This is a genomic window from Streptosporangium sp. NPDC002544, assembly GCF_040295965.1.
Classification (GTDB): domain Bacteria; phylum Actinomycetota; class Actinomycetes; order Streptosporangiales; family Streptosporangiaceae; genus Streptosporangium.
Map to the genome: position 1 here is coordinate 111,827 of NZ_JBEOWJ010000015.1, position 54,832 is coordinate 166,658.

Consider the following 54,832-nt stretch of genomic DNA (forward strand, 5'->3'; position numbering starts at 1 on the left):
GTGGTCGGCGCTGACGCCACCGAAGGCGCCCAGCGGACGGCCGCCGTCCGGGTCGAGCAGGTCGGGGTGGAAGGTGCTCGGGTCCTGTCCCTCGATCCGCACGAGCAGCGGGGCGCAGAGCCCCGCGACGAGCGGCACGACCAGCATGACCAGGCCGGCGACGCCGGACCGCTTCCGGAGGAAGCGGCCGAGGGCCGGCGTACCCCGGCCCTCCGCCTGCTGGATCTCAGCGATCGACACCGACGACCAGCTCATTCGCGAACGGCGGGTAGGCGGGGATGAAGTAGTTCAAGATCTTCGAACCGGCCAGGGCCTGCGTGCGCTGCACGAGGATCGGCACGACCGGGGCCTCCTCCATGATCTGCTTGTCGATCGCGGCCCACATCTCGGCGGCCTTGTCGAGGTCCGGCTCCGCGGTCGCGGCGTCGATCGCGGCGTCCACCTCGGGGTTGGAGAACTTCGAGGCGTTGCCGCCGCCGTTGTCGATCTCGCTCGACGCGAACAGCGGCTGGATGGTGCTCATGCCGCTCGGGAAGTCCGCTCCCCAGCCGTTCGTCGTCATGTCGTAGTCGCCGTCGGCGGACGAGACGAGCTCGTACCAGGTGTTGCCGTCGAGGCCCTTGAGCTCGACCTTGACGCCGACCCGCGCCAGCGAGTTCTTGATGCTCTGGGCTTCCTTCTCCTCGATCGCACTCACGTCGGTCGGGTAGGTCAGCGTGAGCTTCAGGTCGGAGACGCCGGCGTCGGCGAGCAGCTCCTTCGCCTTGTCGACGTTGCCGGTGTCACCGCCGTCGTACAGGTTGTACTCGGTGTGGCCGGGGATGCCGGGCGTCATGATGGTCGAGGTGATCTGGCCGCCGAACTTCGGGCCTCCGTACACGCTCTGCACCTCGGCCTTGTTGATCGCGTAGTTGATCGCCTGCCGCACGCGGACGTCGGAGAGGCCCGGGCGCTTGACGTTCATGGCGAGGTAGCGGAAGTAGCCCGACGGGCTGTTGGCCATGCGGCCGGAGATCGACGGGTCGGACTCGATCCGCTGGAACTGCGACGGCGAGATGAGCGCGTTGCTGATCGCGGTCTTGTCCTCGCCCTTGTCGTCGATGAGGCGCTGCACGATCGTGTCGTTGTTCAGGCCCATGTCGAGGACGATCTTGTCCGGGCCGGCGAACCGTGCCTGGTCGGTGTCGGCCTTCCAGTTCGGGTTGCGGTCCAGCACCGCCTGCGAGCCCTTGCGGAAGCTCGTCACCTGGTACGGGCCGCTGGCGACCGGGTGCTCGCCGTACGTCTCCGGCTCGGTGTCGGCCGCAGCGGGCACCGGCGCGAAGGCCGGCATGCTGACGATCCACGGCCAGTTGCCGAACGGACGCGTCAGATGGAAGACGATCTTGTGGTCGTCGACGACCTCGATGGAGTCGAGCTCCTTGCCGTCGTACGGGCCGTCGTAGTCGGTGCCGCCGACCAGCAGCGTCTTGTGGTAGCCGAGGCCACCCTGGAACATCGGCGCGAACGACCGCTCGATGCCGTACTTCACGTCCTGCGCGGTGATCGGGCTGCCGTCGGAGAACTTCAGGCCCTCCTGCAGCGTGAAGGTCCACGTCTTGCCGCCGTCGTCCGTCGTACCGGTGTCGGTGGCGAGGTCCGGCACGAGGGTCGTGTCCTTGTCCGGGAACGTCCGCCACGACGTCAGCCCGCGGTGCACCCACCGCAGCCGGCTGGTCGGCACCATCTGCGCGTTGGCGGTCTCGAAGGACTCGTTCGCGCGCCGCGAGAGGTAGTGCAGGGTCCCGCCCTGGGGCGCGGACTCGAGCGCCGTCGTGTTCTTGCCCTTCGTCGGCTCGGTGGACTGCGAGTTCGCGTTGCAGCCCGCCATCACGAGGGCCAGGACGAGCGCGAGCCCTGCGGGCACCACTCTCCGGGATCGGTTCGCCATAGATCGCGCTTCCTGTGAAGCGGTCCCGATCGGTCGGGTCCGCTGCTTGAATCTCAGGAAGGGAGTCTGTTGGCGGGCGAGAGCGCGCGTCCATCGAGGAGTTTTGCAGGGAACCTTTCAGAAAATCTTACAGATCGCGGAGATCTGCGCGCGCGGCGTCCATGATAGCCCGGCGGTCCCCGGGGTCGAGGAACAACGGGACAGCCATTGGCGGTGAGATGGATCATGGTGCGGATGGTCACCGCGACCTGCGGAAACACTAAAGATCGTGTTATCACGCCGGACCGTCCCGCCATGTTCGGGCCGAAAAGCTGACTCGACACTGTTGGTCGTGCATCGCCCTGACCTGCTCGAACAGCCCGTACCGCTAATGACTGTCCCGTTGTTCCTCGACCCCGGAATCCGGTAAAGATCGGCCCCGTGATCGCCGCGCTGCCCGACCGGGCCACCATGACCGTCGCCGAGACCGCCCTCGTGCTGGGCGTGCACCGCGATGCCGCCTACGACGCCGTGCACCGCGGCGACCTTCCCTCCATCCGGGTCGGCCGGAAAATCCTCATCCCCACGGCCAAGCTCGCCGACCTGCTCGGCCTTCCCTCACCCGCCGCAGGGAGCCGGTGACATGGGACGCCCGTCCAAGCTCACGCCCGCGCTGCAGGCCGACCTCGTCGCGGCCCTGGAGGCCGGCCACCCCATCGCCACCGCCGCCGCACTGGCGGGGATCGGGGAGACGACGGTGCATCGCTGGCGCCAGCTCGGCGAAGACGACGACGCACCACCCCGGTACCGGGAGTTTCGGGAGGCCCTCACACGTGCGCGCGCGAAGGCCTGCGCCATCCTGGTCAACGCCGCGATGGCCGATGCCGTCGGCGGCATCGAGACCCGGCGCGTCCTGCGAGCCGACGGCACCCTGATCGTGCAGACCACCCCGCCCAACGGCCGCCTGGCCCTGGAGATGCTCGCCCGGATGTCACTGGACTGGCGGCCGGTCAAGGCGGTGGCCGTGGAGGTCTCCACACCCGTGGACGGCGGCCGGGCGGGCATGCTCGACGACGAAGAACTCAAGCGCCTGGCCGCAAAGATCAGCGCCGTACGTCAGGAGCACGAGGCCCGCGCGGAAGCGGCCGGATCCCCGGGATGAGGCCGTGCGGCGATTCGTCGTCCACCGCGGGGGCCCGGCGGGCGACGAAACCCGCGCCGATTTCGTTGCGGCGGCCGCGCCCCGAACTCGCGCGACGAAACCCCGGGCATCCCAGCGGACGAAGCGGCTGAGGGGGTCGTCTCGCCCCGGGCGTGCCGGGCCGACGCTTGCCGCCGGTCAAGTCCTGCGCCTCCTCGCTGCGCTCGTCCGCTCCGGACTGGACAGTCGGCTACGCACCGGCCGAAAGGGGCCTTGGGGGGCGAGTCGGAGGCCGAGGAGCGGGTTCAGCGCTGGTGAAGGTCTCGCGCTTCCACCCAGGCCGGACGGACCGGCATCGGATGGTAGTCGAGGTCGAGCCTGATCTCCTGCCCCATCTCGATGGTCCAGCACTCCAGCTCGCGCAGCCACAGCTCGTGCAGGTGCGCCTTGGCGGCCTGGGGCTCCATGAAGACGTACGCCACCCGCTCAATGGGCCGATCGGCTCCGAGCATGTGGTTGCGCCGGGCGAAGCAGGCGTCCAGCATCTCGCCGGGCGGCACGTCGCGGCCGTGCACGATGATGCGCAGGCAGCGCTCGGCGGCGTCGTAGAGGCCGTTGAGGTCGTGGGTGAGCATGTGTTCGTCACAGAGGTAGCCGCTGACCGGGCTGGCGATGGACAGCAGCGGATGCCCCGCCGAGGCCTGCTCGCGGGCGGTGTCGGGGTCGGCGGCGAGGTCGTGGAACTGCACGAGCGTGAGGTCGCCTGGACCGCGCAGCACCCGCCACGGCCCGTGGTCGAGCCAGCGCCGCGAGACCAGTACGTCGTGCCCGTCCCCGCGGAAGGCGCACAGCCAGCCGTGCGGGTAGTGGTGGCCGCTGAAGCTGTACGGGCGGTAGGGCGTCCAGTTCTTGACTCTGGTGAAGGAGGCCTCGTGGAAGGGCGTCTCGGCGAGCGCCTCCATGATGTCCACCGGGTCGGGCTCTCGCACCGTGTTGAGACGGATCACGCGCTTCCGGTCCAGGGACAGGAAGGGTCCCTCCCCCTTCGACCATTCGGCCATGGCCGAATGGTCGCAGTCGAGCATGCGCTCCAGCCACCCGTCGACCACCTCCACCTCCTCGTCCTCCAGCGAGAGGCTGAGCGGCCGCTCCGCCGGGACCAGCCGCCCGGGCAGCGAGGTGAGGATGGCGGTCAGGTCGGGTCCGGTCAACCCGATTCTCAAGCTCTTCAAGGCTCTCCTTCAGTGCTGTTCACCTGCTATGCCTGCCCCCGCCGCAGTGCGCCGGGCGGGGGTGGGGATGAGGCTAGGGGCCGGTACTGGAGACCGGCTTGTCGATCACTGGGACGACCCCGGCCATGCGATTCGGTGAGGAAGGCCATCGGGTGGGGCCAACTCAAGCTGTTCAGCGGTGCCAGGGATGCTCGTCGAGCCGGTCGAGGATGCTGTTGACCCCCGCGACGGCATCCGACAGCTGCCGGCGGACCTGAGAGGTCCACGGCGTCACGTCCGCCCAGTGCTCGGCGGCCGGGTCGATCCACTCGTGCCGGTCCTCGAAGTCGGCGTCCCCGAACAGCAGGGGCCGCCATTCGGTGGAGGCCGCGGCCTTGCCGGGTCCGGCCTGCCCGGTGTGCACGAGCCCGATCACCCCGGCCCGTACCAGCTGCCCGGCCCGCTACTGCGGTGCTCCGTGGCCGCGTACCAGACCCGGCGTCGTGCCGAAGGTACTCGCACCCAGGCCGCCTGGCAGCACTCCCGCCTGGCCGGCGACGTCGAGCGCCGGGCCGAGCTGGCGGCCGTCGCAGTGCCCAGCACCGAACCCGGCACCGACGATGAACCGGGGACCGGGTGGGAGACGCACTTGGTCGAGCTGCCCCGCCGCATCGAGCGCCTGGCCACTGTGGTGAGCAGCAGCGCCCGCGGCAACGCGGCCACCCTCGCCGACTACCAGCACGCCTGGCCGGCCTGACCGTCGAGCACGACCAGAACGTCCCGAACATTCGAGATGGAACTGGTAAAGGTCGATGATCGAGTGACCTTTACCAGTTCCATAGGCCGGAGCAGGCGACGGGCCGGTCAAGGGACAGGCGTCGGGCACTCACCACGGACGAAGGCAACGGTAGCCTGCGTCAGATATGCGCACCGTTCGCCTTGAGGGCCGGAGCTTCTCCGTTACCGATGACCCGGACCGGGTCATCGGTGGCTTCCTGTCTTACGCACTCTCGCTGAACAGACTCTCCGGACGTTCTCCCGCCGAGGAGTTCGCCGAGCGTTTCTCCCCCGACGGGAGCGAAATGGTTGTTCCCGATACCTTCGTGGCCTACCGGGCCACGGAGTCGGATGACACCGTTCCGGAGTTGTGGGAGTACACCGCGGAGGATTTCGATCGCATGGAGCTCTGGGTGCTTGTGCTGTTTCAGTGGCACCCGCTGCCGGACAACAGGGCCGTCATCGAGGGTCCCGAGCTGCGCCACCTGCTGAACGAGGCCCTCGCGCTGGTTGTGTAGGACCACGGGGTCGAGATCGAGGAGCAGAGACCGGATGTGATCAGTCAAGCGGGGCGTAGCCGAGGATGTGGTCGCGAAGTAGGGCCCCCACGTCGGGGTCCCCGCGTTCGAACGCCGCCACGAGCGGCTCGTGGTCGGCGGCGTTCTCGCAAGGCCGCATCCGGAACAGCCGTATCGACAGGTGCGTCCACACCTCGATGCCGAGTGACTCCCACACCGCCAGGAGCACGTCGTTGCCCGAGGCTTCGACGATCTCGCGGTGGAACGCGACGCCGTGGCGTACCTGGTCGGCCACGGAGGCGGCGGCCGCGGCCTGCTGCAGGCCGGCGAGATGGACCCGCAGCGCCTCGATGGGCGGGTGACGCAGCCGCACGGCCGTCTCCTCCAGGCCCGCCCGCACCTCGTAGATCTCGCGCAGGTCGGCCGCGGTGAGCCGGCGGATCCGCGCGCCCTTGTGCGGCGACGACTCGACGAGCCGGAGCGCTTCCAGTTCGCGCAGCGCCTCGCGCACCGGAGCCTGGCTGACGCCCAGCTCCGCCGCCATGCGCCGTTCCACCACGCGGTCACCGGGCCCCCACCGGCCGCTGATCAGGCCGTCGAGCACGGCCTGCCGGATCTGATCACGAAGCGGGAGTCGCATGACAGGTTTCACGGGTCCCATGATGGCAGATGGAAACATCCGATGATCGATCATAGGGTGTTTAATGGTTACATGGAGAAGGACATTGACCCGCAGGAGACCGCGGAATGGCTGGAATCGCTGGAGGCGGTCCGCCGGGCGGCAGGCCCTGAACGGGCCGAATACCTGCTGAAGCGGCTGGCCACGAGCAGCCGGTACATCAACACCGTGCCGACGTCGGAGGAGCCCGGCTACCCCGGTGACCTCGAACTGGAGGAGCGAATCGCGGCCTACGACCGGTGGAACGCGGCGGCGATGATCACCAGGGGTAGCCGGCTCGGCCTCGGCGGCCATCTGGCCACCTATGCCTCGGCCGCCTGGCTGTACGAGGTCGGGTTCAACCATTTCTTCCACGGCGGTCATGACCAGGTCTACTTCCAGGGCCACGCGTCCCCTGGCATCTACGCCCGCGCGTTCCTGGAGGGACGGCTGACCGAGGGCCAGCTCGACCTGTTCCGGCGCGAGCCCGAGGGCGGGCTGCCGTCGTACCCGCACCCGCGGAGCATGCGTGGGTTCTGGCAGTTCCCCACGGTGTCCATGGGCCTCGGGCCGCTCAACGCGATCTACCAGGCCAGGTTCAACCGCTACCTGCACAACCGCGGCATCAAGGACACCTCGCTCAGCCACGTATGGGCCTTCCTCGGCGACGGCGAGATGGACGAGCCGGAGTCCACGGCGGCCATCACCCTGGCCGCCCGCGAGGGGCTGGACAACCTGACCTTCGTGATCAACTGCAACCTGCAGCGGCTCGACGGGCCGGTACGCGGCAACACCCGCATCGTGCAGGAGCTCGAAGGCGTCTTCAGGGGCGCGGGCTGGCACGTCGTCAAGGCGCTGTGGGGCGCCGAATGGGACGGGCTGCTCGGTTCGGACGAGCTGGTGTCCCGGCTGGGCGAGATGCCGGACGGGCAGTTCCAGACCTTCGCCACCTCGACCGGGGCCTACATCAGGCAACATCTGTTCCACGGGCTGGACGTGCCGTACTCCGATGAGGACCTGCGGCGCATCGTCGGCGGCTCGCGGGCCGGCCACGAGCCGCGCAAGGTGCACGCCGCCTACCGCCGGGCCCTCGACCACCACGGCGCGCCGACGGTGATCCTCGTGCAGACCGTCAAGGGGTGGACGCTCGGGGCCGGCGTGGAGGCGCGCAACGCCAACCACCAGATGAAGAAACTCACCCAGGACGAGTTCCGGGCGCTGCGCGACCGGCTCGGGCTGCCGGTGCCGGACGAGGCACTCGACGCGGACCTGCCGCCGTACCTGCACCCCGGGCCCGACTCGCCCGAGGTCCGCTACGTGGCCGAGCGCCGCCGTGCCCTGGGCGGGCCCATCCCCAGCCGAACCGTCTCCCACCAGCCGCTGCCGGCGCCGGCCGAGCGGCCGTTCCAGTCCCTGGAGAAGGGGTCCAAGCAGCCGGTGGCCACCACGATGGCCTTCGTCCGCCTGGTCAAGGACCTCATGAAGGAGCCGGAGACCGGGCGCCGCTGGGTGCCCATCGTGCCCGACGAGGCCAGGACCTTCGGCATGGAGTCGCTGTTCCCCACCGCCAAGATCTACTCTCCGCTGGGCCAGCGTTACGAGTCGGTCGACCGGGACCTGCTGCTGTCCTACCAGGAGGCGGTCGACGGCCAGCTCCTGATCGAGGGCATCACCGAGGCGGGATCGATGGCGTCGTTCACGGCCGCCGCCTCCAGCTACGCCACCCACGGCGAGGCCATGATCCCGTTCTACATCTTCTACTCGATGTTCGGCTGGCAGCGGACCGGCGACCAGATGTGGGCGCTGGCCGACCAGCTCGGCCGCGGATTCCTGATCGGCGCCACCGCAGGACGGACCACGATGACCGGCGAAGGGCTGCAGCACGCCGACGGGCACTCCCAGCTGCTCGCCTCCGCCAACCCCGCGTGTCTGGCCTACGACCCCGCCTTCGGCTACGAGGTCGCGGAGATCATGCGCGAAGGGCTCCGGCGCATGTACGGGCCCGACGGCGAGGACGTCTTCTACTACCTCACCCTCTACAACGAGCCGCTTCCCCAGCCCGCGATGCCCGAGGGCGTGCGCGAGGGCATCCTCAAGGGCATCTACCGCTACTCCTCCGGCGGCGGCCAGGCCCATCTGCTCGCCAGCGGCACCGCGATCCACTGGGCACTGGCCGCGCAGCGGCTGCTCCAGGAGGAGCACGGCGTGGGAGTCGACGTCTGGTCGGTCACCTCGTGGAGCGAACTGCGCCGCGACGCGATGACCTCCACCGGAGTGCCCTACCTCCGGCAGGCCCTGGCCGGGACCGAGGGCCCGGTGATCGCAGTCAGCGACTGGATGCGCGCCGTGCCGGATCAGATCAGCCCGTGGATCGACCGGCCGTGGACCTCCCTCGGCACCGACGGGTTCGGCCTCTCCGGCACCCGGGAGTCCGTACGCGAGCACTTCGGCGTCGACCCACGTTCGATCGCCGACGCCGTACTCAAGTCCGTCAAGGAGACCGGCCGGAGATGACCGGCCCGGCTTCACCACCGCTGCGGTCAAGCTGTCCGGGTGTCGTCCACCCGCGCGCGGACGACACCGGTGTCGTCCGGGGTTGTTGCCCCGTTCCCGCAGGTCAGCAGTAGCTCGTCGGGCATGTACGGGGTCGAGGAACAGCGGGACAGTCGTTGGCGGTGAGAAAGATCTTGTTTCTCGTTGTGGCGGTGAGCTGGTCGAATGCGAAAAGGCCAGGCGGTCAGAGCCCGCTGAAGTGAGGGCGCGGCTCCGGAAGACACCACCCCGACGCCCTGCACAGTCTTCCGCGACCTGCGACGCAGCGGTTTACCGCCAATGACTGTCCCGCTGTTCCCCAACCCCGACTAAGGACGGCCTGGAGGCGGCCCGCCGCCGCGGCCGGGGTTGGTGGGCGCCGACCCGTGGTCGATGACGACAAGCGTGCCGCGATCTTGGCCCGACGCCAGTGTGGGGAGTCCATCCGCACCATCGCCGCCGGCGTCAAGGTCTCCATCGGCGTCGTCCACAAAACCCTCGCAGACGCCGAGCGTAACCAGTAAGGCCCGGTGCCCGGATTCGTGTCATGGGCCGCAAGGTAGGGCATTGGCGCAGGTCACGATGGGTGACCGTCGCCTCTTGCGGCATCACCGTTCTCGCAGGGAACCCCACAAGATCCACAACCCGGGCGGCGGAGGGCATCCCGGCCCGCCTCGCGGCGGTTGGCAGCGCCCCTCCCGCACGGGACAAACTCAAAGAGGTGGAGGCGCCCGCCCGCGCGGGTCGAAGCGCCTCGTAAGCTCGTTTGAGAGTCAGAAATGGTAGGTAATGCCCGCCCTCAGCTACGAGGGTGAATAAGTCCCTGGTCAGGCTGTGTGTGAAGGCTTGGATCAGAACTGGGATCCAAGGGGCACGAGACCTGGCGGAGGGCAGACCTTTCAAGATCGGACCAGGAATGCTCGCCCACCGGAGGGGCAGAGGGGTAAACGGTTATCCCTTCGTCGTGGAGGTTGATGCACCCGCCACCCTGCCCGTAGGGGGCATCCTTCGCGCGTATGGAGGCGGCGTACACATCACTATGGGTAGCGGCGGTACTCGGCGGCGGACACGATTCCCTTTGCTCCGTTTCCCCGGTTGACGTGCAGCCCTTCCTCGGGGAAGAAGATCCGTCCGCTGTCGCTGCTTTTTCCCTGCACCCATTCGGTGTTGACGCACCAGAGATCGGCCCCGCTGGCGTACAGGGTGCCCAGGAGATCGGAGCCGCGTGTATGCCAGACTTTCACCCCGCCCGGGAGGAAGGTGATGTCTCCGTCGCCGTCCTTAAGCCCCTTCACGTACTCGGTGGCGATGCCGCTGACGGTGGCCTCGCCGGCGTACAGGGCCCCGGCTTCCTGGGAGCCGGATTCGCGCCGCACGTGCATCGCGCCCTTGGAGAAGGTGAAGGCTCCGTCGCCCTTGGTCGACCCCTGTACCCACGGGGTGGTGACGCCATTGATGGCGGTGAGGGTTTCCAGGATGGGATTGCGCACTTGAACGGTCGTGGTGAAGGTGTGCCGCTGGGTGCCGAAGCTGGCGATGAGGGTGTAGGTGGTGTCGCGTTTTGGGGCGTCGGCGGCGTCCAGCGCCAAGGAGTACGGGCCATGCGACCCGGTGTGCTTGACCTTGGGAACGGGCTTCCGGCCGCCCGGGAACAGGATCTCGTATGTGAAGTCGTCGGATCCCTCCCAGCTCAGCGTGACCTTTGTTCCGGCGTCCACGACGGCGTTGTCCGCGAGGAAGCTGTGCGGCGCCGGTATCTCCTTTGGCGCGGTCTTCACCAGCGCCACCGCCGCGAAGCTGTTGCTCAGGCGCCCGATCTTGGTTCTGCTGGCGTTCTCGGTCACCTTCAGCACGGCTAGCCCGGCGGTGGGGGCGACGGTGACGTTCTCCAGCGTCAGCACCATGTAGTCACCGGGGGCGAAAGGGGTTCTGCCGCCAGGAGCGGTGGCCTGGAAGGCGTTGGAGCCCTGTGGTCCCGGCTGGACGTTCACCGACGACCGGGTGCCCGACCGCGTGCTGTACTCGCCCTTGGGCTTGATCCTGTTGAAGTCCGAGGTGAGGTCGCCGGCGCCGTTGCCAACGGGCACCTCCACCTTGATCGTGGACCAGTACGCCGCGGCCTGCCCGGTGTTGGTGATGAGCAGGTACACCGTTCCCGTGGACGGGGGCCGCCCGGCCTCTGACGCCGCCAGGGGCGCCGGGTCGGTGATGAGGGTGTAGGTCAGCATGGTCAAGGTCACGACTCCTTCTCTTGGAGGACGGCGCAGGCTAATGACCGGCGCGCCCAGACAGGACCGAAATGGGCGGGACGGGCAGTGATATGGGTGACACATCCGAAACCCGCCGCTTGTGACGCACCGCAGAAGATCACCTCTAGATCCAAACGCCAGCATTGGAGCGTGACGAGAGCATTCAAGGACGCCATACCAGGGCGACTCGGCAACATCTTCAGTGTCTTGACACGCATTCGGACCATGCGTCACTGCGCCACGACGAGCAGCAAACCGCGTCTCGTCACGCTGCGGACTGTCCGGGGGCAAGCTTGCTGCCGCGAGCCCCACTCAACATGGCTGGCTGCGCCCGCCCCTTTGCCGGAGCGCCTTCCGTTTCATCGCAAGGAGGGCGGGCGTTCTACGGCAGCGCGAGCGGTGGCGCGCCGGTCTGTGGGAGAGCGTCACAATCGGCCACGCCAACCGTGCCGTGGTTGAGTGGCGCGACATCTGATCACGGAGGGGTGCTCAACCCCGGATCATCGGGTTGGCGGCCCGCCGTGGCTAAGGGAGTTCCGGGCCGGTTCGGGCGGCATTCACGGACTCCCCTCGGGTGCGGTGCAGGATGGCGGGTCGTGGTCCGGGGCGAGGACGCCTGGGATCAGGCGATGGTGAGCGGCCCGTCGTCCAGGTACGCCGCCAGCGGACCGGTCGTCTGGGACCGTGTCGGCGGTTGCAGGGCCAGCCCGTTGGCGAAGGTGGCGAGGTAGCCGACCTCGTCGGAGGCCGTGGAGTCGAGGTGGCCGAGCAGTTCGACCGCGCGTGGGACCACCCGGGAGAGGGTGTCCTGCACGCAGTACCGGATGTACAGCGAGTCGGCGAGCGTCGACTCGGCCGGGTCGCCGTCGTCGATCCTGCGGGCGACGCCCTCCGCGGCCGACATCGCGTCCTCGACCTCCATCAGCAGCTGGACCCGCTCGGATTCGGGCACCCGGTTGTCGAGCAGCACCCGCTCGACCAGTGTGCTGGCGGCCCCGAGGTAGCTGCCCGTCATCAGCAGCTGGAACCAGGCGAAGCCTGCGGTCAGCATTACGTCCGGCTGCGCGTCCGGCTGCGCGTCGGGGGCCCAGGGCACCGCCTGCTGCTTCGACACCGTGACGCCGTCGAGGGTGACCTGCTCACTCTCCGCCCCCGCCCCGCCGACGCTCAAACCTTCGGCGTCTGCGGGCACCAGTATCATCGCCGGTCCGTTCCAACCGTCGATCATGACACTGGCGGCGAACAGGTCCATCGACCGGGCCAGACTGCACGGGCGCGTCCTCCCGTTGACCAGTAGCCAGTCCCACACGTGCGCATCCGTGGCGGTCATCGAGGGGGAGAGGATTCCGGCGCCGGGGCGCTCCTCGGCGAAGCCGAACGCCACGAGAAGGTTGTCGCGGACCACGGTGTTGACAAGCTCCCACCTATTGGATTTGCCATCGTCGGTGGTGGCCAGACCGAACAGGGTGGCCATCGCGACGTGGTGCAAGGTGGTGGCCACGGCCAGCGACGGTGTCCTGCTGCCCAGTGCGCGCTGCACCCGCAGGGCGTCCAGGGCGGTGGCTCCCCGCCCCTCGTAGTCCCTCGGGACCACCAGCCTGACGCCGTTGAAGTCGCGGAAGTACTGGATGCCGGGGCTATCCGGGCCCTCCAGCTCCATGAGGGATACCTCCTGCAGGTACTCGTCCAGATCCGGCAGCAGCTTCGCCATAGTGGCGCGTTCCCGCTCCAGAAATCGCATGTCCTCTCCCACTTCCCCTGGGGACGTCTACCCGGGCGGCGGCCCAGGCCGACTCGCAGCGCCCGGGGGCGCGCAGCATCTGCCACACCGCCCCGGGGCCGGGCCGGCCCAGGAAGGCAATGTACGGCGTCGGGGCACAGCGGTACAGCCATGGGCGCCAAGCAGATGATCTTTAATCTGCGCGGGCCGCAGGTGGTTGGCACGGGCCGGTCGGCCTAGCAGGAGGCCAGGCCCTCGCCAGTGATAGGGCGAGGCCTGATCGGGAGTGGCCGGGGCGCGATGGTCAGGTGGGCGGGAGCCAAGAACCCCAAGGATCACGCACCGAAGCCGGGCGTCACACGATCACGCTCGTTTGGGGCTCATGACACGTTTCTTACCGGCACCCTTATGGGGCACGTGACCTCGCTGCGAAGTCCGGGGTCGAGGAACGCGGGGACAGCCATTGGCGGTGAGATGGATCATGGTGCGGATGGTCACCGCGACCTGTGGAAACACTAAAGATCGTGTTATCACGCCGGACTATCCCGCCATGTTCGGGCCGAAAAGCTGACTCGACACTGTTGGTCGTGCATCGCCCTGACCTGCTCGAACAGCCCGTACCGCTAATGACTGTCCCTTTGTTCCTCGACCCCGAAGTGCCGGCCCCGCGCGGAGCAACTGGACGATGCGTTGCCGAAAGAATCGCATCACCCTGGGTACGCCCAGGACATGAGCAAAGACAAGCCCACACCGTGGGACGAGGGCGCCAAGGCGCGCATCATGTCCGCCACCGCGAAGCACCCGAACAGTCCCAGCGCCAAGAACGACTTGAGCCGCAAGGCCCAGTCCGGTGCAGACAAGAACGCTCACCGGCAGGGAGGTAAGCGTCGCTGAGAATTGCCGAATTGTTCTCATAGGGGGCAAGCCGCAACGGGCCGGTGACCTCGGTTGAGTGCCGAGGTCACCGGCCCGTGCCGGACACGGCCGAGGTCAAGACAGCGGGTCCAGGAATTCGATTTCGATGGTCAGCACGCCCAGGGCTTCCTTGTCTGGTCCGTAGATGCGGCGGATGTCGGCGAGCCGTTGGTCGCGGGGGGTTGCTGGGGTTGACCTTCGTCGCGCCTTCGGTGCCAGGCATCTCCTCGAAGGAGGCATACCGTGCGACGCGTTTGACCTGGGTGAGGACGTCGTCGCGACCGCACATGAAGCGGATATGGTCGCCTGCCTGCAGGGTGTGCAGGTTGGAGTAGTGCACCTGCACCTCGATGCTCTTGCGGCCGTCGGGCGGCCAGATCGAAGTAGCGGCGGTAGAGGTTCGTCTCCCGGGCGCGCACGCCCGTGGGCGGCTCAGTTCAGCGTCACCGCCGCATGGACGTATTCCGAGACGGGTCCGTCCAGCCGCAGCGCGTCGAGCGGATCGCAGTTGCCACCGGACGCGCACGACACTATGGGAAGACTGGCGAGCACCACCGCCCACTTGTTGGTCCCCGGCGCGGCGGCGCCGGCGTCCCAGCGGAGCGTCCAGGCGCCGTCCAGGATCGTCGCGGCGTCGGGGGAGACCTCCCAGGGGTACGGGTCGCCTGGCGGGGCCTTGCGCAACGCCCGGATCTGCTCATAGTGCGCGGGCTCTTGCACGGTCCCGCGGAACTCCGCTCGTGTGCTGTCGGCCGACCAGTCGTCGACTGCGAGCCGCCCCGCGCCGGCAGGTGAGGTCCTGGGCGCCGCGCCGGGCGCGGGCGGCGGCGTTCCCGCGCTACAGGCCGCGGAGAGCAGGAGGGCGGCGACGGTCAGGGCAATGGCGAAGCGTTTCATGGTCAGACAGACGTTCGCGCCGGTGCCCTGGTTCATCGGATTCTTGGGAGTTGGGAAAGTCCGCGGAAGGGGGCCAGCCCAACATCCCCACAGGCCATCGCCACCATGTCTGGCCGGGCTGGTCTGAGCATGTACCGGATAACGTGCCCGAGTCGCGCGGCTGCCGTCTTCACGCCACTGCTGGTCAACGGCACCATGACGTCGGCGATGTACGTGATAGCGGTCCCTTATCCGGTACATCGCCCCGGCCCACGGTGTCCTTCTGGCGTACTCCGGCCGCCCCCGATCTCCGTGAGGCGACGTGGTGCGAGCGAGGTGATGCGCAGGTCTGCCGGGGAAGGCCGGTGCTACGGGAACCCTGGTGCGCGCATCCGGAAGTTGGTCAGGACACTGCCGCGCCGTTCGACGCGTTGCTCGGCGACGACGGTGAAGCCGTGCCGTTCGAAGAACGGCCGGGCCGTAAGGCTCGCGTTGACGGTCAGTTCGCCGATTCCCTCAGATCGGGCGATTTCCCTCACATGGTCCAGCAGGGTGGTGGCGACTCCCGTTCGCCCGGCGTCGGGGTCGACGAACATCATGTCGATATACCCGGCCGAATCGATGTCGGTGAAGCCGACCACCTTGCCGCCGACCTCGGCAACCCAGGTCGCGGCCTTCTCCCGTCCGGCCGCCCAGTCGGCCGGGTCGATGTCGGACGATGCCCAGGCAGCGAGTTGGTCGGGGCTGTAGTCGCGGGACGCGGTGACCCGGATCGCACGGTAGAAGATGTCCAGGGTGGTCTGGGCGTCGCTGGAGCGGTACCGGCGGACTACGGATGTGATGGCGGTCATGGGGCCACTCTTTCGCACCTCGCCTGACGCCCCCAACACACGTGCCAGCCGAACCTTGCTGGGTCATGAGGAGAGTCACGAGGTGACCGCAACGCCGCTCGTCAAGGACGGCGGCCCCACGGCCGCGCGCTCCGGCGGCCAGCTGGCCGGGCATGCGGCCTGGAGGCCGGTCCCGGCCGCCGCCGCCACGCGCGCTCGGTCCCGCTCACCGGGGCCGCCCAACCCGAGGACCGATCGAGCCATGCCGGGGCCGAGGAACGCGGGGACAGCCATTAGCGGTGAGATGGATCATGGTGCGGATGGTCACCGCGACCTGCGGAAACACTAAAGATCGTGTTATCACGCCGGACCGTCCCGCTATGTTCGGGCCGAAAAGCTGACTCAACACTGTTGGTCGTGCATCGCCCTGACCTGCTCGAACAGCCCGTACCGCTAATGACTGTCCCGTTGTTCCTCGACCCCGGATCTGCTCTCATGCGTGGTTGCCGGGCGTCAGTTGGCCGGCGCGGTGTAGAGGACCTCTTCGGTCTCGTCGTCGATCACCTGCCAGCCGAGCCGGTCGGCGATCCGCTGGGCCAGTTCCAGGGCGGACGGGTAGCTCCCGTCCAAGGACGATATGTTCAGCTGCACCAGGTTGACCCGCTGCGGTAACTGATCTGCGAAGGCCGCGTAGTTACCACTCGGGTCGCCACGTGCGATCACCACGTTAAGCCAGGGCAGGCCGCTCCTCGATCCGAAGGAGGATGCATCCGTCCTGTGAAGACCGGACTCTGTCTCCAGGTACTCAACCAGTACGGACGACGGAACGTCCTCACTGAACTGCTTATCGGAACGAACCATCAGATAGTAGGTCATACGCCTATTTTCACGCCCGGACACACTCAACGATCACGTGTTTTGGCCTCGGGGAGGATCGGACCGGATTTTGGCGGTAGCCGACGGCTGGCGATGGTCTCTACTCGTTATCGCAGATAGGGGCGCATTATCTGCGATAACGTCAATGGCGTCCTGGGAGAACACCTTCGTGCGGAACCGGTGACTCCCACTGCTTATCTGCGATAGCCGCTTGGGAGGCCCTCGTGGCGACGGTGCATCGGCTCAAGGCCCGCGAGACCGCGCCACCCTGGGCCTGCGCGAACGCACCCTGTTTCGGCTGCTGTATGAGAGCGCGGCCAGAGCGCAGGAGGTCCTGGCCCTCGACGCCGACGAGCTCGACCTGCGCAACCGGCGCGCGAAGGTACGGCGCAAGGGCGGTGCGGTCGATGTCATCGTCTGGCAAACGGCCACCGCGCGGCTGCTGCCCCGACTGTTGGAGGGCCGCCGCGTCGGCCCGGTCTTCCTCACCGACCGCCGCGCCCGCGTCCAGTTGCCGCCCGGTGACCTCGATCCCGCCAGCGGCCGGGCGCGGTTGTCCTACCGCCGCGCCGCTGAACTCTTCGAGGCCACCACTGCCAGGCTGGCCGGTGGCCCCTGGAGGCTGCACCAACTGCGCCACAGCGCGCTGACCCACGCCGCCGAAGACGGCGCCAACACCTCCACCCTGCTCGCCTACTCCGGCCACACCTCCGTCGTGTCCCTCGCTCGCTACGCGCGAGTCTCCCCTGAGGCCCTCGCCCGCTGGCAAGAAGGCCGGGATCCGGCTGCCCGACGTCGGTGACCTCCACCCGCTAGATCACGCAGTGCCACACGGATCACCCAGAGCTACTAATCACTCTTAACGAGTCCGTCACTCAGGCAGACTCGGGCCTGACAGCCGCCGGCGGGTGAGCACTCATAGCTACTGGATCTTTGCCCCTGGTGGCGTCGACCCGAGTGGAGGGCCTTCAAGAAGCGACGCGGCAGCGCATATGTTTGTGGACGACCGTCGCCGACGAAAGCGTGGAGATCGTGGCGGAAGATGGCGTCCCCCCTGCCCGTGGCAGTGTGACCACTGCCTGGATCGGTGTGGCTCTGGCCGCGGCGTCTCTGCTGAACTACCTCGTCTGGCTGGGGTGGGACCGGGAACGGGTCGTCGAGCCGGACGGGAGTCTCAGCGGCCCCTATGAGCCGTGGCAGGTGGTCGGCCTGGTGGCCTGCCTGGGAATCCTCGCCGTCCTGGCCGGCAGGCTCGGCCTCCCGAAGATCGGCACGATCAGTGTCGCGGGCGTGATGTGGCTGTGCTGGTCGATCGACGCCGCGGTGTCGGACGACAGCGGTCTGTGGGCCGTGGGCGCGGTGATGTTGTTGCCCGCCGTCCTTCTCGGTGTCGGTCTGGTCGCGTTCCTCGCGGCTTCCCGCAAAGCCACGGGCCGGGAAACCCGGCCCGACGAGTGACCAACGCCTGCCGGGCGGTTGCCCGGGCTGTCGGCACCCGCCGGTGCGGGTTTCCGGTCGACGGCTCCGGCGCCGTGACGCGGCCGGGGTCTCCGTATGGCCCTGGCGTCGGCCCGGTCGCTCGGCCGTACGGCCAGCCCCGGCTCTCCGTATCCGTTCATTCGCGCGGTGGCGGTGGAGGAGACGGTGGCAGGCCCTGCCATGGGGGCGGACCCGTCGGTGGTGGAGCCGGTCGTCCGGAAGGCTGCGCGTGTGGTGGAGGTCGCTGATACCCCTGGTGGGGATGGTACGGCCCCGGTGGGGGCGGCGCTCCGTGTGGCTGGGGTGGCGTCCCGTGTGGTGGGTGCGGCGGTCCGGCCATGCTTGCCCGCCGCCAGCGGCGGTTGCGGATTATGAGGACGATGACGACGACCAGGATCAGCACCATGACGGCCACCTGGATGGCGGCACCGACGGGATCGGTGACGGTGACCTCGATGAAGGGTTCGTCGTCGGCCTCGCTCCGGGAGGGCAGGGGAGTCGGGGTGGCAGGGGCAGGGGGCGTGCCGAGCGGGTTGGCGTCGACCTGCCGTGTTCTGGCGGTCAGGGCCCGCACCGGATCGACGACACCGTAGCCGGAGAATATGTCGCGACCCTTGTCGTCGCGGTCCTTCGCAGTGCGGATCAGCCGGTTGACCACGTTGTTCGCGTCGAGGTCGGGGTACTTCGCGCGCACCAGGGCGGCCACCCCCGACACGATCGCCGCCGCGTTGCCCGTGGTGTCGCTGACGAGGTAACCATTGTCCGACATCCGCCGGGGCGCGGGATGGATGATTCTCACGGCGGGAGCCGCGAGCGCCAGCTCACGGCCAGTTATGGAACTGGACCAGGCGCCTCCGGTTCTGGTCGTACCGGCGACGGCGATCACACCGGGGATCGAGGCGGGGCACTGGACACCGACACCGTATTTGCGGTCACCCGACGGCGCGACGACCACGACGTCCTTGCGGAGCGCGTAGCGGACCGCTTCGTACTCCTCCTGAGAGCAGTGGTTCAAGGACACCGAGATGTTGATCACGTTTGCGCCGTTGTCGGCGGCCCATCGGATGGCTTGGTCGAGGGTGTCGGAGGTGGGTGACCTGCCGAGGTTGACGGGCAGGATCCTGGCATCGGGCGCGATGCCGAGCGAACGCATGTCGTTGCCGCCGGGGCCGACGATGAGCCCGGCGACTCCGGTGTCGTGGCCATACTCACCGGTGTCCTCCCGGCCGTCGGCCGCCGCGGCCTTGTCGTAGGAGCGGCCCCGAAGAACGCGTCCCTTGAGGTCGGGGTGGTCGGCGTCGACGCCGCTGCCGAGGAGGGCCACCACCACCCCTCTGCCCCTGGACAACCGGTGCGCCTGCTCGACCCGCAGGGTGTCCAGGTGCCAGGCCAGCCCGCGAACGGTGTCGGCCCGCGCGGGGGTGGCGAGCACACCGGGGACGACGCAGGAAAAGAGGACTGTCGCCACGGCCACACCGGCTCGAATCAGCCGTCGCGAGGCCTTCGATATGTACATACGGCTTCCCCGGCTCGGGAGTTCTGCGGCTTGGGATGTTTCTCAGCCTGCCGTACTTGATCATGACCTGGCAACCGATGCCGGTGGCGGCCCGGATTCTCACCGCGCTCCGATCCGCTGCCGCAGGGTCCGCGATCGCGTCGTGCCTTGACTCAGACGTCTCCTCAGAGTGGGCCTGTGGTATCCGTGGTCGACCGCCCTGCTGACCCTCGGGGTCTGCGGGCTCGCGCTGGTACGGCGCCCGTGGCGAGGCGGCCTGTTCATGGTGCCGCTGGCCGTCGTCGGCGGCGTGGCGGGGCTGCCCTGGTGGTGCGCCCCGCTGCTGGCGCTGGTGACGGCCGTCATGTGCCTGGCCTTCTCCCCGCGGGTCTGGGTCGGCTCCGAGCACGCGATCGTGGTGTTGCTGGTTCTGCTGCTGGTGGCCAGCTGGGTATCGCCCGGGGGGCAGGACAGCCCGAGCCATCAGGCCCTGCACGACATGGTGCAGGTGACGGCCGGACTGATGATCCTGGCCGTCTGCGCCGCCGCACCGCCTTCCGCGGAGCGATTGCCGATGGTGGTCGTGCTCTCGGGGGGGCGGCTGCCGCGGTGGCGGCCCTGCTCGTCGGGGACGCTCAGGCCGGGCCCGGCTGGTTCGACCGCGTGGAGAGATCGACGATCGGCAGACGGCGGTGTCCCGGTTCCGGGGCCAGGAACTCAGGCCTGTCCGCCCGGTGCGGGCATACGAACGAACACGCTGGATGAAGCGGCCTGATCACCGGTTTGCTCTTGGAATCAGATGCTGATCCGCGGGAGGCGGGTTAGCCTTCGAGCATGGCCAAGAGCGATCGGGAAAGGTTGCGCGAGACCTTCACCGAGGACGCCGAACTGTACGACCGGGCTCGTCCGGGCTATCCGGCCGAGCTGTTCGACGATCTGGCCGATCTGGCCGGGGCCCGTGCGGGATGCCGGGTGTTGGAGATCGGTTGTGGCACGGGGCAGGCCACCGTGCCGCTGGCCGAGCGGGGATGTCAGATCACCGCGGTGGAGCTCGGTGTGTCGATGGCCGCCGTCGCCCGCCGCAATCTGGCGCGTTTCCCGCTGGTCGCCGTCGAGAACTCGGCATTCGAGGATTGGCCGCTGCCGCGACAGCCGTTCGACGTCGTGGTCTCGGCGACGGCGTTTCACTGGATCGACCCGGCGGTGCGGGTGGAGAAGGCGGCCGACGCCCTGCGCGTCGGGGGTGCGCTGGCCACGATCAGCACGCATCATGTCGCCGGTGGCAGCCAGGACTTCTTCCGTGAGGCGCAGGACTGTTATGAGCGCTTCGACCCGTCGACCCCGCCGGGGCTGCGCCTGCACGCCTCAGCGGAGATCCCCGCTGACAGCGCGGAGCTGGACCGGTCGGCACGGTTCGGGCCGGCCGTCTTCCGCCGCTACGAATGGGAGCTGTCCTACTCGACCGCACGGTATCTGGACGTGCTGCGCACCTACTCCGGTCATCGAGCGCTGGAGAGCGGAGCGCGGGCTGATCTCCTGAGCTGTATCGGGTCTCTGATCGACGAGCGTCACGGCGGCCGGATCAGCAAGCGCTATCTGACCGAGTTACGAGTCGCGCATCGTCGTACGTGCTGAAAAGCGCGTGCTGTGCGCTTCCCCCGCGGCGCGGCGGGCTCAGAGTTTGTACAGCTTCTTGAACGGTGCCGTGACGCGTTCCTGTCGCGATCCGAAATCGACGACCACGGCGATCTCGTCCTCTACACCGGTGACGATGCCAAGACCATATCGATCATGGGTCACCTGGTCGTTCACACTGAACCGCTCGACAGGCGGGGCCGGGGGCGGGGGTTTGAAGGGGCTTGCGGGCAGGTGACGACGGGGTACGCCGTTGGCTGGCTTCATCTTCTCCAGTATGTGCCGCCGGTGAGAACGCTCGCGACGGAGGATCGACAAGCTCCACCAGAATGATCAAGGACCGGGTGGGGATGTGCTGCGAGCGGGGGACGGGAATCGAACCTGCGCTGTCGGCTTGGGAATCGCATGGATGCGACCAGCGCCCCCTCCGTCGTCGGGTGCTCCGCCGTCGGCCGCCGGTGAGACGCCGTAGACGGGCGACCGGGCGGCGGTGCCGTCTCGTGGTGACGGCCTCGTTCTGGAGGGGAACGAGGCCGTCGGCATTTCCGGACCTGTGCGGTTACTCCTAGAGGATGCCGATGTTGCCGTAGTCGAGGAGCATCCCGGTCCCGATTCCGTTCCCGAGTCCGATCCCGAGTCCGTCCCACGGGTCGGAGGGGGAGGCCGTCGCGTGAGCCGGACCGGCGGCTAGCGCGGGCGCGGCCAGGACGGCGCCGAGAGTGATCAGCCCAGCGGCGATCGTGGTGCGGTTCATCGCGGTCTTCTCCTTTGGGCGAGGGTGGCCCGCCTGTCGCGGGTCACCTCTCCGTTGCTGTGCGCACTCATACGACTACCTGGAGAGAGCTGGTTCAACTTGGGACGACATCCGGACAGCCGTTGGAGTTCGGGGCACTCCCGCAGCTGTCCGGCCTGAGCCGCGAAGGGAAGGGGCTTCCGCTATGTATCGAACACGCGTCCCCGTTCGGGCCACCTCTCCGGGGAGAAACCGGTCCGACACCGGAGGGTGCGGGTGGTCCGGCCGGTGGTGCCGTTAGCCGCCCATCTCGTCCCACCGGTCAGAAGACCTGGAGGTCCAACTTTTTTGCGTACGGCCGGTTCCGGTGCTCGGCCGGGGCCGCACCGGTTCGCCACCGAACCACGGGGGGAGACGGCGAATTCCAGGCCCGGGAACCGGCGCGCCGGCCGGAAGGCCGGTCCGAGCGAGCAACGGCCTGGGCGGAAGTGCGGGGCGTGCCCGAAGCTCACCTGGGCGTCACAGGTCGATCTCGTGGGTGTCGGGAAAACGGCGCCGTCGTGCCGGCAGCGTCCACGCTCCTCGTCACCGGCACCGCGCAGGCCTTCGCCCCAGGCGTCTGCGCGTCGGCCTGGCACGTCACCCTTACCTCCACCATGGCCGGCGATTGCAAGTGGATCGGGAACGCGGGCTTGACCCGCTTCTCCCGTACCAGGCCATCAGGATGAAGAAGCCTCAGTGACGGCAAGGCCCGCCGTATTCGGGTGGTGCCATCGCGTGGGGTCACTTCACCTCGGCGGGAACCCGTTCATCGCCCAGAGACTCCTTGGACCTCTTGTTTCGGGTCAGGTAGACATAGGCCATCGCGCCCAGGAACAGAGCGATCGACGTCCACTGGTTCAGCCGCATCCCGAGGATCTCGTTGGCCGGGTCGACGCGCAGGCCCTCGATCCAGAACCGGCCCGCGGTATAGCCCGCCACATACAAGGCGAAAAGCCGGCCGTGCCGCAGCGCGAAGCGACCGCCGATCCAGATCAGTGCCAGCGCCAGGCCCAGGCTCCACAGCGACTCGTAGAGGAACGTGGGGTGATAGGTGGTGACGCCCGGCACGGTCCCCGGACGGCCCGCATCGATCTCCAACCCCCAGGGCAGGTCGGTCGGGCCGCCGAACAGCTCCTGGTTGAAATAGTTGCACCACCGGCCGATGGCCTGGCCGATGGCGACGGCCGGGGCCACGGTGTCGGCGACCGCGCTCAAGGCGATGCCTCGGCGGCGGCAAGCGATCCACACGCCCACCCCACCCAGGGCGACGGCGCCCCAGACACCCAGGCCGCGCCAGCCCGGTCCGGAGTCGCTCCAGATCAGGATCGTGTCGATCGGCCGGTGGGGGGCATCAGGCCCGAAGTACAGCTGCCAGTCGGTGATGACGTGGTACAGCCGCGCACCCACGATGCCGAACGGGACCCCCCACGTCGCCAGCTCCAGCATGGTTCCCGGCGCCCCACCGCGATTCCGCCAGCGGCGCTCGGCGACGACGACGGCCACCACGACACCGAGAATGATGCAGATCGTGTAACCACGGATGGGCAACGGTCCCAAATACCAGACCCCTTCGGAGGGACTGGGAATGCTGGCAAGCGACATGGCAGGCAATCTAGTGCAGCCCGCCGCGATCACACATCCCACTGAAGTCCATATTTCGCATGCCTTCACCGCCCTGGCGGCAGGCGTACGACGAGTGATCCTGTTCATCGCCTCGAAGACCACGGCTGCAGGTCAGATGGTAGGACGCCTGGGACTCGAACCCAGAACCTACGGATTAAAAGATTGATTTTGCGCTGTTCTGGATCGTTCAATGCAGGTCAGAGGGAACGCGCGGTTCGTCCTGAACGGTTCTGAACGACCCTGTATTGCAACCCAAAGTGCAACCTCGCCGTCGGTGGGCCGGGGCTGAGGGACGAAGCCTCAGACCGTCGATCGCCCCCAGTTGTCGACGCCGCCTGAAAACCTGGCCCTGTGTCGCCGCCTGGGTTCTAGCCTTCCTTCTAGCGGTCGTCGCAACACCCCGGCTCGGGGAGTGCGATGGACTTCGAGATCCGCAAGATCCGGTCACCTCAGGGGCGTATGAAGCTGACCCGTGAGCGGGGGCCGCCTTTCGCGTTTCAGCGTTCAGACACCAGAGGTCATTCCAGGGATGCGTTATTGAATTGCCCCCTTTAGCCGAGACCGGATGGTTGATTGTGCAGGCCCAGAAAACCCGCAGAGCATAGACGCGTCTCGGCTATAAGGTGCATCCGTGGACACTTTGGAAAGCCTCGTCATCGCCCGGCGGCTGCGCGTCCCCATCGGCGACGCTCCCGCCGGTTCCCACCCGGGCTGGGGAGAGGTGGCCGCCCGCCAGCTCGACGCCGCGCTGTTGAGCGTCGGTTTCAAGTGCTCGGCGGCCCTGCTCGACCGTCTGGCGAGGCTGCGTGGTGAAACCGTGGTCGATCTCGGCGTGCGGGTCCTGGCGGCCGTCCGCCACCTGGTCGGCGACCACGTGCAGCACAACGCGTACTTCCTCAACTTCCCCAAGAACGTCCCCGACACCATCGAGTTCTGGGTCGGGCTCCTGCGGGAGGCGCTGCTCGACCCGGTCGCCGCCACGCGCGTCCAGCCGGCGACGCTCAACCTGCTCGCGTTGCCCGGCTACGGCCACTACCAGCACACCTACGCCGACCTGCTGGCCGCTCACGCCGAGCTGATTCCGCTGGCCGGCGACCGGGTGACCATGCTGGAGTTGGGCGGAAGCCTGGAGTCGGAGGCGCGCGAGCTGTACTTCTCGCTGGCGGGCTCGGAAGTGCCGCTGTCCGCCGAGGACCTGACAGCGCTCCGCACACTGGCCGCGTTCTGCGCCGACGAGCCCGAACGCATCCCGGTGCGAGAGAACCGCGCCATCATCAACGAGGTGCGCCTGGCCGCGGGGCGCCCGCTGCTCGTGGACACGGTGACCGACGTGCTCCGGCTCGCCTGCGGCTGCTCCGGCGGTGACGTCACGCTGTCCGAGCGGACGCGCTTCCGCTCGTTCCGTCGGGCCGAGCGCCGCGCTCTCCTGCAGGCCCTGGACGCGGTCGCGACGCCGGCCAAGCTCGGCGACGTGCCCCGCTACCAGGAGCAGTGGAAGCGGCTCGGCGAGCGGCTGCACCCGCACGAGTACCCGCACCTTCCGCGCGCCGTCCAGGTCTTTGAGGTCGCCCGCGGCGTCCGTCCGGCGCGCAGCTTCGACAGCCGCGTCGAGGCGGCCCTGTCGGCCGGCCGTACCGGCGACGCGGTCGAGCTGCTGGGGAAGGCGCCTGGCGCGTTGCTGCGCCGTCTCGATCACCTGCTGCGGACCGGCACGTCGGCTTCGGCTGTGCTGGACGCCGCTGAGAAGGCCGCGGTGGGCGCTTCCGGCCGGGTGCTGCTGTCGTTGCGTGAGCACCTGCAGAACCGGCTCGCGCCGGCCGCCGGGCGTGTCTTCGCCAACCGGCACGGCCGGGCATGGGCGACGGCTGATGCCCGCTCCCCGATCGAGGAGAGCGTCGTGTCGCGGGCGGCGGCCATCCTGGACGAGGAGATCACCCGGCGGCTTCCCGACCTCGGCGAGCTGATCGTTGATCCCGAGGCGCTCGACGTCGCCCTGCCGCTGTCGGGCAAGGCCGTCGCGCCTGGGCTTGGCATGTTGCCGCGCGGTTCGCTGTCGGCGGTGGACGGGGAGCTGCTGCGGTTCTTCGTCTACTGGCGACAGGCCGAGCGGCGCACCGACTACGACCTGTCGGCCCTGATGTTGGATGCCTCCTACGGCAATCCTGAGCACATCTCGTGGACGAGCTACCGCAACGGCTTCGCTGAATACTCCGGCGACCTCACCGAGGCGTCCTGCGGCGCGTCGGAGTTCATCAACATCCGTCTTGCCCAGGCGACCCGGTCGATCATCATTCCGCAGGTGAACATCTACGCCGGCGAAGCGTTCGACGAAGCGGCCGAGGCGTTCTTCGGCTTCATGAGCAGGGACGCCGAGCAGGAGGGCCTGCCGTTCGAGCCGCGCACGGTACGGATGAAGTCCGACCTGCGTGGCTCAGGCCGCGTCGCCCTCCCGCTTGTCTTCCTGCGCGGTGACGACGGCGCCTGGCGGGCGAAGTGGCTGCACCTCTACCTGAAGGGCCACCCCGGCTTCAACCAGGTGGAAGGTAACCGCGTCACGGCCTCTCTCCTGGTGCGCTCAATCGTCGAGCGCGACCACCTGCGGGTCCGATACCTGGCCGATCTGCTGCGGCAGAAGGGCTCGTCGGGTGAGCACACCACCTACATCGGCTTGCAGGTGCCGGCCGATCTACCGAAGGGCGCGCGGGTGTACACGCCTGGGACGCTGCACGAGCTGATCCCCGCCTGATAGTGTGAAGATCGCGAGGCCATGGGAGAGCTTCCTTCTCACCTTTTTTGGAAAAGTATCTAGCCTTCCCGCTTTCCTCGTGTTCCGGTCGTGAGGCCATTCGAGGGCTTCCTTCTACCCTGGTTCGATTCCAGGTAGACCCCCAGCGGGTCTACTGGCGCTTCTAGTCCTCGGGCCTTCCTCACGACCGGTCGGCTACGCACTGCTTGCATGGCTTTTTACCTGCTGCGCGGGCGCCCGCCTCGCTCGTTTCCAGGATGTCGTGGAGCGTGTATCCGGCCTGTTCGCTGCCGCGGCGACCTGCCTGGAACCCTGAACACTCGGTCAGGTGGTAGTAGTCGCTGGCTTTGGTGGTGATGAACAACGTCATTCCCGGCTCCTAGAAAGGTTTGTCCGCTGCGGCGCGGACTGTGGCGAGTCTCGCCTCCACCTCACGACGGAGCCAGGACAGCATGTCCTTGCTCAACGGTCCTCCTCGGTGATGCCGCGGGCGCTCATCAGTAGTTTCCTTCGGCGACTTGGAGGACGGTCAGGCCCAGTGAACGCCACATCTTGACCACGCCCGCGCGGTCGTCAATGACCCCAGCGATCTTTCTGAGGGTGAAGTTCCGCTGGTAGATGTCGCGTTTCACCTTCACGTCGGGCCGGTTGTCGTGGTCGTCGCGCATCCACAGGCCCTCGGCGTCGTCGAGGTGGCCGACGTTGGCGGCCAGCCACATCTCCGTTTGGCGGCGGCACTGTTCCTTGCGTCCGGACACGTAGGCGATCGGATGTCCGGCGAGGATCAGCGCCTGAACGACAGCGACGACGGGCGGGTTTGGTGTGTCCTCCCCTACCCGGTGCCAGTCGTAGGGGTTCCGGTCTCCTCGGAGGGCTAGGGTGCCGTCGAGGTCGACGATCCACAGAGCTTTACTCATGGCTTCAGCCACTCCTGCATCCAGCACTTGGCGTATGCCTCCACATTCCATTGGTTGACCCGCTTCATGTCCGGCTGGTCGGGCAGGTCGGAGGTGACGGCGAGAGGCTGTACACGGTCAGGTCCAGGTCACCGTGACCGGAGCGGACGCCTTCGGGTTGGGGGCGGAACACGTATTGGTCGAACCGGTTGAGGCCCATCACGTAGTCGGGTGGCTCCAGGCAGATGCCCATCTCGTCTCGGTCGTCGGTGCCGATGATGTTCGTGCCGTGGACGCCTGAGCCGACCTGGCAGCGCAGGATCGTCAACGTGTCGGCGATGGCCTGGAACTCGGGGGTGGAATGCTTGGTCCAGCTCACATGTCCTCCTGGGGGGGCTGGCTGCCAGCCTGCCACCTCGCGGGCGGTGGTCAACGGTCAGACCTCCTTCACGGGCAGGAATCGTTCGGCTGGCCAGTGGCCTGTGATGGCCTCGGTGTCGTGTTTACCGCATTGGCATCGGTGCAAGATCAGGGTGACCTGGCCGCCGCCGATGGTGTACGTGTCGTGTCTGACGTCCACGGCCTGCATACGGTGCCGATGAAACCAGGTCACGGCGTCTCCTCGGGGGTGGCGATGGCGGCTCCGGGCAGGGCTCCGATGATCTCGACGCCGAGAACGCCTGGCCGCCGTCGGCTACGTCTGGGCCTTTGCCTCCCTGCGAGCACCGGGTCCCAGAGCCCACTACGACCATCGGCGCGCTGAGGGCGATCGGCACTCCAGCGCGCTGCGTAACACTTTCAACCGGATGCTCGGCTGCCTGCAAAAGCGGAAGGCTCACGACGAATACGCGGCCTTCCCGCCGCGCACTCAACGCGTGGCGTGAAGGCCCGCTAAGCCCTCCACCACCTTCCTATCGCCCGAACCGGTCTGTCCGGCGAAAACCGATGGATCACGAGGACACTGCCATCCAGACTGGGCCGCATGATGAAGGACGACCTGGTATCGGCGGCGGCAATCAGGGAGGCCGAGGGAGTCAGGAGGCTGCTGGACGGTGCTGTGTCCCCGGATGAGCCCAACGAGGACGGCAGCACGGCCCTCTATCAAGCCGCCGTGCAGGGGGACGCGGGCATCGTGCGGATGTTGCTGGCGGCCGGCGCCGATCCCGACCGGGAGAGCGGGGGCGACAGCGAAGGGCTGCCCCTGTGTGCCGCCGCGGCCTGGGGACATCTCAAAGCGGTGATCGCGCTGCTCGACGCCGGCGCCGATCCCGACCGGCGAGAGGACATCGAAAGGACCGCGATGACGGCCCTGCACTGGGCGGCGTCGAACGAGCACCTGGCTGTCGTGAGAACACTGCTCGACCGGGGCGCCGACCCCGACCTCGATGATTCCGCCGGGCGCACCGCCCTGTCTCATGCCGCCGAGCGCGGCGCGACGGCCGTGGTCAGGACCCTGCTCGACCATGGGGCGAACCCCGCATTGGCCGACGGCCAGGACCGACGCCCCCTCGATCTCGCCCAGCGCTACGCCGGTCGCGACATCGAGGCGGAGGTGCTCGCGCGGGCCACGGAACACTCCCCACAGGGAGCGCAGATCACCGTCCGTCGCGAGGAGTCTGAAGGGGGCGACGTGCGGATCGTGGCTGAAGTGCGCGACAACACGGGCAGGCTCCGCTCGGAGTCACAGCTCGGCACCGGCCATGCCGAGATCATCCGCCTCCTGGAGACCTGGACGGCCAGCTACGTCAACCGCCCATAGCGCTCTCGGGACCGGGAAACGACGACGTGACGCACCGACTGATCCCACGCCTGCGGACCGTATGACGGACTTGACGCCTTAGGCAGATCGGATGTCTGCGACCGTCGGATTAGAAGTGGAACGCTGCTTCTTGGCTTGGCGGCATGTTGACCTGCTGGTAAATCGGGTGACCTTCATGGGAGGGGGGAGGTCGATCCGTACATGTTCCGGATCTTGAAAAGCGCTTTTCGCGAGATCAACGGCAGGTGGCCTTCGTTCAAGGTCGGCGGAAGTACAGGCCGATGCCGGTCCGCCTCATCACGAACCACCATTTGATGCTCTGTAGTCTCTGTCGCCTGCTCAACCAAGCCGGTAGACGGGGATGCGGGACGAAGATCCACACATCGGCGACGATGCTGCCCGCGTGTTCGCGAACCACAGGGTTCAGGTCGTACAGAAGCGGCCGGAGAGTCTCCAGCGTCACGTCATCGATCTCACCGGTACGGCGGACCATGTGTGACACGGTGGTCAACCCCTGGCAGCGAAGCTGCTGTTCGCCGGAGGCGATGGCCCTGCGAGCCCGGGGAGCGATGACCTCGGCGTCGTCATGACACAGGGACAACCCGATCACGGCCACCCCGACCAGAGGATCGCCTCGATCAAAGGCGGCGTCGACCTGGTCGGCACACCCAGCCCGGGTCATGCTGAATGCTTCCGTTTGAACTGATGTAGCCAGGTGAAGGTCCGCTCGACCACCCGCCGGATGGCGCCCAGCCCGGAGCCACGTGGGGTGCCGCGGCGGGCGATGACCGGCGTGATCCCGCGCGTGCGCAGGTGGCGGCGGTGGCTGGGGGGGGGCATGGCCGCGATCGGCGTACAGGCGCCGGGGACGGCCGTGCACTCCGCGGATGGGCGGAACCTTGTCCAGCAGGGGAAACGGCTGCGTGACGCCGTGGTGGTCGCCGCCGGTCACCGATGCCGCCAGTGGGGCGCCGTGCGCATCCACGATCAGGCGGTGCTTGGATCCAGGTCGTCCTCGATCCACCCTAAACCGCAAAGACTTCTTCGCAAAGACTTCTTCGCGAAGAAGTCTTTGCGGTTTAGGGTGGACGGTATGACTGACCCGAGAGTGAAGCTGGATGGTCCGCAAACCGAAGCGGACGCGGTTGTTCTGGATGCCAAGGGGCTGCGCGCCTTGGCGCACCCGGTACGCGTGCAGTTGGTCGGGCTGCTGCGGAAGTACGGCCCGTCCACGGCTACCCGCCTCGCGGAACGGCTGGGCGTGAATTCCGGCACGGCCAGCTACCACCTGCGTCAGCTCGGCGCGGCCGGTTTTGTCGAGGAGGACACGGAACGCGGTAACGCGCGAGAGCGCTGGTGGCGCTCGGTACACCGGACGACCTGGTTCAACGACCCGGACCTGGCCGAGCGAGAGCCCGAGGCCGCACTGGCCTACCTGCAGTCTGTCGCCGCCATCTACACCCTGCGCACTCAGCAGGCGCTGAACGAACTGCAGACGATGCCTCGCGCGTGGCGGGATTCTTTCGACATGAGCGACTGGGCCCTTCGGCTCACGCCCGAGGAGACCGCCGCTCTGTACCGGGAGTTGCGGGACGTCATCGCCCGCTACCGGCGGGATACGCCGGAGATGGCGGCGAGGGCCCCCGAGGGAGCCGAACGGGTCGCCCTTATCACCTACGTCCTGCCTGAGCTGGACGCGCCCGCAGCGGCGGCAGTTCATGCCGGTCCCGAGAATGCGTTAGGAACGGAGAGGTCTTGAGGGAGGGTGTTTCGGGCGCTGACCGCATATCCGGCAGGCGGTCCTTACAGCCGCTGGGTGGGGTGCTGGCGGCCATGGCCGTGTCGCTGACCGGTACTCGGATCTCGGCCGTGGCACTGCCCTGGTTCGTGCTCGTGACGACCGGCAGCGCCACCCAGACCGGGCTGGTCGCCTTCTTTCAGATGGCTCCATATGTGGTGGTCAAGGCGTTCACCGGGCCACTGGTGGACCGGATCGGCCCACGGCCTGTTTCCTGGACCACGGATCTGGTCAGCGCGGCCGCCGCTGCCATGGTTCCTCTGCTCCACGCCCTGCACCTACTGTCTTTTCCGCTCCTGCTGGTCTTGGTCGCGGTGATTGGCGCGGCCCGTGGCCCAGGCGACCTGGCCAAGGAAGTCATGGTGCCGGAAGCAGCTGAGCGCGGTGGGGTACCGCTGGAGCGGGCCACCGGTCTGTCCGGCGTGATCGAGCGGCTTGCTTCCACCGTTGGCCCAGCAGTCGGCGGCTCGCTGGTGGCGCTGCTCGGCCCTTTGACAGGGCTTGTCGTCAACGCGGGCTGCTTTGCTCTCGGATCAGTGATCATCGGACTGGCGTTGCCTCGCGGTATGGGGCACGCAACCGTGGAAGCCTCGTCACAGGAAGACGAAACGGGACCGGGCTACTGGCGACGATTCGGCGAGGGCTTCACCTTCCTTCGCGGCGAGCCGTTGCTGCTCACCGTCATCGTCATGGTGGGGATCACCAACCTGCTGGACGCGGCGATCAACTCGGTGCTCATCCCCGTCTGGGCCAAAGAGTCCGGTAACGGGCCGACTGCGATCGGCCTGATGGGCAGTGTGATGGGAGCCGCGGCGGTCGCCGGGAGCCTGATCGCTGCGGCGGCCGCGCACAGGCTGAACCGCAGGGCGGTGGTTCTCATCGGATTCCTGTTGGCCGGGGCGCCGAGATTCCTGATCCTCGCCTTCGACGCCCCGCTGGGGGTGGTATTGGCCGTCTTTGCCGTCAGTGGGTTCGGTGCCGGCTTCATCAACCCAGTGCTGGGGGCCGTCCTCTTCGAACGGGTGCCGCGCCGCATGCTTGGCCGGGTCAACGCGCTCGGTGACTCGCTGGGCTGGGCCGGGATCCCTCTCGGCGGCCTGCTCGCTGGGGCGGCGGTGGCCGCTGTCGGACTCGCGCCGGTACTGCTCGTCTGCGGGGCCGCGTACTTTCTCACCACGAACCTGGCGGGACTGCGGCCGGAGTGGCGCGAGATGGACCGTACGGGTGGGCGGGGCGGCCTGAAGCCACACTCCAAGGAAGACGCCTCACAATGCGGTGCGGATGTAGCGACATGACGCTCCCGCGGAGGAGAGTGTCCCCGGGGCCTTCAGACGTTCTCGGCGCTTTCGTCGGCCGCATTCGGGTCGTGCGGCGGACGCAGCTGAGCGGGCGAGAGACCGGGACGCCCGTCACGCGGGTACCAGCCGGCGAAGTCCTCGTGCCACAGCCCGTCCAGCCGGCCCCTCACCCACATCGCCGTCGTACCACCCGGATTACTCGCCCGTGCCACCTGCACAGTCAGGGAAGGGACCTGCTCACCAGAACGCGGGCGGAGCGACAACGAGCACCTCGACAACAGCATCGGCCCATGGACAGCCCGAACATGCCTCCTGACCGCTGGTGTGCTCTGGCGCGGTTCACTACCCAAACCGCATTAGCAGCTCGGGAGGCCATCGTTCAGGACAGTCCCACCTGAACCAACACCCCCTCCCCGGTCCGCCGGTACGGCGGTGAACTGCAACCCAAACTGCAACCCGGATCAGAGCGTCAGTCCTCGTAGTCCTCGAACTCCCACAACCCGATCCGGCCGATCTTCTCAGCGAGTTCGCCCCATGTCGGGGCCTCCAGTACGGCGATACGGTCGCTCAACCAGCGCGTCACCTCGGCGGGACGCAGCTCGCGAACGAAGAGGTAGTGCCGGCCGATGAGGAAGTGGTGATGGCGCAACTGTTCGGCAAGGGCGGATGGAGTGCACACGGTGATCTGGAACTGCTCGTCACCCGGCTCGTTCTGCGGACCGACGTACATCTCCAGGAGTTCGCACGCGTTGGCGGGATCGTCGATGCCATGGGGTTCAAGATCCGGCCAGCGGAATAGGGGCACGCGTGCTCTCATCACCCAATGATCGCGCAGCCGGCAACGCGGAGGAGAGCTGTCGGCTTGGGAAGCCTTTCGAGATCATGGCCCCTGACCTGGGGAAGCGGTGACCTGCGGGGGAGTCGGTGAATTGCTCGCGGCTCCCCGTGGTTCCCCCTTGATCACCTGGCGATCGGGCACGCATCGGGCACGCGAGCGTTGCATCTGCACTCTGATCGGCGCACCGTTGGGCGATCAGCCAACCGTCTCGTGACCGATGGCCCGGAGAATGTCACCGAGCCACACCAGCCCCCACCCGATCACGCCGTCGTCTCCGACCATCCTTTGCAGATTGTCCCACGACTCGGAAATCTGTCCGATGGTGAGCTCGGTCGGCTGCTCGTACGCGTCGTAAATCTCAGGTGATGGAACCGACCAGAAATATTCGTTGGAGATAGCTATCTCGGTGCGGGATTCTTCGGTTACGTGATTTATGAGCACCTCAAACACCCGCTTAAGCTGCTCTACATCGATTCTTGTTGACTCTGACATGGATACCTTCCACCCAACCATCCACATAGTTCCGCCGTAGCGTCGACTGCAACCCGAGCGAGCTCATGAATCTAGGCATGCGAATGCCTCTCCAGCCGAATCTTCTGTCACCCGAGTCGCACACACCGATGTCACGCTAGCTCGGGAAATGTGCCTTGAGGGCTTTCGTAGTAGCCGGCGATGGAGGCGCGGTGAGGTAAGGCGCCGGGCTGGAGGTGGCGGGGTTCCAGTCGGACGCCGGTGCGTCGTTCAGCGAGCGCCAGAGCGCCCTCGATGTAAGGCGGGAAGACCTCGCGTTCCGGGTCGAAATCCCAGATCATCCCCAGTTCTTCGAGGTCCTCCTTCAGTCGTTCAGGGTCGGTGCTGTCGCTCCAGTGGGCGTACATCGGGTCCAGCCGCGCGACGATGTGGCCGTCCACGGCATGGACGAAGTGGGAGTGGTAGTTGACATTGCGCTCAACGCTGGCGATCGACGTACCAGGCGACAGGGCGTGCACCACATCGCGCAAAATCCCGGCATGGCCGCACTCCACCATGATCGATCCACCGACGGCGCGGCCAACTTCGATGGTGGCGAAACCCTGCTGTTCGGGGTCCTCGGTCAATCCCAACCGGCGTAGCACGTCTTCGGGCGCGAGGTCGGCTATGAAGGTGAAGCAGAACGCTGCCGGTGCCCATCCAGAATGACTCCACCATGCGTAAACGTCCGTGGTCGCTCCGCGTTCGTCAGCGACGATCACCGTGCCTTCAGAAGGATGGCTCGTTCCATCGATGACCGGATCGACAGGAATTCGGTGACTGCAGCCTTCTTCCGTCTCGTCGTACAAGGCCAGGTGCGTGGGACACGGCCACATACGACAGGTGGGACACGTCATTACGTCATCGAATGTGCAGTCATCGCAGCCGCGGGGATATCGCCTGCGCGTGACATGGCGAGAGCAAGGGCGCCACTGGGCGATGACGCCCAACTGGTGGAGGGCATCGACCCGAGCGACCGCTTGCACGGCCTTCTCTGAGAATTCCGGCACAGAAACCTCTCAATAGTTCTGAAGGGGCGTAAGACGGCCTTCCTGATTATCCAGGGGCAGGAATGTCTGCGTCATCGGCCATGACTGGGGCCAGGCCACATGCGGGAACCGCAAATGATTCAGCCACTCGTGCGCTTACGAACCCGTGAGACTCGGCCTGTCCTCGGCCCCGGACTTCATCGCGCAAAATGCGACGCTGACAAGCCCCGATGCCCGGTGATCCAGGGTGAGGAACGAACCCTGGATCTTCGATCGCCCCCGACCACGACAGACATCGGCCCCCCCGTGGCGATCGTCGTGCCGCATTGAGGCGGCGGCGCGACCAGAGGCTGGCGGATGGCGTGGGTATGGCGCGGTGCGCGTGCGGCGACGGCCCGGAGTCCTGCCGCACGCTGGGACCGGCCCCCAGGCCGCATGCCCGGCGTGCGCCGCAGGCGCAGGGCCGGGCGACGGCGCGCAGCGCCGCCGGCCCCTTGATACCCCATGAGAACAATTCGGTAGTGACTCAGGTCGTGATCGGCTGGTGTGCCGTTGCTCAGGACTTCGCGAAGAGATCCAGCACGTCACCGAAGCTGCTGGCGAGGCTGTCGAGCAGGGCCTTGCCTTTTTCGGCAGCGGCAAGAGAGGGGCGGCCGATGACTCCGCTGTCCGTGTAAGCCTGCATGCCCTTGGTCAGGAGATGGCGGCGGTCGTCTGCGGTCCAGTCGGCGGAGTGGTAGCCGGGGCGGATCACCTCGGGGCAGGCGTGGAGCAGGAGGGAGGTCTTCTCCGGCGTGCATGTCCTCGTGCATGGTGCTGGTGAGCTGGTGGCCATCCTGCGCGAGCACATCGATGAGTTCGGTGTCCACGAGGATGGGCGGTTGTTCCGGACCTCGCGCGGTGGCGTGATCTCCATCGAGACCTACTGCGAGGTGTGGAAGGCGGCAAGGGCCTTCGCGCTGACTCCCGAACAGCAGGTCTCACCCTTGGCGGCCCGGCTGTACGACCTGCGCCATGCGGCAGTATCCCTGTGGCTCAATGCCGGGGTGGCGGCTCCCGACGTGGCAGAGCGGGCGGGGCACGGAGTGGACGTGCTGCTCAAGGTCTACGCCAAGTGCATCGACGGCGGCACGGAGATCGCCAACCGGCGGATCGAGGATGCATTAGCGGCGTGAGCGGAGACACGAAGGGGCCCCAAGCACCCTTCTGCGGCTCTGTTCGGTGTCGGCAGGGCTCAAGCCGCTCGGCGACTCATGATGAGGTCCGCGATGATACGAACCGGCAAGCACAACGTCTGACCATGTGTCTGAAACAGAGCATCACGGGAGCTGAAATACCCCAGGTCGGACAGGACGTGGCCGGACAGATCGCAAGATGAGCAGGTCACGCCGTCCCAGTCCACGGCGGTATGGGCCACCGCGTCGAAGAGCGTCTCACCACCGGTATTGGTGAACCCGCCTCCCTTCTGCAACGTACTCAGATCACCGTAGAGCTCGGAGACGGTCACCCACTGGTCGCCGAGCAGGAACTCCGGCCAGGCGAGCACTATCTGATGCGGGATCAATGCCCGCAACCGGGGAAATCGCGGATGCCAGAAACGCCCGTCCACCAGCAGTCCTCTGACCCGGCTGGCGATTCCGCCGGCCCGCCCCACCGCTTCCAGAACCGCCAGCCGCTGGCTGCATGATCCGCGTTCCAAGAGAAGCGTCCTGGAGACCGGCTGCATGTCGTTCATGGCATACACCGGACGCACCCGTGCGGCGATAAGCCGGTGAGCTGTGACCAGAAGACCCCGGTCCGTCCCGGTGTTCTCACGTCGGGCTTCGCTCGCCAACCTCAATACCCGGGGATGCTTCCAGTCCAGGATGGGCGTCGCTGCCAACTCGCTCTCACCCGTTCCCTGGTGGACGGCAGCAACGCGACGACACCGTAAGGGCGAGAGGACCGGCTCCATTCCGTGATCGTATATGTGGCTCACGATGCATCAAGTGGAGCCTGCGAAGTGTGCCGGCTTCCTCCCGCCGTTCGCCACTTCACTGCTTTGCACAGCTTGCAGGTACAGGCCATGGCCAGGTTGGCAGGGTGCGCCCAGACGTGAGCCTGATTCCGGAGTTGGCAGCGTTCGCTGAACAGGACATCGAGGGCAGCCACCTGGGGAAACGCGACCAACATCATTCCGCGTATATTTCGCGAACACCGACCGAGGGCCGCTCACGGTGGCCTACGGCTGCACACCCCGGAAACGATCAACGGCGCCTGGTCCGAGGGAAGTCCCTGGTCAGACGCCGTTTGTGATGCTCGGCGGAGAGCGTGGGATTCGAACCCACGAGACCGGTCACCCGGCCTAGCGGTTTTCAAGAGGGCTACGTTCCGAGCAGCGGCAGTGCCTTCTACCAGGACGAAAGCATCTAAATCGCACTCACACAATGAAGATCATCCCGCATATATCCCACACTGGTCGGCCGTCGGCATAATGACTTGGAGATCGAGAAGGTGATGCCGTGGAGGACTACAAACGCGCTCTCATTAGCCAAATGGCTGCGCGACTTGACCTGTACGACTCGGATGGAATCTCCTTACCCAAGCTGGCCGAGGACCTTCGCGGCCTGTTCGAAGCCGCCGATCCGCGCGAGTTGAGCATCAGGGACTCGTTCGAAGAACTCTGGGCCGAACTCGACGCCGAGAACGAACTCAGGACGGAAGCATGGGCACCTCCCAGCCTCGCCGATGACGCCCACCTGCGCGAGATCCTCCATCGGCTGCGCTCCTGGATCAAGTGGTGCGGCCTCACCTTCTAATCCGTAGATCCCCAAACAATCTCCAGGATCGTTCAGAGCCGTTCGTTCTGCTGGTTGCCAGGGCTCCGGCCGTTCGGGTCTGTTCAGCCCAGTCCATGATCGCCCGTCTGGATAGCTCCCATGAGGCAAATGGATCGCCTCTCCGAGCTACTCCGGCCCTGATGAGCCCCCGGTGCCCGAGACGGACGAGTCACCTACCAGTCGCTGATCTCCCAGATGTACCAGGGTCCGTCGATGTGTTCGTAGGTGCCAGGTCCGTCGATGTCGTACGGATCACCGTTCGGGACCCAGGCGAGGCCATAACTGGTGAAGAAACCCGTGTCGTCGATCATGAAGCCGAAGGCGCCGGGGGATCCTTCAAGGTACTCGACGGGATACAGGCCGATCCAATTCCGCTTTCCAGGCGGCGTCCCCTCTGACATCGTCTTCGCGAAGTGGTCGAGGTCGGCGCGCGACAACTCGAAACGCATCTTGACCGGTGCACCGACGTAGACCAGTGAGGCGACCAGCACCACGATCAGGGGCGGCACGGCCCAGAACGGCCAGTTTCGGCGCAATGCGACCAGCCTCCCAGGCATAACAAGGAGGACACCGAGCACGATCAGCCAGCCGGCGCCGAACAACAGCCAGCCGGGGCCAACAAGCATGAACCACGCGTAGTGCCACCCGGGAGCACTCGTCGCATACATCATCCCGAACCCCAGCAATACGGCGACCGTCACCCATGCCCCGCCTTTGACATCAATGGGAGCACGCGGGTGATGCACGTCAGGAAGATCGTTCGTTGCATCCACCGCGTGATCGTAACTGTCGCTCGTGGCGAATCCGCCGTACTCATGTGTATGTTTTGTGCAGAAATCCCCGACCGGAGTCGGGAACGGCTGATGTCCCACATGGGCGCTCCTCCACGCGGGCGGTGCTTGATCTACCAGCACGCCGGTCAGGACCAGGACAAGGTCATCGCCAAGGCGCTTGGGCAGGCGTTCAAGAGGGCACGAGAAGCCATCGGTCACGGAAGATCACGGAGTTCCCGTGAACAGTGAAAGGCCAGGTCACCGGATAAAGGATGGCCTGGCTTTTCGCATGCGAGTCGACGAGGGGAATCGAACCCCTGATCTACAGTTTACAAGATCTCGGTACGCGCCCCTTTGACCTGCTGCGCTCCAGGTCAGGGGTGGTCTCGCCTTGTCCGCGAGTCCCCGTGACTCCCCCTTGGTGCCCCTCCTGACGGGCACGCAACGGGCACGCCTGGGATGAGTCGGCCTGGTATCTGCTACCCGGTGAGCCGTGCTGAGGAACGAAGCACGGATCGTCGATCGCCCTCGGCCCCGTACGGAGATCAGCCCGCATCAGGCGATCGTGAGGGCGGTACCGATCGCGGCGATGTGATGCCACCGGCTGCAGACTGATCCGAGTTGGGGTTTCTCCTGAGGGCTTGCCGGCTCCATAATCACTGCGTGTCCAAGATGCCGGTGTGGTCTAAGTTGGCGCTCGTCCTGATGGTGCTGGCATTGGTGGTCAAGGTCCTCACGTTGACCTTCTGGGCGGGTGACACCGTACGCGAACTACTTGACTGGGTGTTCATCGTCATCGGTGTTCTTGCCGTGGCGCCCTACCTGGGAGCCGGTGTGTGGGGGCTGGTCAAAGCACGCAGGCAGGAGTATCCCAAGCCCTTGCCGGGGGAAGCAGTCGATGGACCGCGTAAACGCCTGATGATGTCCTCGGCGCTCCGGCTCTTCGTTGCCCTGATGGGGCTGTTCGCGATTTCCGGGACTCTCAGGTCGGTTATCGGGTCTGGCCGGTATGGAGCCGGGCCGTTCGGCTGGGGCGTGGATGTCCTCGGGTTTCTCCCCGTGGTCCTGTTTTTCGCCGCAATGGGGATCTCTGTGGTCACTGTGGTGTGGGCCTTGATGAGGTCGAGCAAGTAGGGAGCGAGCGGCCGACGCAAGGTCGTAGGTGCCGGAAGAGCCGCGAAACGTTGGGCCACTGGCCGGATAAACCTGTAGGCGGCGGTGCGGCCCCGGTGCGGCGGGTTGGTTGGGTGCGGCGTGCGGGTGGTGCGGCGGGCGGCCCGATTTCCGCCGCCGTTCGGGACCGGCGCCCACGCCGCACGCCCGGACGGCGGGCGGGTGGAGGGCCGTGCGGCGCCGCGCCGCCGCCTTGATCCCTATGAGAACAATTCGGCAATCCTCCAGGACGGTCTGATGTCCTGTCTCGTTTGATGGTTGACACTCTGGCCTCGCTTGATGCTTGACACCTTGATCGTCTTCTGTGCCTGCTCGTGGCGTTGTCTGCGCTTCGGGGGAGGCCGGGATGGCATTGGTGGAGTTGGGTGTCGTGGAACAGCGCTATCACGCGGTGATCGAGGTGTTGTCGGGGGCGAAGGTCACCGATGTCGCCGAGCGGTATGGGATTTCACGTCAGTCGGTGCATACCTGGGTGCGCCGCTATCGAGACGGCGGGCTGGCCGCTTTGGCCGATCGGTCGCACCGGGTGCGCGCACATCCGATGCAGACGCCGGCCGCGATCGAGGCGATGATCTGTGAGTTGCGCCGGGCGCATCCGCGGTGGGGGCCACGCACTTTGGGCTGGGAGCTGGCCCGGCGCGGGGTGGAGCCGGTGCCGTCGCGGGCGAGTATCTACCGGGCGCTGGTGCGCAACGCTTTGATCGATCCGATGGCGCGCAAGCGTAAACGCGGTGACTACGTGCGCTGGGAGCGGCCCGGGCCGATGCAGTTGTGGCAGATGGACATCATGGGCGGGGTGTTGCTGGCCGACGGCGGTGAGTGCAAGCTGATCACCGGGGTGGATGACCACTCGCGGTTCTGTGTGATCGCCTCGGTGGTGGCCCGACCCACGGGGCGGCAGGTGTGTGCGGCGTTCGCCGCGGCGATGCGCGCCTTCGGGGTGCCGCTGGAGGTACTGACCGACAACGGCAAGCAGTTCACCGGCCGGTTCGGCGGGCCGAAGGCCGGTGAGGTGCTGTTCGAGCGCGTCTGCCGGGAAAACGGCATCCGGCTGCTGCATACCCGGCCGCGCACCCCGACCACCACCGGCAAGATCGAACGTTTCCATCAGACGGTGCGCCGGGAACTGCTTGATGACGCCTTGCCGTTCGCCTCGATAGGCGCGGCCCAGGAGGCGGTGGACGCCTTCGCCGAGCACTACAACACCGCCCGTCCGCATCAGGCGTTGGAGATGGCCTTTCCCGCCGACCGTTTCTTCGCCGACCACGTCGCCCTTCAGCAGACGCGGATGCAGGAGGAGTTGCCTCTGCGACTACCGGCCGGTTTGAGCGTGGTGGAGCCGTCGGCCTCGTCGATGACCCCGACCGCGCCGTCGCCTGAGGTCGTCACCGACGAGGAGGTGCCGGTGACCGAGCCGATGCAGGTTTCGGCCATCGAGATTGAGCGGGTGGTGCCGGACTCGGGCAACCTGTCGGTCGGCGGCCAGCAGGTCTGGCTCGGCCCTGACCGCGCCGGACTGTCGATCACGTTGTGGATCAGTACCGCGCATCTGCATGTGTTCACCACCACCGGCGGCCGGCTCAAGACGGTGGCCTCGCGCCTGACGGTCAAGGACTTGGCCGCCCTGGTCGCCTCCGGGGATGCGCGCCCGGCCGCTTCCGCACCGGTTCCCGACACCCAACAGCACCGTGCGGCCGTCGAGGTCGACCGGCTGGTCAGCTCGATCGGCATCGTCAGCCTGGCCAGCCACGCGTTGTGCATCGGCGCTCACCTGGCCGGTCAGCGTGTCACCTTGCGTCTGGATGGCATCACCGCCCAGGTCATGGACGGCGAACGCCTGCTGCTGCGCACCGTGCGTTGCCCGCTGCCGATCACCGCGTGCGGGCGTCTGCGCGGCGCTCGCAGGGCCGGTCCGCCACCGACCATGCCCACCGGGCCGGTCACTGTCCAGCGCACGGTCTCCATTCGCGGCACCATCATGGTCGTCGGCCAGAAGGTCCAGGTCGGCCGGGTGCACGCCCGCAAGATTTTGGACGTGACCGTCGATGACACCCACCTCACCATCCATGCCGACGGCGAGCCGATCCGTGTCGTTTCGCGAACCACTACCCAGGAGGTCACCCGGATCAAGTCCAGAGCGCATACTAAACAGCGAAAGACCAGCTAGGAGTGTCAAGCATCATCCGATGCCATTGCGTCAAGCATCAAGCGAGTCACGACATCCAGGACGGTCTGATGTCCTGTCTCGTTTGATGTTTGACGCCTCAGTCTCAGGACGGGTCTGACGGGTGCCGGCTGCGCTGATCCCACCTGTGCTGTCGCGTTCCGAGGGAAGATGAAGCGTGCTCGCGTACCAGTTCAGAGTGACCAAGTACGACCCGCGCCTGAGGGATGACCGCGGGGTCTTCACCGGGAACGACTGGACTTCCATCGGTGAGATCGGTGAGGTCTTTGATGGCCAGGTACTCACCCGTGAGCGATACGAGCAGGTGGAATCCGCATACTTGAAGGCGGTGGAGCTGTTCGCGCAGGAGTCCGGGATCACCAGGTTGGCCGTGCGTACTCCCGGGATCTGGCGCGACATCAGTTCCGGACGTCTGCTGCCGGACTACGGTCCAGCCGCATCTGAGCTGTCGTCAGAGGACTTCTATGACGGTCGTGAGGTGCCGTTGGCGGTGGCGCTGGAACTGGTGCGGGCGATGTTGCGCGAGGACGGTGTGTGGTGCCTTCTGGAGGCGGAGGGCCGTTTCGGCATCGCGGCCGGCTGGGACTACTACCTCTACGTCAGCACCCACCGGCCGTGCTCGCAGGCAATCGATCAGGTGCGTCGGCTGGGACTCTTCGTGGATGAGAACCACACCTCGCCCTATGAGCTGAACCTCAATGATTCAGAGCCTCACCGACCGGCGGATGAGGAGTTCTGGGCGGAGGTGGAACTGCTGGCGGCCCGGACAGGTGGGGAGTTACCACTGCTGGAGATGTGGGCCGGCAACACCTGGCGATGGCACCTGGTGACCCCCGGAGACGGGATCGTCCAGGTCCGGACTGAACTCAGACCTCGCGCCCTGGTCACCGCCTTCATCGGTGCGCCCGTGGCGGTCAACGACAACGGTATGGCCGAGATTGCGGGACACGCTCGACGCCTGCTCGACGAAGGCTCCGAGGTTGCCGGCGTGATGTGTCTGATCGAGGACAAGGACACAGGGCGGCTGCGGCACGATTACCTGCTGGACGACGATGGCCTCACGGCTTGGCTCGAAGCGGCTCGTGAAGCCGGCCGTTGTGGGGTGTATCCAGCCGATGCGGTCGACCAGCCTGGAGCGCTCGCAGCGGTCCTTCCCGACGAGGACGGAATCGTCCGGGCTCGATGGGGATGACACCAGCCCCTGGAGTCACGACGAGGTGACCATGCTCGACACCTGTTCCTGGTCACCTCAGTCTGGACCTCGGAAGGCAGGATTCCACTGCGTGCTGAGCCAAGATTGGTATTTCTCGAAGATGTTGGCTACGCCGTGCGCTGGGGCGCGCTCCTCCATGAACTGGTCCAGCAGCTCGAACAGGAGCTCGACCGCCTTGGCGTCAGACTCGGGCGAGAGCGGTAGGGAAGGCTTTTCGGGTAGAGCGAGCTGGAGCACAAGGCCAGGCCATCCGAAGCTGCTTTGCGAGCCTAGCCGCATGATCAGCCATTCCCGAAAGCCGGAGAACAGCCCCCAGTCGTTTCCGGCGTCGCACCCCATGAGGAAGGCTTCGTAGCTCTTGAACGAGCCGTCCAGCCCGTACATCCCTGGACGTTTGTGGATCTCACGAAAGAGCTGGCGGTACTCCATGGCTGTCCTGTCATCGCTCAGGGGTCGCAGGCTTGATCATTGTCTCTGCCAGAGCGGGATGCCGGGAGTATCCGTCGAGCCTTAGGAAATTCGGCAATGCTCTGTGGCGGCCGATGGGTCTGTGCTGATGCCCGTGTACGCCGGGGATGTTGGGCGGTAACTTCGCTGTGTGGCTACCAACGATGAGCAGACGCGCTGGATCGTGCACGGTGAGTGGCTGATCTACGACAACCGGTGATTCCGGCTGGGTCTCGTTGATGTTGCGATCCCGGACGGGGAGCGGTTCGAGCATCACGTGGTGCATCTGGATCGGGCGGCTATCGCGGTGGTGGTCGGTGAGCAGAACCGGGTGCTCCTGATGTGGCGGCACCGGTTCCTGGCGGATCGGTGGGGGTGGGAGCTGCCCGGCGGGCTGGTCGATGCGGGTGAGGACGCCATGACGACGGCCGCTCATGAGGTGGAGGAGGAGACGGGGTATCGGCCCAAGGAGATCGAGCATCTGATCACCTATCAGCCGATGGCCGGCATGGTCGACTCAGAGCACAATCTGTTCCTCGTGCGGGGTGCCGAACTGGTCGGAAGTCCGACAGGGGAGATCGAGGCCGATCTCATCGAGTGGGTGCCGATGTCGGAGATCCCGGCGATGATCGCCCGCGGTGACATCTGGACGTCGGGGACGTTGATCGGTCTGTACGCGGCGCGGGGGCGGCTCAGCAGCGGGTGAGGGGCTTAGAGCACCTAACGGAATGAGGCGGTTCTCTTTCGGCGCCGGTGCGCTGAGAACCTTCACTCAGGTAGGCGGCGCCCATGGACAGTGCAGACGCGATCACACCTCATTTTGATAGGAGCTCTTCGCCGGAAGCACCGCAGCCGGCCACGCCCCAGCGGTACCGCCGTACCCGCGTTAGGAGAGCGGACGCACGTCCACGCCGTAGCTCAGGCGGTCGATCCACCATGGTCCGCAGCTCGCTGTGCTCCACTGACCGCTGTTGGTCGTCACCCAGCCGCCGTCCCTACGGCCGTTGATGCACTGGACCCACGCGCGGAACTCGTAGGCAGGACCGTTCGTCGCGCATCGGGCGGAAAACGAGTTCTGACCGAAGGTGTAGTCACAGTCATTGACTCCTGCCGACGCCGGGCTCAGCGCACTCGACCCGACGGTAACGGCTCCCACCGCGAGCACGGTCGCGGCGAGGACGCGCAGGGTTCTTCTCATACCCTCTCCTAGTACTGGTGACAGATGGCCGTTTCACGTTCCGTACACCCCGGTTCGCGCCTTACTTCGGGGATGTGCAACAGAGGGGATTCTTAGGAAACTTTCCTAAATGAAAGATACGTGCAAACCGGAGCGCGTCAACCCTGCGCGTACCGACAACCTCATCCGCCCAGCGGGTGCCGGAAGAAGACCGCTTCATTCTGTTAGGTGCTCTTAACGCAGTGAGCGCTTGACCGCTCGGGCGAGTTCTGCGATGCGTTTGCGCTGGCGGCGGGAGCCGGTCATGGTCGCGAGTTGCTGGGCGCGTTGGATGTGGGGTTGGGCCGCGTCGGGTTCTCCTCTGGCCAGAAGGGCGTGGCCCAGGTCGCAGCGGACTCCGGATTCGGTGCGGTTGTAGGTGCCGTCCATTCCTGCCAGGGCGGAGCGCAGATCTTCGACGGTGCCGGGGTCGTCGAAGCGCACCAGGCAGTTTCCGCGCCAGCGGGCGAGGTGGTGAGCGTCCAAGGAGAGGTAGGGCATGCTCACATCGGCGTCCCCGGCCGGTAGAAGTGCGGCGGAGCGGGCGGGGCACGGGGTGGATGTGTGGCTCAGGGTCTATGCCAGGTGTATCGACGGCCAGCGCGAGGTGGCCAACCGGCGCCTCCTGGCCGCGCTCGTCAGGTGAGGCCGACCCTGCGCCACGACGGGACCCCGGGACACCTCGGGGTCCTTCGTCGTTCCGGCCCCGGAATCGGTCCGCGATGCTCCGGAACTCCCGGTCCCACCTGGGAAAACGGGGCCGGGCCCATTCCGCGACCGGTGGCGTACGGCCGCTTCCGGCTACCTGAGGGGTGTGTACCCCCGGCAAGCAAAAGACCAGGTCAGCGGTTAGATGACCTGGTCTTGGTTGCGCACCCTGCAGGATTCGAACCTGCGACCGTCGGATTAGAAGTCCGGTGCTCTATCCAGCTGAGCTAAGGGTGCTCCCGCTCAATTGTGCATGATCCGGGGAGTGCTCATGTATCGGTTTCGGGGCTGTGTCGCGAGGATCACTCTGCGGCGTCTCGCGCCCTCGGAGGGAACGGCCGTCAGGGCGCCTCGGCCCGGGTGGGCGGTGGCCGGATTCTGGCTGTTCGGGACGGGGAAACCGGGCTGGACGGGGCGGGTACCTCCCCGGTGACCTGCCGCTCTCCTGGCGGGCGGGGCAGCGGATGTCCGATGGGCGGACGACTTCCGGGTGTTCCATCCGACAGGGGATGTCTGCCCGAATCGTCCCCGCGGGGAGGCCGAGCGGTCTACGCTCGGGTGGCATGTTCGCCGTCACGACCCAACAGGAGATCCCCCTTCTGGGCGGTGATGTCACCGACGGGGTGGTGCGGGTCGGGGACACCGTCCGCCGGCCCAGCCGGGCCTCAACCGCTTCGGTGCACGCGCTCCTGCGGCACCTGGAGCGTTCCGGGTTCGAGGGGGCGCCCCGGGCGTTGGGTGTGGACGAGCGGGGCCGGGAGGTACTGAGCTACGTCGAGGGCGGCTCCGCGGCCAGGCCGTTGCCCGGCTACGCGCTCAGCGGGGAGTCGCTGGCCGCGCTGGCGCGGCTGCTGCGCCGCTTCCACGACGCGGCCGAGAGGTTCGTCCCGCCGCCGGGAGCCGTCTGGGAGGGCGGGTCCAACGACGACGCGGCCCCGAGGCTGATCGGGCACTGCGACGTCAACCTGGACAACGTGATCTTCCGCGATGGGCTGCCGGTCGCGCTGATCGACTTCGACATGGCCCGGCCGACGACCCGGCTCTTCGACGTGGTGACCACGCTGCGGCACTGGGCGCCGATCGCCGATCCCATCGATCTGGAGCCGCTCCAGCGCCGCCTTGAGGTCGGGCCCCGGCTCCGCCTGTTCTGTGACGCGTACGGCCTGGCGCCTCGCGACCGCAGACGCCTGCTGGATCTGGCCCGGCTCCGCTTCGACCGCTCGTACCAGGTGATGCGTGCCAGGGCCGAGGCCGGGGGCGGCGGATGGACCCGGATGTGGGCCGGTGGGGCGGGGGTGCGCATCCGGCGGGCCCGGGTGTGGCTGGAGACCCACCAGGATGAACTCCATGAACATCTCATTTAGTCGACTAATCACCAAAGTGGGACTAAGGGGACCTGGGGTAGCCGAAGGGGTGGGGATGCTCGCCGGGGTCGTGATCGACGCCGTGCTCGCCGATCCCCGGCGCGGGCATCCGGTCGCGCTGTTCGGCACCGCCGCCGCCGAGGTGGAGAAGCGGGTGTACGGCGACGGCCGGGCAAGGGGCGTGCTCCACGTCGCGCTGTGCGTGGTTCCGGTGGCGTTGCTCGGCCACGCCGCGACCCGGCCGCGCGATCCCATGGTGCGGGCCGCGCTGAGCGCGGCGGCGACCTGGGCCGTCCTCGGTGGCACCACGCTGGGCCGCGAGGGGGCGGCGATGGCCGGGCTCCTGGAGGACGGCGACCTGGCCGGGGCCCGGGAGAGGCTGCCTCATCTGTGCGGGCGGGATCCTTCCGGGTTGGCAGCGCCTGGGCTGGCGAGGGCCACCGTGGAGTCGATCGCGGAGAACACCTCCGACGCGGTGGTGGCGCCACTGTTCTGGGGGGCGGTCGCCGGGGTGCCCGGCCTGCTCGCCTACCGGGCGGTCAACACGCTGGACGCGATGGTCGGCCACCGCAACGAGCGCTACGAGCGCTTCGGCTGGGCCGCGGCCCGCCTCGACGACGTGGCCAACTTCGTACCCGCCAGGATCACCGGGCTGCTCGCCGCGCTCGGCGCCCCCCTGGTGGGTGGTTCGACGCGGCGGGCGGCGGCGGTGCTGCGCAGGGACGGCCACCGCCACCCCAGTCCCAACGCGGGCCGTTGCGAGGCGGCCTTCGCGGGCGCGCTGGACCGTACGCTCGGCGGGGTGAACGTGTACGGCACCCGGGTGGAGCACCGGCCGAAGATGGGCGAAGGGCCCGAGCCCTCGGTCGCCGACATCCGCAGGTCCGTACGGCTGGCGCGGGCGGTCGGCCTGGCCGCGGCGGGGCTCGCCGTCCTGGCCGCCGTACGCGGATCGCGCGGGAGGAGGGGGTGAAGGGGGCGCTGCTGGTCGCCGGGACCACCTCCGACGCGGGCAAGAGCGTCGTCACCGCCGGGATCTGCCGCTGGCTGGCCCGCCAGGGGGTGCGGGTCGCGCCGTACAAGGCGCAGAACATGTCGTTGAACTCCTTCGTCACCGCCGACGGCGCCGAGATCGGCCGGGCCCAGGCGGTGCAGGCCGCCGCGTGCGGGCTGGAGCCCGGCGCGGACATGAACCCGATCCTGCTCAAGCCGGGCAGTGACCGGCGCAGCCAGGTCGTGGTGATGGGCAGGCCGATGACCGAGGTCGACGCGATGGAGTACTGGGACGTCAAGGAGCGGCTCCGCCAGGTCGCGGTGGACGCGCTGGAGCGGCTGCGGGCCTCCTACGACGTGGTGGTCTGCGAGGGGGCGGGCAGCCCGGCGGAGATCAACCTGCGTGCGGGCGACATCGCCAACATGGGCCTGGCCCGTGCCGCGAACCTGCCGGTCGTCGTGGTCGGCGACATCGACAGGGGCGGGGTCTTCGCCTCGCTGTACGGGACCGTGGCGCTGCTGGAGCCCGCCGACCAGGCGCTGATCGCCGGGTTCGTGATCAACAAGTTCCGGGGGGCGCCCGAGCTCCTCGAACCGGGCCTGAACATGATCAGGGAGCTGACCGGCCGCGAGGTGTACGGGGTGCTGCCCTGGCTGGACGGCCTCTGGATGGACGTCGAGGACTCCCTGGCCCTGGACAACCGGCCCGCGCTCGGGGCGCGCGCCCCGTACGGCAGGCAGAGTCTGCGGGTGGCGGTGGTACGGCTGCCGAGGATCTCCAACTTCACGGACGTGGACGCGCTGGCCTCCGAGCCCGGAGTGACGGTCCGCTACGTGACCTCGCCGGGCGAGCTGGACGACGCCGATCTGGTGGTGCTGCCCGGCTCCCGGGCCACGGTCTCCGACCTGGCCTGGCTCCGCGCCACCGGCCTGGCCGAGGCCCTGCGGGGACGGGCCGTGCTGGGCATCTGCGGCGGCTACCAGATGCTCGCCAGGACCATCCGTGACGACGTCGAGTCGGGGGCCGGCCTCGTCGAGGGGCTGGGGCTGCTGCCCGCCTCGGTGGAGTTCGCCGAGGACAAGACGCTGGGCCGCCCGGTGGGCGCCGCCTACGGCTGCCGGGTCGAGGCGTACGAGATCCACCACGGCGTCGTGACGGCCGACGGCGGCGAGCCCTTCCTGGACGGCTGCCGGTACGGCTCGGTGTGGGGCACCACCTGGCACGGCGCCCTGGAGAACGACGATTTCCGCCGGGCGTTCCTGGCCGACGTGGCCGTCGTCTCCGGCCGCGACTTCACCCCGGCTCCTGACGTGTCGTTCGCCGCCCTGCGCGAGGAGCGGCTGGACGCGCTCGGCGACCTGGTCGAGCGGAACGTCGACACCGGGGCACTGCTCCGGCTGATGGAGGGCGGGGCACCTTCGGGCCTGCCGTCGCTTCCGCCCGGCGCCACCCGGCGCGAGGCCCCGTACCTCTCCCGAGGTGGATCCTCCGCCGGCTGACCGGTGGCGGGGACGGTCCGGCGAGGGGGCGTCCCCATTCTTTTCCAGCGCGACAGGGAAGAAGGTGCCATAGCCTAGTAAAATTGGTATTTCCCCTGCCAGATCCGATGGGGGAAGTCTGGGAGGTCGATGATGGTCCGCATCATCGTGTTGCTTTTCGTCATCGCCGTGATCGCCATGATGGTTCTCAGCATGGCCCGGATGATCCGCTCCTTCTCGGCTCCCAAACCCGCCGTCGACAGCCCCCGCGAGATCCTCAGACGTCGTTACGCGGCCGGTGAGATCGACGAGGACGAGTACCTCCGCCGGATGTCGGGTCTCTCCCAGGAGTGGTAGGCCCGTTTCCGCGGCCTGTCAGGCGGCGGGGGCGGAGGCGGGCTGGTTCGCGGTGATCCAGGCGTCGATCGCCTCCCACTGGTCGAAGAGCCACCGGATCTGGCTCTCGCGGTCGCGCGGCACGTCGGCGGCCTGGACCCGCCACCATTTGGCCTTGATCTCGGCGCTCATCGGCAGGCGGCGCCAGATGTCTCCGAGGGTGACCAGGTCGTCGAGGCCGGTGTGCGCGACGAAGATCACATCCGCCTCGGGGCAGGCCTCGATGGCGGTGATGGCCCCGTTGGGGCGGGGCGCCATCAGGTGTTCCAGCCCGCGGGCCCGCGCGGCCTCCTCGGACAGGCCCTTGCGCTCCAGCCGGAGGATGGCCCGCCAGCGACGCCTGGGGGTGAAGTTGCCGCCCTCCGGGAAGATCACCAGGGCGTCGTCGGCGTCCATGCCCGAGGCCAGGCGGCGGATCTCGCCGAGAACGCCGTTCTCGGAGGTCTTGCGCGGGACGAAGGCGTTGGGGAGGCGGTTGATCACCACGTCCAGTGAGGGGTCGAGTTGCAGGGCGGCCTTCATCACGATCCTCGGGCGCCTGCCGTACCGGGTGAGAAGGTGGTGGACGAGCAGGAACGAGTCGCCGGGACCCGCGTGGCGGGACAGCACGATGACGGGGCGGGTGAGGCGCCGAGAGAGTTCGTCGGAGGTGAGGGTCGGCTCGTCGATCTCGACGCTCAGCCGGAAGATCCGCACGGCCACTCCGTACACCTTGGACAGGAGCCACCGGATCAGCGCGTAGTGCCGCTCCTGGTGCTCGTCGCGGTGGAGCCATCCGCCGAACCCGCTCGCCACCCAGAGGCCCAGGCAGGCGACCAGCGCCATCGACTCCAACGCCAGCCACGCCACCGCGAACCAGACCAGCCGGGTGCCGCGCCGCTGCGGGGGCGGCAGGCGCAGCGAGGCCGCGGCCACCACCAGCAGCCAGATCGGGAGCGTGACCACCGCGACCACGGTGAGCACGATGACGAGCGGGGCCAGGATCAGACGGCGGATGATGCGAGGAGGCAGCATGAGCGGCTCCTGCCTGGGGGGATATGCGGTGCGGGTGTCTGGCTCTGACGGGTTGATGGTCGGTATGGAGGGGAGTGCCGGTTCCCCCGGGGGAGCCGGTGTGTGCGGCCGCTGGGGGCCTCGGGGTGGGGAACTCAGGTGGACGAGTTACGGGCCAGGTAGTCGGACGAGGCCTGGTACGCCCGTTCTATGTATCCAGATATATTCGATATATCCCGATAACGCAGCTGGGTCAGATCCATTCCCGGGCGTGTTTCGCCGCCCGACGGCATGACGTGGACCTCGATGTCGCCCGGCAGGGTGGCCATCTCCTCGGCGAAGCGGTGCCGCCTGGCGATCTCGAAGGCGGTCATCCCGACCTCCCACGGGCGCCGCGGCACCAGCAGGGGACGCTCGATCCTGCCCACGTGCAGCACGTAGACCCGGCGGGCGCCCAGCGCGACCGCGCGGCCGACCGGGATGCTGTGCACCAGCCCGCCGTCGAGGAAGTGCTCGCCGCCGATGCGGACCGGGGGTAGCAGCCCGGGGACGGCGCAGGAGGCCAGCACCGCCTCGACCAGGGGGCCCTCGGTGAACCAGTGCGCGGTGGCGCGCTCGACCGAGGCGGCCACGCACTGGAACGGCACCGCCAGATCCTCGATCCGGGAGACGGAGAGCGTCCGGGTCAGCAGGTCGCGCAGCGGCTGGCCGGAGTGCAGGTGGGTGCCGGTCCTGGCGAGGGTGGACAGCCGGGTCACCCACGACCCCGCGAACGCGGTACGGACCACGTTCGAGCCCCACAGCGTGGTCAGGCGCGCGACCGCGTCACCGGGGGAGGCGGCGAGCACGACGCCGTTCAGCGCGCCCACGGACGTGCCGACGATCACATCGGGCTTGATGCCCGCCTCGTCGAGTGCCCGCAGCATGCCCACCTCGTAAGCGCCGAGGACCCCTCCGCCGCCGAGGACGAAGGCGGTGTCCACGCTCATCGCTCCTCCGTAGGTTGCCAGGCGGCCCGGTGCCGCGCGATTCGTCAACGACCTCACGATAGACCGCGCCGGGGATCGGTACGGCCCCCCGGTGTCACGACGGGGCGGCGGGGCGGGGTCCGGATTCGGGCAAGGAAAAGGCGGCCAACTGTCGGGATCCGGCCATGGCCCCCGCACCGGCGGGCGGGCACGATCGGGTGCATGACAGCGGTGGTGGAAACCGAGGGGCTCACCAAGTTCTACGGCGGGCGCCGGGGACTTGAGGATCTCGACCTGGAGATCCGGCCCGGGGAGGTGTTCGGGTACCTCGGCCCGAACGGCGCGGGAAAGACGACCACGATCCGGCTGCTCCTGGACGTGATCCGCCCCACCAGGGGCCGGATGACGGTCCTCGGCAGCGATCCCCGCGAGGCGGACGTGCGGAGCCGGATCGGTTACCTGCCCGGCGAGCTGGCCCTGGAGGGCAGGGAACGGGCGGGAGACTACCTCGCCTTTCTCGGCGCGGTACGCGGCGGTGTGCCCAAGGGTCGGATCGCAGAGCTGGCCGAGCGGCTGGAGGCCGACCTGGCGGTGCCGATGGGCAAGCTTTCCAAGGGCAACAAGCAGAAGGTCGGGCTCATTCAGGCGTTCATGCACGAGCCGGAGTTCCTGATCCTCGACGAGCCGACCAGCGGCCTGGACCCGCTGGTGCAGCAGGAGTTCCTGGCGATGATCCGCGAGGTCCGCGCCTCCGGCCGTACCGTGCTGATGTCCTCGCACATGCTGGCCGAGGTCGAGCACGTCTCCGACCGGGTCGGCATCGTACGTGCCGGCAGGCTGGTCGCGGTGGAGGACGTCGCCGCGCTCCGCGAGAAGGCGGTGCGCCAGGTGGAGTTCCACTTCGACGCGCCGGTGCCCCGCGAGGCGTTCGAGAACCTGCCCGGCGTGCGGGACCTGCGGGTGGAGGGCGCCGGGGTGCGCTGCACCATCGACGGCCGCCCGGACGCGCTGGTCAAGGTGGCGGCGCGGTTCACCGTGGTGCACATGGTCAGCGCCGAGCCCGACCTCGAAGAGATCTTCCTGACCTACTACAGCGATGAGGAGGCGCGCCATGCCCGCGCTGGTGTCGAAGAGCCTGCGTGACTACCGGCGGGCGCTGCTCGGCTGGACGATCGGGATCAGCGCGTTCTTCGGGCTGTATCTGGCGTACTACCCGACCATCGTGAGCAACCCCGAGCTCTACGGGCAGGTGGCGCTGACCAAGTTCCCCGGGGCGATGCGCGATCTCATGGGCGGCCTGGAGGACGGCTTCACCAGCGGCCCCGGCTACCTGCAGACGCTGGTCTACCAGCTGTTCGGGCCGATGCTGTTCATCATGTGCGCCGCGGTGATCGGTAACCGGGCGATCGCCCAGCCCGAGGAGACGGGCACCCTGGAGCTGACCCTCACCCTCCCGATCACCCGCAGGCGGCTGGTCCTGGAGCGCTTCGCCGCCCTCGCCCTCGCCCTGCTCGGCGTGGCGGCGGTCACCTTCCTCGTCGTGTTCGGCCTGACCTCGGCCGTCGGCATGGACGTTCCGGCCGACCGGATCCTGGCCGGTCACACCGGCGTCTTCCTGCTCGCCCTCTTCTTCGGCACGCTCTGTCTGACCGTCGGCGCGTTGACGGGACGCAGGGGGGTCGCCCTGGCGGTGGTCGGGGTGGTCGCGGTGGCCGGCTACGTGGTCGAGACGATGGGCAGGGACGTGGACGGGGTGTCCTGGCTGCGCTGGATCTCGCCGTTCCACTACTACCTCGACGGACGGCCGATCCAGCAGGGATTTCCCGCGTGGGAGTATCTCGTGCTGGCAGGGGCGATCGTCGCGCTGGTGCTGACCGCGATACCGGCCTTCGACAGGCGTGACGTGGGAGTCTGATGGACGAGCTGCTCGGCGGCCATCTCCGGATGTTGAGGGAGGCGGCCGCCACCGGCAGGCCGCCGGGCAGAGCCGAGCTCGACGACTGCCGCGCCGCCGGTGCGCTGGCCGCGGAGCGGGGCGTGTCCGTCCGTGCCCTGGTCGAGGCGGCACTGGCCATGGCCGAGTCGGTGAGCCCCGCCCCGCTTCCGGCCCTGCGGCGTACGGTCTCCGCGCTGATGGAGGGGTACGAGGACGCCCAGCGGTCCGCGCTGCGCCAGGAGGAGCTCGCGCGCCGGGAGTTCGTCGACGACCTGCTCCAGGGGCGCGTCCACCGGCTCGCCGAGCGGGCCGAGCACTTCGGCCTCCGCCTGGCCGAGAGCTACGCGGTCGCCGTCGCCCGCCCCGCCGCCGATGCGGACGGCGGGCTCGCCGAGGAGACGGCCCGGCGGATCGAGGACGCGCTGATCGCCCGGTTCGGCTCGCACAACGTGCTGGTCGCGGTCCGGGACGGGATGCTCGTCTGCGTGGCGCCGGGCGGCCTCGCCGCTGCGACCGGCGAGTTCACCCACCACGTCCGCCGGCTGTTCGCGCCCGGCTGGCGGGTCGGTCTCGGCAGGGCACACCGAGGCCCCGGCGGGGTGGTCGCCTCCTATCGCGAGGGTGCCAACGCCATCGAGCTCGGCGACCGGCTGGGGTTGCGCGCCTCCGTGCTGAAAGCCGCCGACCTGCTGGTCTTCCCGGTGCTGCTGCGGGACCGGGCGGCCATCGAGGACCTGGTGACGACGGTGCTCAGCCCGCTGCTCGAGGCGCGGGGTGGTCCCGAGCCGCTGCTCGCCACGCTGGAGGCGGTCTTCGCCTCCCAGGGCAACCAGACCGCCGCCGCGCGCAGGCTCGGCGTCAGCACCCGGGCGGTGACCTACCGGCTGGAGCGGATCCGCCGCCTCACCGGGTTCTCACCGGACGATTCCACCCAGCGTTTCACCCTGGAGACGGCGGTCCTGGGCGCCCGGCTGCTGGACTGGCCCGCCCAGCCGCTGCGCTGACCGCCCCCGCCGTACGCGGAGCCCCGGTGGCCCGTCACCGAAGAACAGGGCGACGGGCCCGGGTCGACGCCGGACGCGGCGCCCTTTGACGCGCCTTCGCGCGTTCCCGCACGCCCGGCATCGGGCAAAGGGCGCTCAGGGGATCAGCAGCACCTTGCCGGTCGTACGGCGGGATTCGAGATCTGAGTGGGCGCGGGCGGCCTCCGCCAGCGGGTAGCGGTTGGAGATGTGCACCCGGATCCGCCCGTCGGCCACCCAGCCGTAGATCTCGGAGGCCCGCCAGACGAGCTCGTCGCGGGTGGCGATGTAGGCGTTCAGGCTGGGGCGGGTCAGGAACAGGGAGCCGTTCCTGGCGAGGATCTGCGGGTCGACGGGTGGGACCGGGCCGCTGGCCTGGCCGTACAGCGCCATCATGCCGCGCGGGCGCAGCGAGGCGATGCTCTCGTCGAAGGTGGCCGCGCCCACGCCGTCGTAGACGACGTGCACGCCGGAGCCGGTCAGCTTGCGGACCGCGTCGGGGAAGTGCCGGTAGCGGAGCACCTCGTCGGCGCCCGCCTGGCGGGCCAGGGCCTCCTTCTCCTCGCTGGAGACCGTGCCGATCACCCGGGCGCCGCGCAGCTTGGCGATCTGGGTGAGCAACAGGCCCATGCCGCCGGCGGCGGCGTGCACCAGCACGTCGTCACCGGCCTTCACCGCGTAGGTGGAGTGGGTCAGGTAGTGCGCGGTCAGTCCCTGGAGCGTGATGGCCGCCGCGGCCTCGGGCGAGACCCCCTCGGGCACCGAGAGCAGCTTGGAAGCGGGCACCGCGACCCTGGAGGCGTAACTGCGCGGCACGGACGCCCAGGCGACGGTGTCGCCGACGGCGACGTCGTGGACGTCCTCGCCGACCGCGACGACGGTGCCCGCGCCCTCCTCACCGGGAATGAAAGGCAGGGAGAGCGGGTAACGGCCCATCCGGTGGTAGATGTCGATGAAGTTCACGCCGGAGGCGGCGACGTCGACCAGGACCTCCCCGGGGTTCACCTCGGGGTCCGGATGGTCGTCGACGTAGGTGAGAACCTCGGGGCCGCCGGTGGCGGAGACGGCTATGGCGTGCATCGTGCTGAACTCCT

The 54,832-nt window shown here is 67.9% G+C and carries 61 protein-coding genes, 1 tRNA gene and 2 pseudogenes (1 of these 64 only partly in view); 30 read left to right on the forward strand and 34 right to left on the reverse strand.

Annotated elements, in window-relative coordinates; translation table 11 throughout:
• Together ABT061_RS23340 and ABT061_RS23345 are read right to left on the reverse strand one after the other, a co-directional pair.
• Positions 1-240 carry the 5' portion of an ABC transporter permease gene (locus ABT061_RS23340; protein ID WP_350921365.1) on the reverse strand. The gene continues 690 nt to the left of window position 1, outside the view, so 240 of the gene's 930 nt are visible here — the first part of the coding sequence; the start codon lies at positions 238-240; its stop codon lies off the left edge, out of view.
• Positions 227-1,930: an ABC transporter substrate-binding protein gene (locus tag ABT061_RS23345; RefSeq protein WP_350921368.1), complete on the reverse strand. Its 1,704-nt coding sequence runs from the start codon at positions 1,928-1,930 to the stop codon at positions 227-229. Before ABT061_RS23345 ends, ABT061_RS23340 begins: the two co-directional genes overlap by 14 nt.
• A 420-nt stretch (positions 1,931-2,350) precedes the next feature.
• Here ABT061_RS23345 and ABT061_RS23350 point away from each other — a divergent pair, with 420 nt between their 5' ends.
• The gene (locus tag ABT061_RS23350) at positions 2,351-2,551 is read left to right on the forward strand and encodes a helix-turn-helix domain-containing protein (RefSeq protein WP_350921370.1); all 201 of its coding nucleotides are present in this window, start codon (positions 2,351-2,353) and stop codon (positions 2,549-2,551) included.
• Between the two features lies 1 nt (position 2,552).
• Positions 2,553-3,071, forward strand: coding sequence for a hypothetical protein (locus ABT061_RS23355; RefSeq protein WP_350921372.1), 519 nt, complete (start codon positions 2,553-2,555; stop codon positions 3,069-3,071).
• 284 nt (positions 3,072-3,355) lie between these two features.
• Here ABT061_RS23355 and ABT061_RS23360 read toward each other — a convergent pair whose 3' ends face one another.
• Positions 3,356-4,282 carry a hypothetical protein gene (locus ABT061_RS23360; RefSeq protein WP_350921375.1) on the reverse strand — a complete coding sequence of 309 codons (927 nt, stop codon included), beginning with the start codon at positions 4,280-4,282 and terminating at the stop codon, positions 3,356-3,358.
• A gap of 172 nt (positions 4,283-4,454) precedes the next feature.
• Positions 4,455-4,685, reverse strand: coding sequence for a hypothetical protein (locus ABT061_RS23365; protein WP_350921377.1), 231 nt, complete (start codon positions 4,683-4,685; stop codon positions 4,455-4,457).
• Between ABT061_RS23365 and ABT061_RS23370 the strand changes: the two genes are divergently transcribed.
• A complete protein-coding gene (locus ABT061_RS23370) occupies positions 4,680-5,018 on the forward strand; it encodes a hypothetical protein (RefSeq protein WP_350921379.1) in 339 nt (112 codons plus the stop codon). The two genes, ABT061_RS23365 and ABT061_RS23370, sit on opposite strands and share 6 nt — an antisense overlap.
• A gap of 166 nt (positions 5,019-5,184) precedes the next feature.
• Complete coding sequence (locus tag ABT061_RS23375; RefSeq protein WP_350921382.1) at positions 5,185-5,556, forward strand: hypothetical protein; 372 nt, start codon at positions 5,185-5,187, stop codon at positions 5,554-5,556.
• A 40-nt stretch (positions 5,557-5,596) separates the two neighbouring features.
• On the opposite strand, the gene ABT061_RS23380 is transcribed toward ABT061_RS23375, so the two are convergent.
• On the reverse strand, positions 5,597-6,217 hold the full coding sequence (locus ABT061_RS23380) for a GntR family transcriptional regulator (protein ID WP_502991468.1): 621 nt from the start codon (positions 6,215-6,217) through the stop codon (positions 5,597-5,599).
• 51 nt (positions 6,218-6,268) lie between these two features.
• On the opposite strand from ABT061_RS23380, the gene aceE reads away from it, so the two are divergent.
• Together aceE and ABT061_RS23390 are read left to right on the forward strand one after the other, a co-directional pair.
• Positions 6,269-8,728, forward strand: coding sequence for a pyruvate dehydrogenase (acetyl-transferring), homodimeric type (gene aceE / locus ABT061_RS23385; protein ID WP_350921384.1), 2,460 nt, complete (start codon positions 6,269-6,271; stop codon positions 8,726-8,728).
• Between the two features lie 404 nt (positions 8,729-9,132).
• A complete protein-coding gene (locus ABT061_RS23390; RefSeq protein WP_350921387.1) occupies positions 9,133-9,270 on the forward strand; it encodes a hypothetical protein in 138 nt (45 codons plus the stop codon).
• A gap of 513 nt (positions 9,271-9,783) precedes the next feature.
• On the opposite strand, the gene ABT061_RS23395 is transcribed toward ABT061_RS23390, so the two are convergent.
• Together ABT061_RS23395 and ABT061_RS23400 are read right to left on the reverse strand one after the other, a co-directional pair.
• On the reverse strand, positions 9,784-10,986 hold the full coding sequence (locus ABT061_RS23395; RefSeq protein ID WP_350921389.1) for a hypothetical protein: 1,203 nt from the start codon (positions 10,984-10,986) through the stop codon (positions 9,784-9,786).
• A 631-nt stretch (positions 10,987-11,617) separates the two neighbouring features.
• Positions 11,618-12,736 carry an acyl-CoA dehydrogenase family protein gene (locus ABT061_RS23400; RefSeq protein ID WP_350921391.1) on the reverse strand — a complete coding sequence of 373 codons (1,119 nt, stop codon included), beginning with the start codon at positions 12,734-12,736 and terminating at the stop codon, positions 11,618-11,620.
• Between the two features lie 708 nt (positions 12,737-13,444).
• On the opposite strand from ABT061_RS23400, the gene ABT061_RS23405 reads away from it, so the two are divergent.
• Positions 13,445-13,609 (forward strand): hypothetical protein, encoded by a 165-nt coding sequence (locus tag ABT061_RS23405; RefSeq protein ID WP_350921394.1) that lies wholly within the window; start codon positions 13,445-13,447, stop codon positions 13,607-13,609.
• Positions 13,610-14,062: 453 nt separating this feature from the next.
• Here the strand turns inward: ABT061_RS23405 and ABT061_RS23410 are convergent, their stop codons facing one another.
• The 3 genes from ABT061_RS23410 to ABT061_RS23420 form a co-directional block, all read right to left on the reverse strand.
• Positions 14,063-14,563, reverse strand: a complete 501-nt coding sequence (locus ABT061_RS23410; protein ID WP_350921396.1) for a hypothetical protein — start codon at positions 14,561-14,563, stop codon at positions 14,063-14,065.
• 311 nt (positions 14,564-14,874) lie between these two features.
• Positions 14,875-15,357 (reverse strand): GNAT family N-acetyltransferase, encoded by a 483-nt coding sequence (locus ABT061_RS23415; RefSeq protein WP_350921398.1) that lies wholly within the window; start codon positions 15,355-15,357, stop codon positions 14,875-14,877.
• Between the two features lie 492 nt (positions 15,358-15,849).
• Positions 15,850-16,212, reverse strand: coding sequence for a hypothetical protein (locus ABT061_RS23420; RefSeq protein ID WP_350921401.1), 363 nt, complete (start codon positions 16,210-16,212; stop codon positions 15,850-15,852).
• Between the two features lie 211 nt (positions 16,213-16,423).
• Here ABT061_RS23420 and ABT061_RS23425 point away from each other — a divergent pair, with 211 nt between their 5' ends.
• Entirely contained in the window at positions 16,424-17,014 is a 591-nt protein-coding gene (locus ABT061_RS23425) for a tyrosine-type recombinase/integrase (RefSeq protein ID WP_350921403.1), read from the forward strand.
• Positions 17,015-17,280: 266 nt separating this feature from the next.
• Positions 17,281-17,670 carry a hypothetical protein gene (locus tag ABT061_RS23430; protein ID WP_350921406.1) on the forward strand — a complete coding sequence of 130 codons (390 nt, stop codon included), beginning with the start codon at positions 17,281-17,283 and terminating at the stop codon, positions 17,668-17,670.
• 157 nt (positions 17,671-17,827) lie between these two features.
• Here ABT061_RS23430 and ABT061_RS23435 read toward each other — a convergent pair whose 3' ends face one another.
• A complete protein-coding gene (locus ABT061_RS23435) occupies positions 17,828-19,159 on the reverse strand; it encodes a S8 family serine peptidase (protein WP_350921408.1) in 1,332 nt (443 codons plus the stop codon).
• Between the two features lie 217 nt (positions 19,160-19,376).
• Between ABT061_RS23435 and ABT061_RS23440 the strand changes: the two genes are divergently transcribed.
• Positions 19,377-19,961, forward strand: a complete 585-nt coding sequence (locus tag ABT061_RS23440) for a hypothetical protein (protein WP_350921411.1) — start codon at positions 19,377-19,379, stop codon at positions 19,959-19,961.
• 59 nt (positions 19,962-20,020) lie between these two features.
• Positions 20,021-20,821 carry a methyltransferase domain-containing protein gene (locus ABT061_RS23445; RefSeq protein WP_350921413.1) on the forward strand — a complete coding sequence of 267 codons (801 nt, stop codon included), beginning with the start codon at positions 20,021-20,023 and terminating at the stop codon, positions 20,819-20,821.
• Positions 20,822-20,860: 39 nt separating this feature from the next.
• On the opposite strand, the gene ABT061_RS23450 is transcribed toward ABT061_RS23445, so the two are convergent.
• The 3 genes from ABT061_RS23450 to lgt all read right to left on the reverse strand — a co-directional run bounded on the left by ABT061_RS23450 (position 20,861) and on the right by lgt (position 23,198).
• Positions 20,861-21,088 carry a hypothetical protein gene (locus tag ABT061_RS23450; RefSeq protein ID WP_350921416.1) on the reverse strand — a complete coding sequence of 76 codons (228 nt, stop codon included), beginning with the start codon at positions 21,086-21,088 and terminating at the stop codon, positions 20,861-20,863.
• Between the two features lie 298 nt (positions 21,089-21,386).
• A complete protein-coding gene (locus ABT061_RS23455) occupies positions 21,387-21,575 on the reverse strand; it encodes a hypothetical protein (protein WP_350921417.1) in 189 nt (62 codons plus the stop codon).
• A 762-nt stretch (positions 21,576-22,337) separates the two neighbouring features.
• Positions 22,338-23,198 (reverse strand): prolipoprotein diacylglyceryl transferase, encoded by an 861-nt coding sequence (gene lgt, locus ABT061_RS23460; protein ID WP_350921419.1) that lies wholly within the window; start codon positions 23,196-23,198, stop codon positions 22,338-22,340.
• On the opposite strand from lgt, the gene ABT061_RS23465 reads away from it, so the two are divergent.
• Both ABT061_RS23465 and ABT061_RS23470 read left to right on the forward strand, forming a co-directional pair.
• Positions 23,182-23,385 carry a hypothetical protein gene (locus ABT061_RS23465; protein WP_350921422.1) on the forward strand — a complete coding sequence of 68 codons (204 nt, stop codon included), beginning with the start codon at positions 23,182-23,184 and terminating at the stop codon, positions 23,383-23,385. The genes lgt and ABT061_RS23465 overlap by 17 nt on opposite strands.
• Before the next feature lie 465 nt (positions 23,386-23,850).
• Positions 23,851-25,965: a TerD family protein gene (locus ABT061_RS23470; RefSeq protein WP_350921424.1), complete on the forward strand. Its 2,115-nt coding sequence runs from the start codon at positions 23,851-23,853 to the stop codon at positions 25,963-25,965.
• A gap of 181 nt (positions 25,966-26,146) precedes the next feature.
• Here ABT061_RS23470 and ABT061_RS23475 read toward each other — a convergent pair whose 3' ends face one another.
• The 4 genes and pseudogenes from ABT061_RS23475 to ABT061_RS23490 form a co-directional block, all read right to left on the reverse strand.
• Positions 26,147-26,335: a hypothetical protein gene (locus ABT061_RS23475; RefSeq protein ID WP_350921425.1), complete on the reverse strand. Its 189-nt coding sequence runs from the start codon at positions 26,333-26,335 to the stop codon at positions 26,147-26,149.
• Between the two features lie 127 nt (positions 26,336-26,462).
• On the reverse strand, positions 26,463-26,882 hold the full coding sequence (locus ABT061_RS23480; protein ID WP_350921428.1) for a phosphatase domain-containing protein: 420 nt from the start codon (positions 26,880-26,882) through the stop codon (positions 26,463-26,465).
• A 103-nt stretch (positions 26,883-26,985) separates the two neighbouring features.
• Positions 26,986-27,240 (reverse strand): annotated as a pseudogene (locus ABT061_RS23485) (DNA polymerase beta superfamily protein); the annotation flags it as partial.
• A 57-nt stretch (positions 27,241-27,297) separates the two neighbouring features.
• Positions 27,298-27,474, reverse strand: coding sequence for a hypothetical protein (locus ABT061_RS23490; protein WP_350921430.1), 177 nt, complete (start codon positions 27,472-27,474; stop codon positions 27,298-27,300).
• 369 nt (positions 27,475-27,843) lie between these two features.
• Here ABT061_RS23490 and ABT061_RS23495 point away from each other — a divergent pair, with 369 nt between their 5' ends.
• Positions 27,844-28,620, forward strand: a complete 777-nt coding sequence (locus tag ABT061_RS23495; protein WP_350921432.1) for an ankyrin repeat domain-containing protein — start codon at positions 27,844-27,846, stop codon at positions 28,618-28,620.
• A 256-nt stretch (positions 28,621-28,876) separates the two neighbouring features.
• Here ABT061_RS23495 and ABT061_RS23500 read toward each other — a convergent pair whose 3' ends face one another.
• Positions 28,877-29,302, reverse strand: coding sequence for a hypothetical protein (locus ABT061_RS23500; protein WP_350921434.1), 426 nt, complete (start codon positions 29,300-29,302; stop codon positions 28,877-28,879).
• An 11-nt stretch (positions 29,303-29,313) separates the two neighbouring features.
• Positions 29,314-29,644 (reverse strand): annotated as a pseudogene (locus tag ABT061_RS23505) (transposase); the annotation flags it as partial.
• Between the two features lie 69 nt (positions 29,645-29,713).
• Between ABT061_RS23505 and ABT061_RS23510 the strand changes: the two are divergent.
• Both ABT061_RS23510 and ABT061_RS23515 read left to right on the forward strand, forming a co-directional pair.
• The gene (locus tag ABT061_RS23510; RefSeq protein ID WP_350921436.1) at positions 29,714-30,379 is read left to right on the forward strand and encodes an ArsR/SmtB family transcription factor; all 666 of its coding nucleotides are present in this window, start codon (positions 29,714-29,716) and stop codon (positions 30,377-30,379) included.
• A 74-nt stretch (positions 30,380-30,453) separates the two neighbouring features.
• Positions 30,454-31,713 carry an MFS transporter gene (locus ABT061_RS23515; RefSeq protein ID WP_350921439.1) on the forward strand — a complete coding sequence of 420 codons (1,260 nt, stop codon included), beginning with the start codon at positions 30,454-30,456 and terminating at the stop codon, positions 31,711-31,713.
• Positions 31,714-31,745: 32 nt separating this feature from the next.
• On the opposite strand, the gene ABT061_RS23520 is transcribed toward ABT061_RS23515, so the two are convergent.
• From ABT061_RS23520 to ABT061_RS23540, 5 genes are all read right to left on the reverse strand, one after another.
• Positions 31,746-31,892 (reverse strand): hypothetical protein, encoded by a 147-nt coding sequence (locus tag ABT061_RS23520; RefSeq protein ID WP_350921441.1) that lies wholly within the window; start codon positions 31,890-31,892, stop codon positions 31,746-31,748.
• 293 nt (positions 31,893-32,185) lie between these two features.
• On the reverse strand, positions 32,186-32,533 hold the full coding sequence (locus ABT061_RS23525) for an Imm8 family immunity protein (protein WP_350921443.1): 348 nt from the start codon (positions 32,531-32,533) through the stop codon (positions 32,186-32,188).
• A 216-nt stretch (positions 32,534-32,749) separates the two neighbouring features.
• Positions 32,750-33,004: a hypothetical protein gene (locus ABT061_RS23530; protein ID WP_350921446.1), complete on the reverse strand. Its 255-nt coding sequence runs from the start codon at positions 33,002-33,004 to the stop codon at positions 32,750-32,752.
• Between the two features lie 173 nt (positions 33,005-33,177).
• A complete protein-coding gene (locus tag ABT061_RS23535; RefSeq protein ID WP_350921448.1) occupies positions 33,178-33,873 on the reverse strand; it encodes a DUF6461 domain-containing protein in 696 nt (231 codons plus the stop codon).
• A 736-nt stretch (positions 33,874-34,609) separates the two neighbouring features.
• Positions 34,610-34,903 carry a creatininase family protein gene (locus ABT061_RS23540; RefSeq protein WP_350921450.1) on the reverse strand — a complete coding sequence of 98 codons (294 nt, stop codon included), beginning with the start codon at positions 34,901-34,903 and terminating at the stop codon, positions 34,610-34,612.
• Here ABT061_RS23540 and ABT061_RS23545 point away from each other — a divergent pair.
• Complete coding sequence (locus ABT061_RS23545; protein WP_350921634.1) at positions 34,848-35,228, forward strand: site-specific integrase; 381 nt, start codon at positions 34,848-34,850, stop codon at positions 35,226-35,228. The two genes, ABT061_RS23540 and ABT061_RS23545, sit on opposite strands and share 56 nt — an antisense overlap.
• Positions 35,229-35,287: 59 nt before the next feature.
• Here the strand turns inward: ABT061_RS23545 and ABT061_RS23550 are convergent, their stop codons facing one another.
• Positions 35,288-35,788, reverse strand: coding sequence for a hypothetical protein (locus ABT061_RS23550; RefSeq protein ID WP_350921453.1), 501 nt, complete (start codon positions 35,786-35,788; stop codon positions 35,288-35,290).
• Positions 35,789-36,587: 799 nt separating this feature from the next.
• Between ABT061_RS23550 and ABT061_RS23555 the strand changes: the two genes are divergently transcribed.
• A complete protein-coding gene (locus ABT061_RS23555) occupies positions 36,588-36,851 on the forward strand; it encodes a hypothetical protein (RefSeq protein WP_350921455.1) in 264 nt (87 codons plus the stop codon).
• A gap of 194 nt (positions 36,852-37,045) precedes the next feature.
• On the opposite strand, the gene ABT061_RS23560 is transcribed toward ABT061_RS23555, so the two are convergent.
• Positions 37,046-37,864: a hypothetical protein gene (locus tag ABT061_RS23560; RefSeq protein WP_350921458.1), complete on the reverse strand. Its 819-nt coding sequence runs from the start codon at positions 37,862-37,864 to the stop codon at positions 37,046-37,048.
• A gap of 444 nt (positions 37,865-38,308) precedes the next feature.
• Here ABT061_RS23560 and ABT061_RS23565 point away from each other — a divergent pair, with 444 nt between their 5' ends.
• The 3 genes from ABT061_RS23565 to ABT061_RS23575 all read left to right on the forward strand — a co-directional run bounded on the left by ABT061_RS23565 (position 38,309) and on the right by ABT061_RS23575 (position 42,195).
• Positions 38,309-38,779: a hypothetical protein gene (locus tag ABT061_RS23565; RefSeq protein WP_350921460.1), complete on the forward strand. Its 471-nt coding sequence runs from the start codon at positions 38,309-38,311 to the stop codon at positions 38,777-38,779.
• A 400-nt stretch (positions 38,780-39,179) separates the two neighbouring features.
• Positions 39,180-40,985 carry an IS481 family transposase gene (locus ABT061_RS23570; protein ID WP_350921626.1) on the forward strand — a complete coding sequence of 602 codons (1,806 nt, stop codon included), beginning with the start codon at positions 39,180-39,182 and terminating at the stop codon, positions 40,983-40,985.
• Positions 40,986-41,160: 175 nt separating this feature from the next.
• Entirely contained in the window at positions 41,161-42,195 is a 1,035-nt protein-coding gene (locus ABT061_RS23575; protein WP_350921462.1) for a hypothetical protein, read from the forward strand.
• A gap of 57 nt (positions 42,196-42,252) precedes the next feature.
• On the opposite strand, the gene ABT061_RS23580 is transcribed toward ABT061_RS23575, so the two are convergent.
• Positions 42,253-42,645, reverse strand: coding sequence for a hypothetical protein (locus tag ABT061_RS23580; protein ID WP_350921464.1), 393 nt, complete (start codon positions 42,643-42,645; stop codon positions 42,253-42,255).
• A 298-nt stretch (positions 42,646-42,943) separates the two neighbouring features.
• Here ABT061_RS23580 and ABT061_RS23585 point away from each other — a divergent pair, with 298 nt between their 5' ends.
• A complete protein-coding gene (locus ABT061_RS23585; RefSeq protein ID WP_350921466.1) occupies positions 42,944-43,369 on the forward strand; it encodes an NUDIX hydrolase in 426 nt (141 codons plus the stop codon).
• Between the two features lie 180 nt (positions 43,370-43,549).
• Here ABT061_RS23585 and ABT061_RS23590 read toward each other — a convergent pair whose 3' ends face one another.
• Positions 43,550-43,861, reverse strand: a complete 312-nt coding sequence (locus ABT061_RS23590; RefSeq protein ID WP_350921469.1) for a hypothetical protein — start codon at positions 43,859-43,861, stop codon at positions 43,550-43,552.
• Positions 43,862-44,074: 213 nt separating this feature from the next.
• A complete protein-coding gene (locus ABT061_RS23595) occupies positions 44,075-44,386 on the reverse strand; it encodes a hypothetical protein (RefSeq protein ID WP_350921471.1) in 312 nt (103 codons plus the stop codon).
• Here ABT061_RS23595 and ABT061_RS23600 point away from each other — a divergent pair.
• Entirely contained in the window at positions 44,379-44,525 is a 147-nt protein-coding gene (locus ABT061_RS23600; RefSeq protein WP_350921473.1) for a hypothetical protein, read from the forward strand. The genes ABT061_RS23595 and ABT061_RS23600 overlap by 8 nt on opposite strands.
• Positions 44,526-44,750: 225 nt before the next feature.
• On the opposite strand, the gene ABT061_RS23605 is transcribed toward ABT061_RS23600, so the two are convergent.
• Positions 44,751-44,824, reverse strand: a tRNA-Arg gene (locus ABT061_RS23605).
• Positions 44,825-45,150: 326 nt separating this feature from the next.
• Between ABT061_RS23605 and ABT061_RS23610 the strand changes: the two genes are divergently transcribed.
• From ABT061_RS23610 to ABT061_RS23625, 4 genes are all read left to right on the forward strand, one after another.
• Entirely contained in the window at positions 45,151-45,951 is an 801-nt protein-coding gene (locus tag ABT061_RS23610; protein WP_350921475.1) for a phosphotransferase, read from the forward strand.
• Positions 45,952-46,006: 55 nt separating this feature from the next.
• Positions 46,007-46,924 (forward strand): cobalamin biosynthesis protein, encoded by a 918-nt coding sequence (locus tag ABT061_RS23615; protein ID WP_502991469.1) that lies wholly within the window; start codon positions 46,007-46,009, stop codon positions 46,922-46,924.
• A complete protein-coding gene (locus tag ABT061_RS23620; protein ID WP_350921479.1) occupies positions 46,921-48,444 on the forward strand; it encodes a cobyric acid synthase in 1,524 nt (507 codons plus the stop codon). The genes ABT061_RS23615 and ABT061_RS23620 overlap by 4 nt, the downstream gene beginning before the upstream one ends.
• Positions 48,445-48,573: 129 nt before the next feature.
• Positions 48,574-48,780 carry an SHOCT domain-containing protein gene (locus ABT061_RS23625; protein WP_350921481.1) on the forward strand — a complete coding sequence of 69 codons (207 nt, stop codon included), beginning with the start codon at positions 48,574-48,576 and terminating at the stop codon, positions 48,778-48,780.
• Positions 48,781-48,798: 18 nt separating this feature from the next.
• Here ABT061_RS23625 and ABT061_RS23630 read toward each other — a convergent pair whose 3' ends face one another.
• A complete protein-coding gene (locus tag ABT061_RS23630) occupies positions 48,799-49,833 on the reverse strand; it encodes a 1-acyl-sn-glycerol-3-phosphate acyltransferase (RefSeq protein ID WP_350921484.1) in 1,035 nt (344 codons plus the stop codon).
• A 134-nt stretch (positions 49,834-49,967) separates the two neighbouring features.
• Positions 49,968-50,801, reverse strand: coding sequence for a patatin-like phospholipase family protein (locus tag ABT061_RS23635; protein WP_350921486.1), 834 nt, complete (start codon positions 50,799-50,801; stop codon positions 49,968-49,970).
• A gap of 201 nt (positions 50,802-51,002) precedes the next feature.
• Between ABT061_RS23635 and ABT061_RS23640 the strand changes: the two genes are divergently transcribed.
• The 3 genes from ABT061_RS23640 to ABT061_RS23650 are packed head-to-tail and all read left to right on the forward strand — an operon-like array spanning position 51,003 to position 53,720.
• Complete coding sequence (locus ABT061_RS23640; RefSeq protein WP_350921489.1) at positions 51,003-51,923, forward strand: ABC transporter ATP-binding protein; 921 nt, start codon at positions 51,003-51,005, stop codon at positions 51,921-51,923.
• Positions 51,892-52,695, forward strand: coding sequence for a DUF2705 family protein (locus tag ABT061_RS23645; protein WP_350921491.1), 804 nt, complete (start codon positions 51,892-51,894; stop codon positions 52,693-52,695). Before ABT061_RS23640 ends, ABT061_RS23645 begins: the two co-directional genes overlap by 32 nt.
• Positions 52,695-53,720 carry a PucR family transcriptional regulator gene (locus ABT061_RS23650; protein ID WP_350921494.1) on the forward strand — a complete coding sequence of 342 codons (1,026 nt, stop codon included), beginning with the start codon at positions 52,695-52,697 and terminating at the stop codon, positions 53,718-53,720. Before ABT061_RS23645 ends, ABT061_RS23650 begins: the two co-directional genes overlap by 1 nt.
• Before the next feature lie 135 nt (positions 53,721-53,855).
• Here ABT061_RS23650 and ABT061_RS23655 read toward each other — a convergent pair whose 3' ends face one another.
• Positions 53,856-54,818 carry a quinone oxidoreductase family protein gene (locus tag ABT061_RS23655; protein ID WP_350921496.1) on the reverse strand — a complete coding sequence of 321 codons (963 nt, stop codon included), beginning with the start codon at positions 54,816-54,818 and terminating at the stop codon, positions 53,856-53,858.
• Positions 54,819-54,832: the final 14 nt, after the last annotated feature.

Coding starts and splice junctions, on each gene's coding strand:
- ABT061_RS23345 (WP_350921368.1), bottom strand. CDS start 1,930: ATGGCGAACCGATCCCGGAGAGTGGTGCCCGCAGGGCTCGCGCTCGTC.
- ABT061_RS23355 (WP_350921372.1), top strand. CDS start 2,553: ATGGGACGCCCGTCCAAGCTCACGCCCGCGCTGCAGGCCGACCTCGTC.
- ABT061_RS23375 (WP_350921382.1), top strand. CDS start 5,185: ATGCGCACCGTTCGCCTTGAGGGCCGGAGCTTCTCCGTTACCGATGAC.
- ABT061_RS23380 (WP_502991468.1), bottom strand. CDS start 6,217: ATGGGACCCGTGAAACCTGTCATGCGACTCCCGCTTCGTGATCAGATC.
- aceE (WP_350921384.1), top strand. CDS start 6,269: ATGGAGAAGGACATTGACCCGCAGGAGACCGCGGAATGGCTGGAATCG.
- ABT061_RS23400 (WP_350921391.1), bottom strand. CDS start 12,736: ATGCGATTTCTGGAGCGGGAACGCGCCACTATGGCGAAGCTGCTGCCG.
- ABT061_RS23405 (WP_350921394.1), top strand. CDS start 13,445: ATGAGCAAAGACAAGCCCACACCGTGGGACGAGGGCGCCAAGGCGCGC.
- ABT061_RS23410 (WP_350921396.1), bottom strand. CDS start 14,563: ATGAACCAGGGCACCGGCGCGAACGTCTGTCTGACCATGAAACGCTTC.
- ABT061_RS23415 (WP_350921398.1), bottom strand. CDS start 15,357: ATGACCGCCATCACATCCGTAGTCCGCCGGTACCGCTCCAGCGACGCC.
- ABT061_RS23420 (WP_350921401.1), bottom strand. CDS start 16,212: ATGACCTACTATCTGATGGTTCGTTCCGATAAGCAGTTCAGTGAGGAC.
- ABT061_RS23445 (WP_350921413.1), top strand. CDS start 20,021: ATGGCCAAGAGCGATCGGGAAAGGTTGCGCGAGACCTTCACCGAGGAC.
- ABT061_RS23450 (WP_350921416.1), bottom strand. CDS start 21,088: ATGAAGCCAGCCAACGGCGTACCCCGTCGTCACCTGCCCGCAAGCCCC.
- ABT061_RS23455 (WP_350921417.1), bottom strand. CDS start 21,575: ATGAACCGCACCACGATCGCCGCTGGGCTGATCACTCTCGGCGCCGTC.
- ABT061_RS23465 (WP_350921422.1), top strand. CDS start 23,182: ATGCTGGCAAGCGACATGGCAGGCAATCTAGTGCAGCCCGCCGCGATC.
- lgt (WP_350921419.1), bottom strand. CDS start 23,198: ATGTCGCTTGCCAGCATTCCCAGTCCCTCCGAAGGGGTCTGGTATTTG.
- ABT061_RS23475 (WP_350921425.1), bottom strand. CDS start 26,335: ATGACGTTGTTCATCACCACCAAAGCCAGCGACTACTACCACCTGACC.
- ABT061_RS23480 (WP_350921428.1), bottom strand. CDS start 26,882: ATGAGTAAAGCTCTGTGGATCGTCGACCTCGACGGCACCCTAGCCCTC.
- ABT061_RS23495 (WP_350921432.1), top strand. CDS start 27,844: ATGATGAAGGACGACCTGGTATCGGCGGCGGCAATCAGGGAGGCCGAG.
- ABT061_RS23500 (WP_350921434.1), bottom strand. CDS start 29,302: ATGACCCGGGCTGGGTGTGCCGACCAGGTCGACGCCGCCTTTGATCGA.
- ABT061_RS23510 (WP_350921436.1), top strand. CDS start 29,714: ATGACTGACCCGAGAGTGAAGCTGGATGGTCCGCAAACCGAAGCGGAC.
- ABT061_RS23515 (WP_350921439.1), top strand. CDS start 30,454: ATGGCCGTGTCGCTGACCGGTACTCGGATCTCGGCCGTGGCACTGCCC.
- ABT061_RS23520 (WP_350921441.1), bottom strand. CDS start 31,892: ATGTGGGTGAGGGGCCGGCTGGACGGGCTGTGGCACGAGGACTTCGCC.
- ABT061_RS23525 (WP_350921443.1), bottom strand. CDS start 32,533: ATGAGAGCACGCGTGCCCCTATTCCGCTGGCCGGATCTTGAACCCCAT.
- ABT061_RS23540 (WP_350921450.1), bottom strand. CDS start 34,903: ATGTGCTCGCGCAGGATGGCCACCAGCTCACCAGCACCATGCACGAGG.
- ABT061_RS23550 (WP_350921453.1), bottom strand. CDS start 35,788: ATGAACGACATGCAGCCGGTCTCCAGGACGCTTCTCTTGGAACGCGGA.
- ABT061_RS23555 (WP_350921455.1), top strand. CDS start 36,588: ATGGCTGCGCGACTTGACCTGTACGACTCGGATGGAATCTCCTTACCC.
- ABT061_RS23580 (WP_350921464.1), bottom strand. CDS start 42,645: ATGGAGTACCGCCAGCTCTTTCGTGAGATCCACAAACGTCCAGGGATG.
- ABT061_RS23590 (WP_350921469.1), bottom strand. CDS start 43,861: ATGAGAAGAACCCTGCGCGTCCTCGCCGCGACCGTGCTCGCGGTGGGA.
- ABT061_RS23600 (WP_350921473.1), top strand. CDS start 44,379: ATGCTCACATCGGCGTCCCCGGCCGGTAGAAGTGCGGCGGAGCGGGCG.
- ABT061_RS23610 (WP_350921475.1), top strand. CDS start 45,151: ATGTTCGCCGTCACGACCCAACAGGAGATCCCCCTTCTGGGCGGTGAT.
- ABT061_RS23615 (WP_502991469.1), top strand. CDS start 46,007: ATGCTCGCCGGGGTCGTGATCGACGCCGTGCTCGCCGATCCCCGGCGC.
- ABT061_RS23625 (WP_350921481.1), top strand. CDS start 48,574: ATGATGGTCCGCATCATCGTGTTGCTTTTCGTCATCGCCGTGATCGCC.
- ABT061_RS23630 (WP_350921484.1), bottom strand. CDS start 49,833: ATGCTGCCTCCTCGCATCATCCGCCGTCTGATCCTGGCCCCGCTCGTC.
- ABT061_RS23635 (WP_350921486.1), bottom strand. CDS start 50,801: ATGAGCGTGGACACCGCCTTCGTCCTCGGCGGCGGAGGGGTCCTCGGC.
- ABT061_RS23640 (WP_350921489.1), top strand. CDS start 51,003: ATGACAGCGGTGGTGGAAACCGAGGGGCTCACCAAGTTCTACGGCGGG.
- ABT061_RS23645 (WP_350921491.1), top strand. CDS start 51,892: ATGCCCGCGCTGGTGTCGAAGAGCCTGCGTGACTACCGGCGGGCGCTG.
- ABT061_RS23650 (WP_350921494.1), top strand. CDS start 52,695: ATGGACGAGCTGCTCGGCGGCCATCTCCGGATGTTGAGGGAGGCGGCC.
- ABT061_RS23655 (WP_350921496.1), bottom strand. CDS start 54,818: ATGCACGCCATAGCCGTCTCCGCCACCGGCGGCCCCGAGGTTCTCACC.